The organism is Segatella copri, assembly GCF_019249655.2.
In the GTDB taxonomy this organism is placed as follows: Bacteria; Bacteroidota; Bacteroidia; order Bacteroidales; family Bacteroidaceae; genus Prevotella.
Genome location: NZ_CP137557.1, coordinates 628,358 through 686,028, shown reverse-complemented (window position 1 = coordinate 686,028; position 57,671 = coordinate 628,358). Strand labels below are relative to the sequence as shown.

Here is a 57,671-nt window from a genome sequence, read left to right as displayed (position 1 = left end):
AATACTTGCTGAAAGGTATTGCGGTGGTTGTGAACTTCTGGCTGTAGACGTCAGAAGAATAAGAGCCGCGATCAGCCTTCAAGGTCATCTCGTAGGTGGTTTCAGGCTTCAAGCCCTCGATAGGAAGAGAAGACTGCGCCTCGGCATATACCTTATTATTATAGAGCGGAAGAACTTCTTTCTGTCCATCCACCACAGAGTAGACATTCAATACATATCTCTTGGCAACAGGCACATCAGCCCATCCTACCACAACGCTGCTATCCTTCACTTCGGCAATATTCACTTCCGGCGTATTCAGCTTCAGGTCCAGTCCGCCGAGCATAAGATTGATGATGCCATCTTTCTCCTCGATATCATCCAGCGACATCACCTTGCCGCCCGACCAGGAAGTCAAATCGCATTGGGTTACCTTCGAAGTTCCAGGGTACGGATCTCCCGTACGGGTATTGTCGGTGCGCTTGTTATCAGCTTCAACAATATCAATGCGCTGATGAGAGCCCGTGATGTTCACCTCGTTTTTTTCCCAAGTCTTGGCATCAAAATCAATATGCCAGAGCAGCATGCCATGGCCAGGGATAAACTCATCCCATCCCTTCTGCTGGCGATTCTCCATGATGAAGTATTCCTCATCGTTGGTTCCACCCACAGGCACCACGTATGCCTTGTTGCTGTCGTTCAGATCTGGCAGAACATTGAGGGTATCCACTCCGCTGTTCAACACGGTCAGGTCGAGCCATCCCAGGCAGGCACGCTCGTAGGCAGAGAATGCCGCAGGCGTATTGCCATTGTTGTTGTAGGAAGCCCGATCCATGGTATCGAAGGAACCAGGGGTAAAGGTTGCCATGCCATAATATATATCATAATGATCGGCAAGACCGAGCACATGACCGAATTCATGCACGAAGGTACCGATGCCCGCAGGCTGAGGTTTGATGACGGTACCATTGATTTCGTTGCTGCAGGTATAATTGCCCACCTCGATGCCATCCAGCTTCAGCGACTTCTGGGTAGCTCCAGCTTCCTTGGCGATATCAGCATAATAGGCTGAATGTGGCCAGATGGCATTGCCATCACCCGAATCAGCCTCACCCTTTCCGGCATAGAAGAAGTAGATATTGTCGACGAAGCCATCCTGGTTGTGATCATACTGAGAGAAATCCACCAATGGGTCGGCAAGAGTACAAGCCTCTCTCACGAACTCCTCCAGGGCTACCGGATTATCTACAGAAGAACCCTTGTTGGCTCCATAATAAGAATACTTCTTTGGCAATGTTACAGGGCCGATGACATCAAACTGAGGCTGGAATTTGCCATTGGAGCTGTTCACATAGAAATCTCTCGCACTTCCGTTGGCACCATTGCTATAAGTAAAACCCGGTTCATTGAGCATACTGTTGAAGAACTGATGCGCATCGCTACCCACGGTAGAAAACTTCGTATCAGCAAACTGCACCAAGATGACCAATGAGTGAACTTCGCCTGTGGTAGGGAAATTATTTAATTTTTCTTCCTGCGGATTGCTGCTGGAACGGGAGACCAGCGATGAAACCGCTGAGAGCGAGGACGCAGAATTGATGCCGTTTTTTAGAGAAGCATTTCTGCGAGACGAGAAGACTTGCTGCAACTGCTGCTGACGGGCACGCTTGAAAGATTCCAAGATGGCAGACTTGTCCTGGCTTTCGATGAACTTCTTGACCTGAGCACTTCTGTCAGAAGCCTCTGTAGCCTTGATGCCGCTAGCCTGCACCCCACCATTCTTCCAATCGGCATACTCGTAGTTTCGCAGCTGGGCATTGAACACGAGCGGAATGCCGTCGGAACTCATCACATAATGGCCATGCTCATCACCATGCATCTGGATGGTGATCCAGGAGCCATCAGCCTGCTTCACCTTCAATGGTTTCGGATAAGCAGGAATAGCAAAGGTGGCCTGCACAAAGCAGACCACCAATAAACTGAATATGATTAATTTTTTCATACTTACTTGATAACAAACTTGGCTGTAGCCTTATGACCAGCCTTATCAGTTGCCTTTACGATGTAGAGACCAGAGGTCAAACCTGCTGTGCTGAAAGCAGCACCAGAAGTCTTGCCTACGAGCTTGCCGTTTACGCTGTAAACATAGATAGCGTCAGCACCCTCGGCAGAAATCTGAGCGTCAGCTGCCTTGATAACCAAAGCCGCAGCATCCTCTACGTTCTCGATACCGCTTACATAGTTCTTGAGAACTGATACATTGATTGTAGCAGAGAAATCACCGTAGCTAACGGTAACCACACCGACACCCATCTTCGTACCCTTGATAACCAGGTCGATGCTGTTGCCATGAGCCTCACCAAGAGTAGCAGTAGCATTACCAACAGCAGAAACTTCCAGGTCAGACTCCAGGTCTGGGTTCTCCATACCATATACAGAAACCTGAACTACAACAGCTCCCTCATCGGTAGTACCTACAGTTACGTCATCAGAGCTGACAGCGAGAGCCTTTGCAATATTGTTGAAGTAAAGAGTAGGAATCTTGCTTCCGTCCTCCTTCCAAGGCTCAGCGAGTGTGTTTCCGTAAGCATACTGCAAACCTGTGAAGAAGTCCTTGTTCATCTCCTTGGCTGCCTTGTAGGCACCCTCTACGCTGGCAGCATCTGTGCTACCCATATTGTTGGTAGTATAGTTGTTAGAAAGGCGAGTCTCTGTCTTAGGAGTCTCACCCTCAGCATAGTCCTCATCAGCGATAGTTCTACCGGCAATCTGATGAGTAGTAGCAGGGTTGCTTACCTCTTCACCATTTTCGAAAGCCTTGATAGAGCCGTCGAAGACGCAGTTCTTTACAGATCCGGCAGCCTTACCAGACCAGTCACTCTCCATCACACCAAGGATACCACCTGCTGCATATCCGTTCCAGGTAGACTTGTTGGTTGCTACGATATCAGCATGGCTGATAACATTAGAGATATTGTTGAAGTAATTATCACCGATAAAACCACCTACTGTATTCTCTGCAGTCAACTTACCGCGAACCTCGCAGTTGGAGAACGCACACTTATCCTGAACAGAACCGGCAATACCTACGATACCACCCAGATTGCTCTTGGCTGTGGCATTTACATTTGCATAGCATGCATTTACGCCAGAACTTGTACGAGTCTGACCAACGATACCACCCACATTCTCAGAGTTAGGCAAAGAAATCTTGCCCTGGAAAGAACTGTTGGCAATATTGGTATAGAGATTAGCGCAACCTACGAGACCACCCGCAGCTGAAACCATCGCATCCTCGCCAGCAATCTTGGCACCATAAACAGAGATATTATCCACATTGGCACCCTCAGCCTTGCTATCAGTAGAATAGCTGGTCTCACCAGCCAACACACCTATATACTGGTTGGTATTAGTTACATCAACAGTAGGGTTCACAAAATTCAGGTTCTTGGCAACACCATTGATATCGAGTGAGCCAAACAAACCTACATGACCATCTGTAGTCTTGATACCGAGGTTATATACAGTATGACCATCACCATCCAAAGAACCAGTGAAGCTCTTGATAGGAGCCCACCACTGTGCAGCCTTCGCCATATCGATGTCAGCCACCAGCTTGTAGCTCTTGGTTGGCTCCAGAGCCATCTGCTGGAAGTCACCCGTAGTAGAAATCAGGTATGGATCCTCTACAGTACCCTTACCGCCCTCTTCAAACTTGGTGAAAGGAAGGTCGTAGAAGCTCATGTCATACTTGTTGTTCTCAGTATCGCTGAACACAACGAACATCTGGTACTTGCCCAATTCGTTCATCACTGGGAAACCTGCCTGTGAGATAGAATGAGTATCATCACCACGCCATGACTTCAGGACGGTTCCGTCAACCTTGGCAATCTCCAATACGTTGTCGAGCTTGGTACCATCATCGCGGCGCTTCTTGGCAAGGTATACATATTCCATATCATCATCTGTGTTAAAGAGATATGGGTTGAGTGATGTGCTGTTGAGCAATGGAGTGAAGAGCTCAGCCTTTGTACCCAGGTTAAGTCTGTCCACATGATCGATGGTGCAGTCTGGGTTCACCCAAGCGATAGGAGCCAGAACCTCACCAGCCTCGTTACCCTCAGCATTTGCCAAAGCAATGACATACTGATAGCCCTGCGCATTGGCAGAAGTTGGGTAACGGTCGAAGTTAGATGAGATATTGTTACCGTCGATGTTCTGTGGCAACACACCTGCCTTCTCGCAGGAAGGAACATCTACCAGCTGAATCTGCTGGGCAGCACTCTCGCCTGTACCCAGGGTCTGCAGGAACCACATCTGGTCAGACTTGCCATGGATGGTGTTCAGCAAAGCCCACTGGTTGCTTGTCACATTATCGCAGATATCCTTCAACTTACCATGCTCTGAATCGTAAACGGCAAAAGAAGCCAGGTCGGCATCCAGAGAAGGAGTATAGTCGAGAAGCTCTACCACGTAGTTCAATTTGCCGTTGTTGCTAAAGTAGCCCTCAGACAAGTCGTTGTTGCCGAAGAGACCGAAGGCAGCAGAACGGTAAGGAACGCCCTCAGGAGCATTGATGGAAACACGGAGGCTATCCACCTGCTTGTAGTTCTTGTCCAAAGTTTTCAACACCAGGAAGTTGTCTGGATTCTGTGTGATATCCAGGTTACCATCACCTGCATCGGTATCGGTATATGGCTTCTCATACTGTGCCAGAACATAGTAAGGAGTGCCATCCACGTTCATACAGTTGAAGCAGGAACCCTGCAGATAGTTGATTTTGTTGTCGATGTTGAAGCTGAAGGTTTTCTCCACGTACCAATTGTCCTTTCCCAAGGCAGGAGGAGCGATGACATCGATGTTATACAGGCTGTCAGACTCGTGAGTCATAATCAGGCGCTGGTAGCTGTTCCAGCCCTTAGATGCGTCGAATACCAGACCGGTACCCTCCATCTCGAACTTGATTTCACCGGTATTGACATCGTAGGCACGAGTCAGATACTTGTTTTCGCCGTTGAAGGCATCGTGGAACTCCACCAGAATTTCGTTAGACTTCCCGTCCTTATCGAAAAGTTTCTTGGTAACAGGACCGTATGGAGTGATATTTGCCACATGCTTCCATCCTTCAGGAACCTTGACGCTGAAAGAGCCCACTTGCTTGTGGTTGTTATCGAACAGCGTGATTTCTGAAGACTCATGGAAGTGAGCAGTATAATACTCGCTGTATACTGAGTCTCTAGAAACGATGCTCTGGGTGAAATACCAGTTGCCGCCGTCAGAACCGGTAACCCATCCGTAAGCCTCGCCCGATGCCGAATTGGTAGGGGTGTCGCCTATGCGTGAAGGAGCATTGCTGATGTTGGCAAAGCCAGCCTGGCGCATCTGGTAAGCACTGTTGCTGCAATTCACCATACCTGGCACAGAAACCAAGCGATGGATATCAGCATTCTTAAACTTCTTGGCAAACGATGCCTTGCTGGAGGCCATCGCCGCTGTGCCGCTTGCTCCCAGGAGCAAAGAAAGGCAAAGTGTAGATAATAATCTCATGATTACTTATTTTATTAAGTTTATTTTATGATAGATGATTTGCGATACGACTGCCATACAGCAAGCTTGGCTGCTATACTGCTGGCAGATGGCCCCATCTGGCGAGCCAGGGCAGGAGCCTGACGCTTGGCAGAAGATGCATCACCGCCCTTTGATATTTCCTTGAGGAATGGCTGTACCATCCAACCCTGATCGAGCACGTAGTTAGATTTGGAAGGACTCTTCGCCTTGAACACCTGCAGAATCATAGCCAGGAAGTTGCCAGTCTGATTGTTGACATTGTAGGCAGTACCGCCAAAGAATCCGTAAGTACCATACTGCTCACTATACTTGAATGTGGCAGAAATAACTCCAGACTCTGAACCCATGTAGTAAGCGGCATCCTCGTCGAGGAAGGTATCGTAGATAAAGTACTTACCCACCTTACCCAGGCACTGGCTGCTGCGGGTCTCCACGCTACCTGTTTTCTCATTCACAGTGATTGGGAATACCAGTCCCATTTCAGGAATAGAAAGCTCGGTGCGGCTCAATGTAGCATAAACGACCTGCTGCTCCAGCTTGTCATCCTCGTTGAAATCGTAGTAAGAATAAACATACTCGCCGGCAATATCCTTGTCGAAGTCAAACTGCTTCACTACGAAAGAGTCTGTAACGGCTGCCACCTGATACTTAATGTAGTCGGCACGCAGATGACCTGTAGTATTCTCGCTGAGCAATACCTTCAATTCCTTGCTCACGGTATCAACCGAAGCCTTTGCCCACTCAGGAGCATAGATAACCTTCACATCAGCGTTGGAACTGTATGCCTTCACGAACTCCGTAGCCGCGTCGTTGCTGAAAATCATATCAGCCTTGTTCATCTCGAGCACCAGACCATACTGAGAAACATTGATTACCACAGAGTCGGCCTCTGTCTTCTTGATAACCAGCTTGGCGTTGCGCGACTGGCGAGAGTCGTTGGCAAGAGCAGCCAGCTTCACGGTGCTGCCCTCGATGCTGGCGCTGAGCCATGAAGGTTCGTCGGTGTAAGCCTTGGCAGGAGTACAGTCCACGGTTACTTCACCCTCGCTGGCATTAGGTCCGAGCGAAGTCTGGGCAGAAAGCACGTTGATAGTGCTCTCGGCCACAGCCTGATAATCGCTGTCACTGCTGCATGAGGCCATCAGCCCCATGGCAGCCATACCTATTATATATATAGATTTCTTCATCTTGCTTGATTATTTGTTTGGAGTCAAATTAGAAAGATAATACCATTCGATGACAAACACGTACTGGTTGTTCTCCTTGATAGGCTCTCCTTTTGCGGTACAAGCCAGGGCAACGAATGTATCAGAAGCATAGCCCTCAGAAGCCAGTGTGCCATCGTCCTCGAAGTCACCTTCCTGAGATACGCCGTGCCATACGATGTTCATACCACCCTGTCCGAGCAATATTCCCTTATTCAGGTCGGCGTTCATCAGCCAAAGGGCAGGATATCTCCCGCTAGGGTCATCAATCAGCTGTGAAGGCAGGTTGAGGGCACCCGTTTCCGGGTTGAAGTTCAATCCTATATTATAGGTATATCCGCCAGTGGTGAATGTACCCTTCAGCATGTTCTCCTGGTCTTCCACCTTCGAGATGGTCATATCGCAGGAACCCTGCATGGCAGAGAGTGTCCACTCGCCTACCCAGGTATCAATGCCAGGAGCATAGGAATTCAAGGTCAGAGTCTCGTTGCCCTTTGCTGTCATCACACCTGCCTTGCTCACCAGGAAGTCCTGTGCCTTATCCTCACCCAGAGCCACTGGCTCGTTAACGGCATGGATGCCGGTTGGAGTAACGTAGAAAGGCTGCTCTACCACCTGTCCGTCGGCTGTGCGCGATAGGATGCGGCGTGTGGCAGAGTTAATCTCCACCCTCTTGCTGGCATCCGAAGAATTGCCCACGCTGTAGTTCACGGCCAGGCGCTTCTGCACGTCGGCGATGCTGTCCAGATAGGAAGTCCAGTCTACGCCGTCAGCCATACGGGTGAATACCATCTCGTTCTCCCACTTCTTACCCTTTACGAAGATGCTGTCTTCTGTAAGCTTGGTAATCACGAACTCCCAGTCGCCCTGCTCACCTTCTATCTCGCCGTAGGTAGGCTCACCCAGGAAGTGGAAGATGTCGTTATAGGTGTTGAAAGAGAGCACAGGACCCATGCTGCGGTCAACGGTATAACTGGATGTGGCACGCTCTGTAGGCGCAGCAACGGCTGTATCGCCAGCCACGGTCACCTTGCCATTGGCAAACTTCATGAGGAAGGTGTAGCCGCCACCGGTCATTCCCTTGCCTGTGAAATAATGAAGCTGCCATCCGTTCTCAGAAGATTCCAGAATCTTCTGGGTATTCTCAACGGTGCTCTCGATGCGGTTGGCAGCCGACTCGTCGAAGAATTCCTTGTCATCGTGCAGACACGACTGCAAGCTCATACTGCCCAACAAGCAAACGATAGCTATAAATATATGTTTCATAAATCTATTCTATTTTAAATGTTCCAAATCCAAAGAACTCAACTCACTGCCTCTACGCAGGATGGCTGCACGCAATACATCGATATTCACGTCCCATGAATCCAGCATGTAGTTTTTCACGATGTTAAGCTTCTGGTTCAATGCAGATACAGCCTCGTCGCCACCTACCTTCTGAGCATCGTCGAGGATAGCCTGCCACTGCTCAGGAGTATAAGTGATATAGGTAGACAGCATCTCGGCAAAGTCCTCCAAGCCCTCTGACATGGCGTATGGGGTAACAAAGCCCTTGCCGTGAGCCACAGAATCTGGTATCTGATACCAGTTACCACTCACGTAGCCCGACTCGGTAATCTTGTTATAAGATGTGTCGTAAGGCTTCTTCTGGTTCAGGATGTGGGTGAACTCGTGGTGCATGGTGTGGAAGTAATACTGAGTCATCGATGCATAGCTCTCAAGCATGGCATCGGTCAGGTTGTTCACCATGTAGAGTGTTACCTTCAAGCCGCCCTCGGCAGTACCCAGAACTATGGTTCCGTTGCTGTTGTAAGCCGGACTACCAATCAGGTGAATCACTCTTGGCACATTGTGCTTCACGAAATCAGGACCCAGCACCTCGGCGTATGAATCGAGCCAGAGATACTTGATGATGATAGCCAGCTTGGCAGACTTTGCCGAGTCGGCTGGAGTCAGGGTATAAGTATAGTCAGACTCGATGTCCTCCATCTTATACTTGAAATCGATGTTGTAAGGACTGGTGTAGTTCTTCTGCAACCACAAGTCCAGGTTGTCTCTCTGCGGAGAGGTAACAGGGAAGATGGTTGGATCGTCCGGGTCATTGTCTGAGCAAGACACGAAGCCCAGGCCCATCACCAATGCCAACATCAACATATATATATAATGTTTCATTTCTTACTATTACTTTATGTTTTTTTACTTATTGCGAGGGTTTGGTGTAACACCTGCAGTGATTACATCCTGTGGCAACTGGATGGCGAGACGTGGGTCGCGTGCCTCCATGGTGTCGGTGATGTCTGTAATCTTGTAGTTGCTCTTCACGTCACGGCGATAGATGGTGATGCCGTAGCGCTTCACATCCTGCATGCGCAAGCCCTCGTGAACTGTCATGATTCGGCGCAGGTGAAGGATGCACTGCAGCATAGGCTCCTCTGTATCCTTGTCGATGGCGAAGCTGGTGTGGAATGCCTTGCGTGGAGTTGGCTTCTCTGGAGTGTAATAAGCGGTAACTGCATCGCTGTAGAACTTCTTCACGTCATCCAGGGTAAGCTGCACGCCCGTCTTTGAGAAGGCAGCCAACTCGGTGTTCAAATCGTTCAGAGCCTCTGCATAATGACCGAGCAATGCCTGTGCCTCTGCTCTTACGAGCAGGGTCTCATCGGCTGTAAACTCTGCATATACTGCGTGAGGAGTACCGATACCTGCCTGGATATCAGCATACTCAAAATCGTAAGGAATCTTACGTACGATATACTTTGAAAGAGATGCATTAGAGAACACGGTGTAGTTGAACACCTTGTCGCTGATGCCCCAAGGACCTTCTGACTGAACGGTTTCCTTGGTTGCTACGATGGCACTGTGTGCATACTTGTCACCATACTGGAACGGACCTCCGATGGCTCCCCATTCAGAAGCAACCACCTGCAGCAGCAGGTTTGCCTTCACAGATGACCCGATGTAGGCATTAGGCTGAATCTGCTTGTTGGCAGAAAGCGATCCCCATGCATTCCAGTCTCTCAGCATACCCTTGGCGTTGCTGCCCAATACCTTGTTGGCATACTCCACAGCCTTGTCATACTTCTGGTAATAGAGGTAGAAACGGGCTGCGAAAGCGGCAGCAGAAGTTGATGTGAAGTGGAACTTTGGCTTGTCGTAGGTAGAACCTACCAGCTTCAAGCCTTCCTGCAAATCCTTGTCAATCTTGGCATAGAGTTCGGCAAGGGTACCACGGTCGTACTTCACGTGTACATTGGTCTCAACCACCTCAGGGTAAGGGAGACCCAGGTCTGTGGCTGCTGTGGTCTCATCATAAGCCATGCAGAATACATTGGCCATCTGGAACATGGCATAGGCACGGCACAGGAGCGCCTCACCCTTTTGGGCAGAATAAGAGCTCTGGTCTGCCTGACTGTTGATGTGTTCCAAAGCGATATTGGCTGTGGTGACGGCATCATAGTAGGTTGACCAATAAGTAGAAGGAGCCTCATAATCACTGGTTTCTGTAATGTCGTCCCATTCGTATGCCTGCTGCTGGAAACGACTGGCAGCATCCCAACCGGTATTCAGGTTACAATCGGTATTGTCAGAATACATCTCCAGCAGATAGGCTGGATGCACCTGTGGGTAGGCATTAACCAGAAGCTTCGACACATCGGTAGGGCTCTGCAGGTCCAGACGGCTATCTGGCTGCTTGTCCAGATAATCGTTGCAGGAAGTCATGCCAGCCGACAGTGCCAACGCTACAATGGCGATATATAATTTCTTTATTTTCATTTTTATTTTCTACAATAATTAAAGTCCAAGTTTCAATGTAAGAGTAAACTGCTTTGGCATTGGCGAAGCCACACCACCCGCATTCATGAACTCAGGATCCTGACCGTTCAGCTTCTTGTCTGCATAGAGCAGCATGAGGTTGGTAGCCTGAAGCTTCAATGAGATGTTGTTCACTGGTGAGTTCTCGAACCAGCGGTGTGGGAAGTCGTATGCCAGTGAAATCTCCTTCAGGCGGATGAAGTCACCCTTGGCTGTACGCACAGAAGTATAGTTGTAGGCATTGTAGGCTGTGGCCAGCAATGTATGGTTCTGCTCATACTCATAACGGCTCAGTACACCAGGCACATTGGTAACACTCTCATCACCAGGCTGCATCCAACGGTTCTTGAAGTTGTGGGTCATTGATGTCAAGTCGTTATACTTGGCTTTGAAAACCGGGTCAAGGCGCACCACGTTGCCGAAGGCGTATGTAAGGAACAGGTTCAGATGGAAGCCCTTATAGTTAAAGGTGTTACCCAGGGAACCATTGTAGATAGGGTCTGTAGAACCCTCGTAAATCAGATAGTCCGTATTGTCACGATTCTGGAAGTTGAGGTCACCCACGGTAGCCTGGCCCTTCTCGTTGATGCATACTGGATATCCCTTCTCGTTGATGCCCACGAATGGGATTGAGAACAAGGCACGGGCTGGATAACCCTGCTTCGCAAAACCGTTACCCTGAACCAGGTCGATGACGCGACCCTGATTGAAGAGGTCGGTAATCTTCGTGCGGTTGTGAGAGTAGATCAGACTGGTCTGCCAGCTGAAATCGTTGGTCTTCACGTTGGTAGAAGAGATGCTCAACTCCTCACCCCATGACTTCATGGAACCCACATTGACATAGACTTTGCTATAAAGCTGGTGAACGGCAGGAGCAATCTCATCGAAGTTGCGACGCTGATATACATCGAATGTCACGTTCAGACGGTTATTGAAGAAACCTGCATCCACACCGAAGTTGAACTCGTGCTTCTTCTCGTAGGTAAGCTCATCATTTCCGAGTGCTGCCACTACGAATCCCAACTCCTTGTCGGAAGTAGTAGGACGATAAAGGGTATTCATCGAGAGCTTGGTGAGCGCACTGCAGTAAGATGCATCAGGAGGAGTACCTGTCAAACTGTAAGACACACGGAAGGTGAGGCTTGACAATGGCTTGAGCTTAGGGAAGAAGCTCTCCTCGTGTACGTTCCAGGCACCAGACACGTTCCATGTAGGCATCCAACGTGCCTTTGTAGTACGACCCATCTGGTTAGAACCTTCATAGCGGAATGTTCCGTTCACTACATACTTGCCATTGAAAGAATAGGTTGCATTGGCATAGAATGCGGCACTACGTGAATCGGTGTTGCGCAAGCTGTAATAGTTTGAGTTCTCCTGGTCCAACTTCTTGAAATAGAGATACTCGAAGTAAGCTGTCTCACCACGGTAGTTCATACCCCATCCGTTAAACCAGGTGCGGTTACGGCTGATGCCGGTAGTTTCAAGACCACCAAAGAGGTTGACGATGTGCTTCTGTGCAAAAGTATGGTTGTAGTTGGCTGTGGCACGGAAGTCATAGTCCACCATACGGTTTTCTGTACGCTGATAGATACCACCCTGCTTCAACACGGATACTGGCAAGGCATAGAGGTTGGTCTTATCAAGGAAGAGCAGCTTGTTGGCATCACGTATCAGCGAGTTGTCCATGGCGCGGTAAGCCAACGCCTGGTTTGAATCCTCCAGAATGTTGTGCTCCTGCGAAGAAGTGCTATACTTGATGGCACCCAGTGTAGAGAGTTCCAGATCCTTGAAAGGCTTCCACTTCAACTCCAGCTGGAACTTGGCATCAGCCACGTTCAGGTCGATGTAGTTGCTCTCCAGCTCATGCAGGATGTTGAATGCTGCATAGTTGGCATGATAATAAGTATAAGGATCCAGCGCACGTGATGTGTTCAGGGCGTAAGAGTATGGGTTGATATCGAAATCACGCTTCACCTGACCTGATACCACGTCCACATCCTGTCCCAGAGTACCTGGTGCCTTCTGTTTACGGTAAGAACCGCCACCAATCAAGTTGACAGAGAGATTATCCAGAATATGATGGGTCATATTCATGCTCACGGTATAACGGTTCACCTTGCTGTCCTTGTACCATCCTGGGTCAACCATGGCAGAAAGTGAAGCGTAGTAGTTACTCTTCTCGGTACCGCCGCTCAAGCTAACAGAGTGGTTCTGCATGATGGCAGAAGAGAAAAGCTGCTTAAACCAGTTGGTATTGCGATACTCCGCCTGCTGCAGGTAGGCATTCTGAGCCTCCTGGGTGTTGGCGAGACCAAACATACCAGTGGTGCTGTTGTAGGTGTTGATCAGTTCATACATCTTTCCGTATACACCATAGTCGCTGCCATTGAGGATATCAGAAAGATTGAGCCATCCCTTATCCTTCAACTCCTTGTAGATGGCCATCTGGTCCTGAGAGTTGAGAATATCGAAATTGCCGTAAGACGGGATCAGGCGGGTAGTAAACTCACCGGTATAGTTCAGGTGAGCCTGTCCCTGCTTACCCTTCTTGGTAGTAACGACGATGACACCTGCCATCGCGCGCGCACCATATATAGATGTAGCGGAACCATCCTTCAGGATCTGGAAACTTTCGATATCATCAGAGTTCAATCCTGCGATGGCAGAAGAAATCAGGGTCTCCGGATCACCAGAAGCCAGGTCGTCGGCACTCACGTCGGATACATCCTCCATGATAACGCCATCCACCACCCAAAGAGGCTTGGATGAACCATAGATAGATGTTGCACCACGCACACGGATCTTCGGAGCAGAACCAAAGGTACCACTCACGTTCTGCACGGATACACCGGCAGCACGACCCTCAAGAGAGCGGCTGATGTCGGCAACACCATTCAATTTAGCTTCCTCGGCATTTACTCGGTCGGTAGCACCGGTAAAGAGGCGGCGGTCAGTTTTCTGCAAACCAGTCACCACCACTTCCTGCAACTGTGCTTCAGGACGAAGTACCACCTTCATGTTGGCAGTAGCAGCCAATGTCTGACTTTTCATTCCCACGTAGCTAAACACGAGTTTAGTTCCGTTAGGAACATTCAGTTTAAATTTACCGTCAATATCCGTGACTGTACCCTTACTGGCAGCTCCTCCTGAAATCAGGACAGAGGCACCGATAACCGGTTCATTGTCTTCCGCAGATATTACGGTTCCAGATACGTCAATCTGGGCAAACGCAGCTCCGATGCTCATCAAGAGACAAACAAAGAAGAGCGAGAGTCTTTTTTCCATAATTTCTCGTCTTAATTTAAAATTATTATGTAATATTGTGATATCGGCTGCAAAATTACAATAAAAATATGAAATATTATCTTTTTTTGCATAAAATCTGCAAAAATATGCACTTTTTTCTATTTGTAGTAAGAAAAAGTAGACAAAATGTAAAAAATAGATAGAAATATCTCTATTAAGGCTACAAAGTATAAGCGAGTGCAGTGCCATTTTTGCACTACACTCGCCTGAAATCCCATTTAAGTATAACTTATTCGAACCCATCCCAAATTTGAGGACTATAGATTAACACCATCAAACCAGCATATATCATAGCCTTTTAATCATCATTAAACTCATTGTTCAACTCAATAATTTCGACATAATCATTGGTAATTCTTACTAAATCATCTACATTTTCGGGATAAGTGTAAACGGCTCCGCGTTTATACCTTGCATAATTCAAAAAAAGTAGTAACAGCTGATTAAACAAATGCTGTTACTGCTTTTTCCATCGGTCAGGAAGTAAGTCTCTATATTTCTCCAGTGGGGTATTCGGTTGCCATTCAATGGTCTTTTCTATGACATCGCTAATGTATTCAAACAGATTGATGCCATTCAACTTGCATGAAATAGCTATAGAATATAGGATAGCTCCCCGTCTTGCTCCTTCGTGCGAGCCAAAGAACATAGAGTTTCTTCTTGATAGTGATATGTACCTCTGGATTCTCTCAATGTAGTTGTTATCGAGAGCCGTATCACCTCTTTTGAAGATGTCACAAATGGCATTATATTCATTAAGGGCATAGCCGACCGCCTGCGCCAAGGTAGACTTGGGCAGCAAATCCTTCCTGGAAGATATTTCCTCCAGTTTCTCCAATAAATCCTGTAAAATGTCTGGTGCGTATGACTGCCGATAGGCAAGATGGTCTTCAACGGTCCATCCATTTACCCCAACCTTATGTTTTTTGTCTTCTCGATAAAATCTGTTGATGATATCTACGACCTTCTGAGCATCCTTGTCCTCCTTGCCGCAGTCGATGAAGTCTCTCTTGACATGCTGTAGGCAGGCGATTCTCATAATGTCAGGATAAGCATCCGACTCCAGTTTCCGGTAAGGAGCATATGCATCACTCTGTATGGTACCTTTATAATCAGAGAATACGTTAAGTATGACCTGCTCAGAACGTGAACCATCCTCATATACGAAGAAGACAAGTCCCAGTTCAGGCGCACTTACAGCCCAGAGGTAGCCTTTCTTCGAACCCTTGTCCGTAGGCTTTGTCTTGGCTAACAGCACTTTATGATATGTCTCGTCTGCCGAGACATAATCCTGCTGCAACACTACTTGGCAGATAGCCTTATAGAAGTTTTCCAGTACATCGGCACTTCTGGCAATCAGCTTGTTTGCCGTAGCTTTCCTTAACGTAAACCCATTGTCGGCAAAGTATTTGGTAATTCGCTCTACCGGCATGGAATAGATGTATCGCATCTGCAGGAGACCTGCTGCAAAGGAAGGTGAATAGGAAGAATTCAACAACAGAGCCGGCGGAGTCTTCCCCGGATACATGATACTTCCATCCGTATAAGTGTTGATGTGATACACGGTCTTGATGAACTTGATGGGTTCCATGCTGTAACGTATACAGGTACGAGTCCCGAAGAGACGCAACGTCTTCAAAAGCTCTGCATCCATGACTGGATCTATCGTAACATGCACTTCTTTCATTTCGTAATGCATGTCACGCTTGGCTCCGTTGTTTTTGCGTGCCTTTCTTTTTTCGGCCTGCTCTTTTTTCTTCTTGTCAAATTCCTCCTGGGGCATCGAGTCTTGTGGATTCTTCTCCTGACGTTCGGACTTCTTGCCTGAAACGAGCTTGCCGAGTGCCTTGTTCTGACGATTCGCTTTGTCTATGGCGATTCCTTTCTGGACGAGTAGTTCTTCTAATGACTTTATACGTATAATGAGTTCGTTGACCTGTAGGGTCAGCGAACTCACTGTAGTATTAGCTTGCTGAAGTTGTTCGTTGGCAAGCTGAAGTTGTTCCTTCAAAAGTACTATAATTTCGTCCTTTGTCATAGTGCAAAGATACGAAAAAATATCGAGATATGCAAGTATTCTTATATATTATTTTTAGTTATTTTATTGATGTACAATATGTTAGAATTTTCCTGCCGCTACTATAGATTGAGTCTCTTTCTATATTTCATGCTTTTTAGGCAAATTCCGCTCATGATGGCCGATAGTGTCCTGTACGGCATTTTGCATTGTTTGTTCTTGGGGTCAAAGAATGGTAATTCAAAGGTTCCTCGCTCCAATCGCTTCTGGTACAGCAAGAAACCATCGCCATCCCACTTGAGCATTTTTACCTGCTGGCGGTTCTTGGAGAAGAAGATGAATACCGCACCACCAAGTGGCGGAAGTTCCATCTCGGTTCTCACTATCTGATACAAGCCATTTATGCCCATGTTCATTCGTACGTATCTCTGGCAGACATAGTACTGGGTACTCTCATTCAATCCAAACATACTGCATCCTCCTTCTCATAAAGTTTCATCAACGCCATAACAGACTTGGCACATCCTTTTTTAACGGAAACCAAAGTTCCATTTGGAAAGGTTATGTTTATGCCATAAAGGAGGTCCTCCATAGGAAGATCTATGGTAGGAGGTTCCATAGGCACGAACATCATGCCTGTACTTGATGCAGATGCTTCTGCTTTTTCTCTGCGGGCTGCCTCCTGGGCTTGGCGGATTTCCTGCTTGGCACGTAAAACTGAATATCCTTTTTCGCACATCCAGTTCATCATGGTGCGATGATTTACATGTCTTTCCTTCAAGAAAGGAGTAAGTTGGGCCTTGGGGTTTCGATTCAGATAGACTAAGAAGGAATCCCAAGCCTTCTCAAAACGTTCGTTTGCTGTCATAATTTGTTTGATTTTAAAATGATGGTGCAAAGGTACGAATAAATGAGAAGACTACAATGGTATAAACGCGGAGCCGCTTACGGATAAGTAGTGAAAAGTTTGAAGTATTCCTTAATGGCATTCTCCACCTTCACATCACCAATGGGATTCGCTTTCATGTAGTTATCCACATCATACTGACCATTTCTGACAAAATTGTTGAGAATAACCATTTGTTTCTCTACTTCACTCTTAAAATCTTTACCGTTTACAGGTTTCTGTGCCATCAACACTTCATTATACTCCTGTAACTTTTTTAAAGTAAGACTATTAATCTGATTTACGGCAATAATCTCCGACAATTCTGGCTCTTCTGCAGAGCAAGATGACATCGCCAACATGATGGCAAACATCATACTAAATAAAAACATAATCTTTTTCATAATCACAATTGTTTTAAATGATTCATACTTTGTTTAACTGGTGCAAAGGTATTGGTTTTTCCTTTTCCTGCAAAAAACCTTTTCTACGATTCGTCATTCTTACGCTTTCAATCGTCATTTTGATAGCGTAAGCCGTGAAAAGCCTGAACCTAACGATTAACCCTCTATATATCCCCATTCGCACCATGAATATGACGATTCAACGGCACAAGAGTTTGCCGACTGACTTTTTTTTCGTACTTTTGCAGGAAAAAAGAAGCTATGACAAGAAAAGAATTCTTCATTCAACTGAATAAGTTCTGCAGCCAGCCTGGCAATAGTAGACTCTCTCTAGCTGCAACTATGTTATATATCCTTATCCTCTACATAAGTGGTAAGAATATATCCAGTGAAAATAACTTTTGGTGGATTATCTTTGATATCTGGGTTTATGACATAGAATTTGGCGCACTAGGCATACTCACATACCAATCATGCCTTTTTACTACCAAAAAGTTCTTGCAAGGAGATATCACTATCAACAAAATATTGATATTCTGCCTGATTACATGGTCAATATGTATTCCAATTTGCCTATGGATTGAACTGACAAGAACAGGAGGAATATATGAAACAGATGGTTTTTACATCCACCTCATCGTATGTGTTCTGGTATCATCCGTCTCTATTATTCAAGCCTGTGGCAATATCATCAAGCAAAGAAATGAAGAAAAAACAACGCTGACTGAGGACATAAAGAGCGAAAGAGAGAAGACGGCACGTGCACAACTCAACACCCTGAAATTACAACTCGACCCTCACTTTATGTTCAATAGCCTTGGCACACTATCCGGCATCATTGTAGAGGATCCTCAAAAAGCACTAGACTTCACCTCTCGGCTCTCTCGCATCTATAAATACATCGTGGCACATATTGACCAAGATTCTATTACCTTACGAGATGGCTTGAAATTCATACAAGACTATTGTAAACATATAGAAATGAGATATAAGAATCATTTCGTATTTGATATTGCCAGCAACATCTGCCACGATGACGAGGAATTGATACTTCCCCTCAGCCTTCAGCTTCTGGTAGAAAATGCAGTAAAGCACAACCAGCACTCTGAGGAACATCCGCTACACATCCGAATCTATAGAGATGATGACTTCGTATGTGTAAGTAATGAGCTTGCCCCTTATACGAAAATCGGATATAGCAAGGAAGAAGGAACTGGCATCGGCATCAAGAATCTCTTCGACCGATACAAGTTGCTCACCGACAAGATTCCTATCATATTGCAATCCGATACTACTTACACGGTACAGATACCTATCGTCAAGAAGACAAAAGAACTTGAATAATTGTAACATACACAATAATATGCATAAAATCAAGTTATATAATACGAAAGGGGCACAAATGTAATAATATAAAAAAAGGAACAAACATGGCAATAAAAATATTAATCGTAGAAGACGAAAAGCGAATGTACAACTATCTCAAGAAGATGCTCTTAAAGATAGATGCCAGCTATGACATAACAGGTCCAATTACTAATGTAGCAGAATTAAGAGATACGTTGCAGAATGAGGAGCACTACGATCTACTCGTCTCCGACGTACGAATTAATGGTGGCACCTGCTTCAATGCCTTTGAGGTGGTACGTCCCAAGATGCCAGTAATCTTCGTTACCGCCTACGACGAGTATGCGCTTAAAGCCTTCAAGAGCAACGGCATTGCCTACGTACAGAAGCCTGTGGAAGAGGAAGAACTTAGAGAAGCTCTAGAGAAAGCCAAGAAAATGTTATCTCCAGAAAACGAGATTGACAAAATCCTTGCCATGCTTCAGCCTCCTGCCAAGCAATACCGCGAGCGATTCCTTATACCAAAAGGTGATCAATTTCAGATAGTAAACAGTTTTGCCATCAGCTACCTGGAGGTAGACGGCAAGGGAGCCATTGCTCACCTAAGCGACACCTCATTAATAAACATTCCTGAGAGTCTGAACGAACTGGAAAATGAGCTAGACCCCAAAATGTTCTTTCGCTGTAGCCGACAATACCTTATCAATATCGAGGACATCGTCAAAATAGAAAGTACATGGAATGCTAAGCTTATCCTAAAACTACGTAGATTCCCAGACGTAGAATTCGAGGTAAGCCGTGACCGTGTGAAGGAACTGAAGGAGAAGCTGAACCAATAAAAGAACTGAGATAAGCCTCTTTCCTTTTAAAAAAAAACACAAAGTATAAGCGAGTGCAGTGCATTTTTACACTACGCTCGCATAACACACTTAAGATATGGTACAAACATATCAGATAATGGTAAGATGCAAGCCATCACAAAGCTATCACAATAACAGTTATCACAGTTTTTTCAAGGGCATTCTACACCGAAGGTGAAATTGTAATTCTTTTAACTATAGATATAATATAATAATATATATATTATTATATTATATCTATAGTTAGTTTTTGGTTTAGATTTAGAAAAGTGGTTTGAAAAACTGTGATAACTGTTATTGTGATTGTTTGAGGTGAGAACTCATAGTTTCTTGCACAGTAAAACTATGTTCTCTTTCTTGCTAAAATACGAGTTAGTTTTATTAACCAAATTCGGAATCAGCAGCTGCTGAAAATCGCCCCTTATCGCCACCCGAAATTTGGCGGCTTCAGAAAAAAGCCGTATCTTTGCACCATCATTCAGAAGAAAACGAGCTGCATGAATTAAGGGGAGCTAAGGGAAGTCAAGGGCAGTCAAGAGCATCAAGGGAAGTCAAGGGCAGTCAAGACTTGGAGGTATGAATATTCCCGGAATAGAAAAAGGGTGCATCATCAATACATGACACACCCTTTTTAATTATTATTTCCGAATCTTATCTGCGAGATACACGAACCTTCACGGTATCATGACCTACCTTCACAATGTATGTGCCGGCTGTCAGTGATGACAATGAAATGTTCTGAACGTAATCATCTGTAACAACACTATGGGCTACCATCTTGCCATCAGCAGCATAAACAGCTACCTTGTCGCCTGTATGAGCACCCACGATACGCAATGTGCTGCCGGCAACTGTAACCTTCAGCTTATCGGCTGTTACACCATCAATGCCAGTAACAACAAGAGTTACCTTGTTAGAATACTGCTCACCCGTAACAGAATAAGCGGCTGCTACCTGATACTCAAGATAATTGCCAACCACAGAAGACTTATCTGTGTATGAATTACCAGAGATATAGCTGTTGTTCAGCTTGTCACCATTCAGATATACATTGTAACCCAGGAAGGCATTCTTCTGAGAAGTTGCGCCCTGAGCCACATGAGCCACCTTCAATGATGCAGCAGATGCATTCGCCTTTGGCTTGAATGTGAGAACCTCAGCACCCTGCTTTCTAGCCTTCATTGAGTTGGCAGGAGCGTATGGACTCAAACCGATGGAAATGTTCCAGTTGGCATCGATATCAGCACCAGAATCCTCCATCGTACTCCATGAGATACCATCAGAAGAATAAAGGTCGCCACGACCACTGCGAGCAGGGCCCTTATCGTAACCCAGAGGCACTGTAATCTTATTGTGCTCTACATATACTGCCACACGGAGACTCTTGGTAGGGTCGATTGGGAGTGGCTCGTCAAGATGAATGGTATTGAAGGCATACTCCTTCAAGCTTGGAACAAACTGCTGGCGAACCAACGTGTTGTTCTGATATACCAATACATAGAGAGCATCAGGAATCTGATTGATGTAAACCTCTACATCGCTCAATGCCAGATGACCGTATTCCTTCAAATCCTCAGCAAACCAGTTGACTCCTGCAAAGAAGGCACCACCGTTAGGCTGACCGGCTGCATCGTAGCAGTTGCCATTGTGCCAACGCAAGTAGATAGGCTCACCCAGGGCAGGAGTCTGCCAGGTCAGGTTTCTGCTGTCTCCATTGTTCTCCACACGAAGGGTGGTTGGAGCCAGACTACCATTGTCATAATAGAGATCGAGACTCACTGCATCGCTCAACTCGCTCTCGGCAGAGTTCTTGGTAACCAGCTTCACCTGATAATCATAATGACCAATCAGCAGGTTGTGGTCTACATAAGAGATGCCCTGTACTGGAGAAGCGGTAATTTTCTCGCCGTTGCGATAGATATCGAATCCGTAGCAGTCGGTCTGAGGTGCCTCCTTGTAGAAGCTTACACCGTCGATATACAGGTCTGGATTACCCGCAGCCTTAGCCAAGCCGATGTACTCTGTACCCTCAGGCAACTCGCACATCACATCCTGCCACTGCTCTGTGGTTGTCACAGTCTGCAGACGGATGAAGTTGTCACGGTGAGTACCACCTACAGAATAATAGATCTCGAATGTACCATTACCCTTATGGTCATCAGCATTTCTTGCTGCAAGACGAACATACTTCATATTCTCTGCCTTTACAACACCGAATGCCTCAGCCTTCTGACCGGCAACAATCGACTTGCTGCCATCGAATGAGTAGTCGGAACTTACCGTCCAGTTTGACTTGTAGCTCTCGCCCTCAGCACCGAATACCTCTGTACCATCTACAGAAGACTCGAATGAGTTCACGGAAGCTGCAGCCTTGTACATATCAGGATCCTTAAACGAGAGGAGCACGTTGTAACCGTATGTTGACTGCACAGCCTGTACATTCTCAGGAACCTTAGCCTCACCAGAAGCCACGATAGCAGCTGTGGCAACAGCCGACTTAGCCGAAGTAGTACCATCAATATAAACGGTCTCTACGCTGTAGTCGTAATTGCCCTCCTGACTCACGGTTTCCTGATAGAAACGGCGGGTAAGAGGTTCGCCATTCAGTTTCTCGCCATTGCGATATACATTGTAACCTGCCACTGTGTTCAAGCCGCCCATATCCAGAACGATGAACTTGGTAGCCTTACCCTGACGCTGCAGAGCGAGCAACATGTAAGTGATGCCCTCTGGAGATACGAACGAAGACATACCACCTGCCTTGTAAGAAGAGATGTTGTCAATCTCAAGATACTTGCCCATATCGAGCGAGCCTACACGCTCACCGCTTGCCATATCATAGATGCCGATGGTATAGGCATTCGCCTCATTGCCCTGCTCGAAAGCATAGAGCTTGCCATCGTAGTAAGCTGTGCCGGAAGCACCCTTCAGGACAGGACCTGTAGCCAATTTGCTGCCATCCTTAGCCATGTAGATGCTGGTCTCCCAGTCACCAACCTCGAAGCCGCCCTTGCCGCCATCCAGTGTTGGGATGTAAGCCAAGTGGCGTGAGTACTCAGAGATATCGATGCTCTTCATCAACTTCATGGTAACAGGATTGATGACATGTATCTTGGTGCTGTAGTCGCCTGCATAGAGATACTGACCATCGTAAGCCAGGTTACGGATACCGTCGATATCGCTTACCACGCAGCTCTTCACCTTCTTGCCATCCATAGAGTAAACGTCGATTCTACCATCCTCGTTATATATAGAGGTATAGATGTACTTGCCGTCGGTAGCCACAGCCATAGAAGACTTCGCACCGTCGAATTCTCTTACGAACTCAGGCATAGCTGCATCGGTTGTAACAGGACGCTTAGCCAAATCTGCAGGGATTGACATCTCTGAAACGGTAGGAGCATCCCAACGGAGTGAGATGTCGCGGTTGCGGGTTACAGTGGCATCCAGATGATGAGGAGCCGTCTGGTTCTCGATGGCATAAGCCTCAACAGAAGTCTTGCCGCCAAACTCAGACTCACCGCCATCAGCATATACAGATGTTACCTGATAGCTGTAGGTACCTGCGTTAGAGAGAACGTCATCGAATGACTGACCAGCCACAGGAGTGCTGTTCACCTTCACGCCATCACGATAGATGTTGTAACCCACAGGGGTTGCCTCGGTATCGTTGCTGTTAGGAGCCACGTTTACGCGGATGTTCAAGTTACCGTTAATAGCCGACTCAGCTGCAGTAAACCAGGTCTTGCCATCCACAGAGAGCAGGTTACCCTTGCCATTCACAGCCTTGCTGTTGTCGAGACTCAGAGGATGTACATCCGCATCGTTCATGATCTGGAATGCGAAGATATAAGAATGTCCTGGCTTCAGGATAATATCCTTATCCAATGGAATATCGGTGAATGAACCGTCATACTTGATTTCGCCTCTATATTTCTTGCTGTAGATAATCTTACCATCCTCATAGATACGAGGTGCAAGATAGGTAACTGTGTTAACCAACTGGATGGAAACAGAAGAAACCTTCTTGTTGCGGTAAGGAATATAATCCTCAGCATCCCACTTGGCACCTGCGAAGAAGTAACCGCCTGAAGCCAGACCCAGCTCATCCTCATGCTTGCCGGTAGCCCAGCTCATGGTATCACGATGGGCAGCCTCTAACAATGGAGAATCCCAGTTCAGGTGAACATTCTTGTTGTTCTTGATGCTTGAAGTGAGGTTGAGAGGAGCATAATACTGAGCGCCCTCGTTGACGAAGGCTACTACAGAATCGCTCTTTGCCGACTCCTTGCCATTGTAAACCGCTGTCACCTGATAAGAATACTTGCCGTAAACCAGCTTGGTATCCGTGAACTGCATCTCCTTCACTGGAGCAGCATTCACCTTCACGTGGTTGCGATATACATTATATCCATCTGCCACAGCTGCACCATTGCCCTTAGCCCATGTGAGGACGGTAGAAGCAGCCTTAGGCTCAGCCTTCAGGCTCAACGGACGTGGAGCAGAAGACTCAGATGTGGCATTCAGCTTGAAGCTGATGTTCTGTGCTTCCAACTCTGGGTTGGTGAACAGAGTAGCTGTTGTAGCATAGCTGTCGCCCTTCTTTGCCTCCAAGGCATCGAGACCTACGTTGATTACCTGCTCAGCACCCGGCTCCAGCGTACCATGCTTAGGAGAGAGGTTGAGCCACTTGTTGGTCTCTGCCAGGGTATAGCTGAATACCAGGTTAGGACTCTGGTTGAGAGTTCCCATCAGAACCAACTTGCCTGGAACTACATCCATAGAAGAGAACAGACCGCAGACATAGTTCTGACCGGTGGTCTGACCACCCATTACATAACCAGGAACATCGGTCAATACGTGCTTCACATCGGTCAGGGTACCCTTGGCGATGTCATACTGACGGAGCTGCAACTTATCAAACTTATCTGAAGACTCAGCAGTCATATCAGACAACCAGAGGTATGGACCTCCAGGGGTTACGTCATCGTAGGCTGAACCATATACAGCGATGTTGCCATCAGTAGTCAAGGCAGACATCTTACGGATGAACTTACCCTTGCGGTCAACCAATCCGATGGTTGTAAAGGTACCAATCCAGAAGCCGTCGTAGACAGGATCGTAGGTACAGTGGGTAATCTTCAGGTCGGAAACACCACCCACGGTGATGATATCCACGATGCGGCGGTTGTCGAAATCGAGCTTGAAGATACGGTTTGACCAGTCACTGCCGTAGAAGTAGCGGCCGTCGAAGGCAAGGTCGTAGAGCTTGTAATACATCTCAGGAATAGAGAACTGCTCGATGAACTTACCGTTCTTATCGTACTTCCAGAACTTACCCAACTCGATGGAAGAGGTGGTATAGTAATACTCACCATCGAAGGCGATAGACTTCTGCAAGTCGCCGGAGGTGTTCCATGATGGCATGGTCTCCCAGCGGTGAGAGATGTCGCCGGTGCCCTTGTTGGTATTCTCCTTGAGATACCAGGTCAAAGGACCGTTACCCTCGTTCTTGATGGTGAAGTTCTTGGTGATGTTAGCCTCAGCCTCCAGGTCTGCACTCACGGTGTTGGCAGAAAGCGCTACCTTTGGAGCCTCCAGATTGGCTGTGAAGTTGTTGGTACCATCGGCCTTGACGGTCCATGTACCCTTATACTCGTTGTAGCCCTCACGGATGATACTTACGGTATAAGTACCCTCCTCTATCTGGTCGAGCTTGAGCACACCATTCTTATCGGTAGTCTCGCTGATTACAGCGCCGTTATCGCCAGTCAGGGTAACAGGACATCTGGAGATGGTGCCAGATGGAGTCTTGACACTCAGCTGTCCCTTCGCCCAAACCGGGTTCCATACCTTCACATCGTCTACGTACCAATAGTTAATCCACTTGGCATCGTCGCCATGCGCACGGAAACGGATTTTGAACAGGTTATTGCTCAGATATTCACCGATAGGATAGGTATAAGTTGTCCAATCGAAGCCACCAGAGTAGTTGTCGAATACATCGAGACCTTCCCAGGTCTTTCCGCCATCGCAGCTCAACTCTACCTCCATGTAGTCAACATTGGTCTGCTCACTGTTGCGGAGACGCAGGTTGAAGCGCAGATAGGTATTGTCCTTGTTTGGAGTATTCAGCTCGCGGGTCTCCAGTGCCTGGTTGTAATTGGTCAAAGCCGACCAGCTGTAGGTAGCGGATGGGTCAACCAATCCATACTCGTAGTAGTCGATAGACCACTTGCTCTCCTTGTTGTTGTCGAGGTTCACGGTAGTCCACTTGTCGGCATGGAGCGTCCAGTCGTCGAAGTCGTCCTCGAAAGGCAACAGGCGGATATCCGGAACGGTGACCTTCAGAGGTTCACTCTGGGCAGACTCCTGACCATTCTGATGAACGGCAGTCACCGTATAGGTATAGTCAGCATAGTCTGGCACATTATCAGTGAAGCGTGCAGAATCCATCGGAGCCTCGTTCACCTTCTTGCCGTCACGATATACGTTGAAGCCTACCACAGGGTTGGCAGCAGCCAGCTGTTTCTTGCTCTGGGTAGGACGAATCTTGTTGGTTCCCACGAAGATGTCGTCGAGCATCATCATGAAGCCACCCTCAGAAACGCAGTTGATGGTTACATACTTTGCCTCCTTAGGAATGGTATATTTCACGAGTGTCCAAGCCGCAGGAAGTTCCACGTATGGGCCTTCGTTCACATACTTGAAGTCGGAAGGACGCTTGCCGGTGGTAGAATAACCTACGCGAACACGCTCAGCGGCAAAGTTGCCGCCCTCGATCTTGTAACTGCGAGCCATGAAACTAAACTGGAAGTCCTGGTCGAAGTTCAACTCTGGCGAAATGATGTAGTCGTTGTTCTTATCGTCGATAGAACTGAAATCCACCAGCATCTTCTTGCCAGAATAAGGCTGGAAATTTGGATTCTCGTTCACCGCAGGAGAGGTTTCCCAAGGGTTCATGACCACGAAAGCCATCTTCTGACCCTGAGTTGGGAAGGCACAAGCCTGCCAGGTATAGGTATTGTTATTATCGGCGTCGATATACGACCAGCCCACGTTACCGGCTGAATTGATGGCGAAGTCCTGATGATTCTCGAAATCATCGAAGTAGCCATCGGTCTTTTCTGGTGAAATCCAGCTCAACTTCACCGTCTTGTCGCTCACACCCATCAGTTGGAGTCCGTAAGGCACACCTTCGGCATTGCCTTCCACCTTCATCTTGGTATAGCGAACGACAGGTGCCTTGCGAGACTGAGCCACGAAATTCTCCGATGGCTTCACCTTTTCGCCTTCACCCTTCTTTCCATCAGTCAGCGCATCCACCGAAGCCCATACTGCTCCGCAGGTCATTGCCGCCAACAAGATGGCAGAATATTTATAATGTTTCATAAATGTTCTATTTGATGCTATTATTTATTACTTGATGATAATCTTGCTGCGATGGGTCTTGCCCTCGCCACTTACGCTGATGATAGCCATGCCGGTGCCTGCAGGAACCTGGAAGTTCAGACTGCCAGAGCGAGCCTCAGCGGTATAGAGCTGAATACCTGCAGCAGATGTACAGGTCACGGTGTAGCCTGCCTTGATGCCATCTACCTGGATATTGCCACCGTTCACGCTGATGCCGAAGCCGGTACCCTCGATGACATCGTGGATGCCTGTAGAGGTATTTGCCTGGTAGTAAACAGGTGCAGACTCATCGTAGTAAAGGTTGCCCTTACCTGAAGCTACCCAAACACGGTACTTGCCCTCATCATACTCGCCGTCTTCCTTGTTGGTAATAGGAATCACGTTGGTTGGCACAGAACCGGCTGCCAAGTCCTCATAAACCTTACCGTCGTTGTAGGTAAGTGTGAGATACTTGATACGGCCATTTCTACCGCCATTCTTGAACTTGAAGCGCAGCTGTCTGTACTTCTTGTTCTCCAGATAGGTAGAGTAATCCTCTTCCTGACCTTCTGAATCATATTCCTTCAGGGTAATCTTGGAACCCACGGCATTCCATGTCTTGCCATCCTCAGTACCCTCGATGCTCAACTCAGAAGAACCGAGCGGACCGGATGCTGTGACGATGAACTTGCAGTCCTTGATGCCGTCAGGACAATCCTTCAGGGTAACAGAACCATTGCTGCGGAACTGGATAGAACCTGTGCCCAGAACTACATCACCCTCTACATTCTGATAGAAATCCATTGGGGTGAACACGGTCTGCAAGTTGGTCTTATTGGTCTCTCTACTGAGGCAGAGATAGTAATTATCAGCACCTTCCACAGGGCTCCATGATGCAGTAAGCACGCTCTCGCTGGTTCTCTCCAGCTTCACGTCCTTAGGAGTACCGAGCTTCTGGGTTACCATCACGTTCCACAACCAGAGGTCGTTCTGCATTCTCTCTGAGCAGACACGGAAGGCTACATAGATATCCTTTCCGGCAAACTGGCTCAAATCTACCTCCTCAGCATGCTGAGCACCGAAGTAATCGGCAAAAGAGAAACGCTTCACTAGGTGGAAATCGTTCAGATCGTTGGTCTTGGTAGAAACCAATACCTCCAGGTCTTCAACGCCTTTCTCTTCTGTCACACCACGGGTGAAGAACATCACGCCCTTCTCTGGCACGTGGAAGCGGCGACGGCTGATGAGATAATCATCTGCATCGTTCCAATAGTTCAGAGAATAGTGAACGGCCTGGGCACCCTCGTCCTGATACCAGGTGGTACCATCGCCATTGTGGTCGATAATCTGCCATCCGTCAGGGTTGCCGTCTGTCCAGCTCAGGAAGTTTCCGTAGAATGGAGTATCCAGGGTTACGTTGGCGTATGCCCACTCGGTGGTGAATGGAACCGGTGAACCATATACTACGCTGCCATCGCTCATCTTCATGTAAGAACGTACGCTGTAGGTGGTTCCTGGCTGCAAGTCCTTGGCTGTGAAAGAAGCATCCTTGATATTCTCTACCTTGCCTGCTGCGCTCACGCCATCGGTGAGGGTTGGGTCGGCAGAAGCACCTTCCTTCCAGCAGAAGCCTACCTCATCCACATCTACCTTGTTGCTTTCGATGTTTGCCTTGAAAGTGGCCTTGGTATCGTAAATCATCTCAGGCACAAGTGTCTTGATGAAGTTCCACTTGCTGGTACCGCCATTAACCTGGAACATCACGTTGCCGTCCTGCTCCATGATATTGGTGATAGGCACGTTAACCGGTTCCTTCGCCCAATTCAGGGAATTAGGGGTGGTGGTGTCGGTGAAAGATGTATTGGCTGATTTACCTGGATAGGTATCGCCGCTACGGGTCACCTCGTTGTCGATGCCGTCGGCTGGCACGATATACATGCAGCGATGCTTGGCACTGTTGTTTGGTCCGTTGATATCCCACCAGTCTTTCTTCATCTCATCGGTATAGTCGTAATGAGTGATGAGCAGACCATGACCCGGGATATACTTGTCCCAACCTGTCTTCTGACGGTTTTCCAGGATGAACCATTCCATACCTGTACCTGGGGTACGGTCTGGCTGGCAGTTGATGAAGCGTGCCTTGTTGTCGGCGATAGAAGTCAGGGTAACATCCTCAGGGTTCTTCACCTCTACGATGTCCTCGCCTTCCTTCATCCAGCCCATCTGCATACGCTCGAATGCCATCAGGCAAGGAGGAGTACGGCTATCGTTGTTGTAGCTGCCAGAGGCATAAAGGCTGTAGGCACCCGGGTCGATACCCTTACCATTGCTGGTATCATCGGTGTCGTACATATCCTTGAGACCCAGCACATGACCGAACTCATGGGTGAAGGTTCCGATACCATCCATAGATGGAACTACAGGAGCACCTGGCATACCTACCAGCTCGGCAGAGCAGGAATAGTCGTGAATCAAGATACCATCGATGGTGGTGTTATCGTCCAGATACCAGCTGTGTGGCCAGATGTCATCACCATTGGCAGTACTTGCCTCGCTGTAACCGGCATAGATTACGTAGCAGTTGTCCATGATGCCATCGCCATCGTTATCAAACTGGCGGAAATCCAGATCAGGATTGTTCTTCTTGGCGAGTTCCACAGCCTCCTTCACCATGTCGCGTGGGTTGGTATCAGTACCGCTGGTACTGCTGCTGTTGCCACCATAGTAAGCTGTTGGCTTGGAAAGGGTGTATGGACCCACTACCTTGAAGTTAGGGATAAACTGACCCATGGAATTGTCGCGGTAGTAATCCTTCACACTACCCGTACCGCCGTTCTCGCTGTAGCCAGGCTGGTTCAGCCAGTGGTCGAAGTCCTGCTGGGTGTGTCGAAGCACGCTATCCTGGAAGTTAACCAGGACCACCAGATACTGCGATTCCTTGACAGCAGCCTCTCCGGTTCTTGTTTCGGCAGCATACTTGCGGGGAGCAACGATGCGGCGGCTCAGGAACTTGTTAGGCGCCTTCTTCATGATAGGGGTTTTGCTCAAGATGTCGGCAGTGGCATCTTTCGCACTGGTCAATGACTCCAGGAGTTTCTTCTCCTTTTCAGATCGCGCATCCACATTGTGGGCTCTCTGCCTGGTCATCACTTTCTTCTGGGTTTTCCAGTCGTAATCCACGTAACAGAAATAACCCTTCTTGTCCTTGTTCAGGAGAAATCCATCCGTGGTAGTAACGAAGTGGAAATTCTCATCACCTTGTATTCTTACCAACAAGGTGGTGCCGTCAGGCTGCCGCATCGTGATTGGATGGGGATATGCCTTGATAGCCCAGGTGGCCTGGGTATATCCCGCACACAAGACGGAAGCCAAAAGCAGTCTTTTGAGACCTCTCATAGTTTTCTCGTTTTTTAATGTGTATAAATATAATAATTACTTAATTCTTTTCTCTTTTCCTGATAGAAATAACAGGTTGAAAGCAGGTGATATTTTGACGAAAAAGGGCGCAGGCGGAGTTTTCACACCCCACTTGCACCTTTATTATATAATGTTTTGTCTTATCACACTATGACCCATTACTTCTTGACAACAATCTTCTTGGTCTTACCGTTAGACTTGATGATGTATACACCATTGCCTGAAATCTGGTTCACCTGGGTACCGTCCATCTTGAAGATAGATACCTTGCTGTCGCCAGCTGCCTCGATGTTCCAGATGCCTGTAGCCTCATCACTCAACCAGGTGAAGTCGGTAGCACCATAGGAATCAACAAACTGGAAGTAAACATCGCCAGCTGCTGCCATCTCCTTGGTAAACTCACGAACGTATGATCCGTCAGGAAGCGTTACGTAATCAGCTCTTATCTCCTCGGCATTGGCGCCATTCTTGGCATCCTCCAGACTGTTGTAGAGGGTAGTCATCATATAGTCGCTCAGGCGGAAGGTGGTCTTGCCTGCTGGGAGTGAAGCCTTCATCCATACAGGAGTACTGCGAGAAGCACCTGTAATGGTTACGGTCTTACCCTTGGTGATAACCAATGGATTGGTTACAGTTTCACCTGGCTCAGCCTCATGCTTGGTAAACTTGATCTTGCTACCGGTAACCTTACCTGCGATAACGCAGTGGATATAGAGCTTATCGCCCTTGCTAACGATAACCTTACCCTTATATACGGTGACTGAAACACTACCAAAGTTCTCAGTACCCATCATGGTAGTTCCGTATGGCTCCTCATTCTTGAAGACTTCGATGCGGTCGCTGCCACCATTATAGCCTTGGTCGCAGGCGAAGTCGAGAACACCATCCTCAGTTACGTTATACTGCAACCAGAGGTCAGCAGCACCTGCCTTGGTGAATGTATATTCATCATCCTCCATGACGATAGGGTTGGTGCGAGACTCACCGGCAGAGAACTCCTTCTCTTCCAGATACATGGTTGTACCCTTGGCTGCACCAGATACCTTAATCAGATAAGTGGTTCCGGCAGTAGCCTCGATAAAGAAGTCGGTACCCTTGTTGATGGCAGTGTATTCACCATCATACATGCCTGTACCTCTAGGGAAGCTGACGGTAACACCTGGTTCAACCTCCACATTGAGCTTGCCATTCTTGGTAGCTGTATATTTGAAGTATTCTGTGCCCTCTACGGTGATTTCGTTTTCACCCTCCACAGCTTCAGCTGGGTTTGTTGCAAGAGAGCCCTTCTCTACATCCAGATATGAAACCTTGAATGCCAATGGATTATCCTCATTGGCTGTAACCTTCAGGATGTAAGTAATATCGTAAGACTGGCCACCAACGAAGGTCTTCAGCAAGCCATCCTTTACTGTAGCAGCACCATACTCGCCATTCTGCTGGTTGTAGAAGATGATAGATGTAGCTGCATCGAGATTGGCATCAGTCTCAACCGTAACAAATTTCTCTGTGTTGGCAGGAACCGTGAGCTTATAATAATAGGTACCCTTGGCACTAGGCAAAGTCTTCTCTACAGGGAGTTCAGTCAATTCGAAGGCTGTATTCACAGTCTCACCTGGCTGGTATTCCTGCATTTCTGCCTTGATTACATCCTCGGCATCAGAATCCTGCAACTTGTTCACTACAATATAATAGGTAGTACCTGTATAAGGAATCTCAACGCGAACATTATAGGTACCAGGCTCAGAAGAAGCCGCTACCTCCTGATAGGTGATATTGTTCAAGTTGGAATATACCTTTACCTGACCGCCAGCAAGCACAGCATCGCTGGAGATGTTCAGATAACCCGTCTTGGTAGGAGTATAAGTAAAGTAATAGTCGCCCTTCTCAACAGGCACCTTGTTCTCACCCTCGTTCAAAACGAATGGCATCTCAAGAGAACCAGCCTTCACCTCTACGAGCTTAGAGTTTGCAACGACACTACCCTGAAGATTCAGTGCGATGGTATAAGTCTTACCCTTCTCTACGCTTACTTTCAGCACATATCCGCCTGTAGTCTGGTCATAGACTGTAGAAACATCATTACCATTCACATTGGCACCTGAAACATAGCTTGAGAAAGCGAGCTGAAGCTGCGCAGTCTTCTCGGCTGTATAGGTAACATAGGCAGTAGTGTTCTCATACTGAACACCCAGCGGATTACCCAGGAACAACTCCTCACCTACCTTCAACTCGGCAGGATTGTCCTGAGAGAGACCCTTGCCATAAGAAGACATCTCAGACAAGTCGAGGTTGAAGCCCGACTCACCCGTCATGTTCATGATGAAGTAGTAGGTCTTACCCTTTTCCAAGGCATACGCTTTAGAAGGATACTTCAAGCCCGCACCACCCAGGGTGAGTGAATCTGTTCCTTCTACCGATGTAAATACAGTAGGAACATTGCTTGATCCAGACAATGGAGATACCTTGGCAAGATAGTTCTTGTCTGCTGTAAACTTCCAATAAGTGTTCTTAGCCTCACTGCTCTCTACCTTATAGGTATTCTCACCCTTCTGGGCATCGAGAGCAGATTCAATTGATGTCTGTGCCATTGCTGCTGAAGAAAGGCACAATGCTGTCGCAAAAAGTAAAACTTTTCTCATACTTTCGACTTTTAAAATTATAATATTTAAATTTATTATCCGTAACTCATCACGCCCTATGAGCGTTAATCTTCCTCCATTTTGGCGGCAAAGATAATAATTTATATTGAAACTCACAAGAATTTTTGCATAAAAACTGCATAAAACTAACATTTACTAACAAAAATACATTAATGAATATAAAAAATAGCAAATTTCACCCTTTTTTGGTTTACAAAACGTCAAGTTATCCGAAAATATAGCCATTTATTTTATATTTTCTCAAAAACATTTGGAAGAAAGATAAATTTTGCTTAATTTTGCACCGATTTCAGGGACACCCCTTCTATCAGGGGCTAAAAATGACGAAAAAAATTAGTAGAATACACTTTAAAGTTAAAAATAGTAAGTAATAACAATAAAAAGAAAAAAAGAGATCTATGGAAAAAAGACTCATGATGTTTATTGCTTGCGTCTTCCTGAATTTGGGAATGGCGCTGGCACAAACTCACGTTTCTGGTGTAGTTACCTCTTCTGAAGACGGTTCACCGATTATCGGTGCATCTGTAAAGATTGTGGGTACTACTTCTGGTACAGTGACCGACATCGACGGTAACTTCGCTCTTGATTTAGAGAGCAACAAGGCCGAGCTGGAATTCAGCTATATCGGCATGGTGACCAAGAAATTGAAGGCATCTGAAAAGATGCAGGTTGTTTTGGATCCTGACACACATGTACTTGAGCAGGTTATCATCACCGGTTACGGTGCTGCCAAGAAGTTGGGATCTGTAGTTGGCGCTATTTCCAACATCGGAGAAAAGAAGTTGGAAACGGTCGTAACCCCTAACTTTACTGATGCGCTCGCCGGTCAGGTATCTGGTTTGTCTGTTCTGTCATCTGCCGGTGACCCTTCACAGGCTGCACAGATCCGTCTGCGTGGTGTCAACTCTATCGGTTCTTCTAACCAGCCTCTGTTCATCCTCGATGGTTCTCCTATCACTGCTAGCTTCTTCAGCACATTGAACCCATCAGACATTGCCAACATCACCGTGTTGAAGGATGCTGCGTCTACCTCTATCTATGGTTCGCGTGCTGCCAACGGTGTTATTGTCATCACTACCAAGCAGGCTAAGTACAACGAGTCGGTTCAGCTCACCGTAAAGGCACAGTATGGTATCTCTTCTGCTACCAGCAAGGGTGAAGAGATGATGAACTCTCAGCAGTACATCCAGTTCCGCGACATGATCGGACAGCCTGTGAACGACAATATCCGCAACCTGGTAAACAAGTATGGTATCAGCACCGACTGGCGCGACGAGATGATCAAGAACTCAGCTCCTACTTCTGATATCAACGCTACCTTGCAGGGCGGTGGTCAGACCATGAACTATTTCGTGTCATTCAACCACCATCAGGAAGATGGTTTGATTGAGGCTTCCAACATGCGCCGCAGCACATTGGCTGCCCGCATCAACTCTCGTCTGAACAAGTTCTTCAAGGTGGGCTTCAGCTCTAACTTCGGTGTTCAGGACTACAGCCAAAACAGCATGTGGGCTGACAACAGCAAGACATACGCTTCCAACCCATTGGTTGCTGCCAAGATGGCATTGCCATACGATACACCTTATTATTATAGCTTCGACGAGGCTGGTAATCTGGTAAAGGGCGACCGCGCTGCCGGACTTCTCTATTCTCAGTTCCTGCTGCCTTGGTTCACTGTAGCCAATACAAAACAGGACCGCAAGAATGTAACCATCAACCTGTCGCTGAACGAGCAGTTCACTCCTCTTGAGGGATTGACTTTCACAGCCCTGCAGTCTATGTTTGGCTACGACCTTACATCAGACAGAGCTAGTCTCCCATACGATCAGTTCACTACCCCAATGGGTCAGGTGATTGATGCTCATACCGGTGGTGTTGCTTCAGACTTCAGCCGCTACTATGCTTACACATTGACTCATACAGCAGAGTTCCGTCATAACTTCGGTCCTCATTATGTAAACCTGCTGCTGGGTGAGGAGACCCGCATCCAGAAGGGTCGTGGTTTCGGTATCGTAACTACTGGTCAGACCGACGTTCGCCGCATGTTGCTGAACACAGCTACAACCATCACTCCATCAGCCCAGACTGACAGCCGTTCAGAGGAAGTAGCCAACTCTCTCTTCGGTACTGCCGAGTATAACTTCAAGGAGAAGTACTACGTATATGCTTCACTCCGTTTCGATGGTAGCTCTAAGTTTGCTCCAGACCACCGTTGGGGTACCTTCGGTTCCCTCGGCTTGAAGTGGAATGCCAAGCGCGAAAGCTTCCTCCGTGGTGTTAAATGGCTGGACGACCTGACCGTGAGCGCCAACTATGGTACTACCGGTAATGACTCAGGTGCCGGTTCTTACGATTTCTACGGACTCTTCGGTTCCGGCAGCAACTACAACGGCGAAGGTTCCATCGATATCACCCAGGCAAGCAACGACAAGTTGACTTGGGAGAAGGTGAGCAAGCTGAACATCGGTTTGAACTTCGGTTTGTTCAACCGTGTTACCGTGGATGCCAACTTCTATCGCAACGAAACATCTGATATGCTGATGGAGATTCCTTACTCTATGACCACAGGTTTCACCTCGGGTATGGGTAACATCGGTAACATGGTAAACAAGGGTTTCGAGACAACCGTAAACGTTGACCTCATCAAGACCAAGGATATGAGCTGGAGTGTATCTGCCAACATCTGCTACAACAAGAACGAGATTACAAAGCTGTTTGCAGGTCGCAACGAATACGTGCTTTCAGGCACTGGCCTGAAGTTGCAGGTGGGTCATGCCTACGGTGAGTTCTACAATGTACGCTATGCTGGCGTAGATTCACGCACCGGTGAGCCTATGTGGTACGACAAGAACGGCAACATCACCAAGACATACGACGAGACCAACAACTCTGTGTTCCTGGGCAAGAACCGCTATGCACCATGGATTGGCGGTTTCGGCACCAACTTCACATGGAAGGGCCTCAGCGTCATCGCAGACTTCGCTTGGCAGTCGGGCAAGTACATGCTCGTCAACGACAATTACTTCATCAAGAATGCCAACATGGGTACCTCTTACAACCAGAGCGTAGACATGCTGAACGTATGGACTACTCCAGGTCAGGTTACTGACATTCCAGCTTATGGTTACGATATCTACATCGACGACCACATGCTGAGCAATGCATCATTCCTGCGCATGAAGACACTGACCGTTCAGTATCAGTTGCCAAAGAGCTGGATGCAGACCATCCGTTACATCAAGGACATCAAGGTGTTCGGTATCGCCCGCAACCTCTTTACCATCACTTCATTCGAGGGTTACGATCCAGAGCCAGACAAGAACCTGGTTCAGTTCAACTATCCAAACACCCGCCAGTTTGTGATTGGTGCAGAGTTAACATTCTAAACAAAAAGTATTATTAGAAAAGAATTATGAAGAAGATATATTTTTCATTGATGCTTCTGTGCGCGATGGCGTTCACATCCTGCAGCATGGACAAGGCTCCATACGGTTCGCTGGATGACAACACAGCCATCGAGAAGGAGAAGGACCTTCGCCAATTCCGCAACGCTCTCTACACCAACCTGCGTGCGGTGACATCTGGTTCATGGCTTTACCTGTCAGATGTACAGATGGACGAGTTCCACGGACTGATCAGCAACGGTAACCGTCTCGGTCAGTTCTCAAACGGTTTGATCACCATCACCGACGGTGACGTTTCCAGCAAATGGAGTGGCAGTTATTCCATGATTGCCACAGCCAATGCCATCATCGAACGTGCAGCTAACATGCAGGCAAGCGATGCCTTCAGCGAGACAGACAAGATTGCCTTTGCTCACTATAATGCCGAGGCACACTTCGTTCGTGCTTACATGTATTTCTGGTTGGCAGACCACTTCTGCCAGTCATATACACAGTGTGATCCAACCAAGGCTGCAAGCGGTCTGCCTCTGACCACTGTCTATAAGCCAACAGGTAATCTCAACGACTACCCTAGCCGTTCTACCCTGGCAGAGACCTTCGCTCTGATTGAGGAAGATATGCAGAAGGCATACGATGGTTTGGTAGCATACGAGAAATCGGGTGTAAAGGTTGCCAAGGAAGAGGCTCAGCCTCTGGCTTACATCCATTCACAGACCGTTCAGGCTCTCCAGGCTCGCGTTGCCTTGGTTAAGGGCGACTGGGCCAATGCAGCTAAATATGCAAAGGCTGTCATCAACAGCGGCAAGTACAAGTTGACCACCATCAACGACTATGCCAAGCTCTGGACCAAGGACGAGGGTACAGAAATCATCTTCCGCCCTCTGATGACTGCACAGGAGTTGGGTGGTTCTAACGGCGAATACTACGTAAGTGAGTCGGAGACCAAGGCAGACTACATTCCAACAGCTGCCGTCTTAAAACTCTTTTGGGAGAAGTTCGAGGGTGATGTTCGTGCCGATGTATTCCTGAAGCAGTATGACAACCTGCAGGTAGAGGGTAACAGCTACGAGGCGATGGTTTTCAACAAGTTCCCAGGAAACTCAGACCTCCGCACAGGCAGCAACAACAACCTCATGAACATGAGCAAGCCATTCCGCCTCTCAGAGATGTATCTCATCGTAGCCGAGGCAGAAGCTCGCCAGGACCACAAGGAAGAGGCAAACAAGTATCTCAACATTCTGCGCAGCAACCGCATCGTGGATTATGTAGCAGAGAACTATTCTGTACAGAAGACTCTCCTCCAGGAAATAAAAGAAGAGCGTGAGCGTGAGTTCATCGGCGAGGGTATGCGCATGAGCGACATCCGCCGTTACGGCGAGGGTTTCGAGCGCAAACCTAACCACGACGAAAACGAGGAGCTGAACGACATCATCGTGAAGCAGGGCAGAGCATTGAAATATACTGCAAACGACTACCGCCTCACCTGGCCTATCCCTAAGGCAGAGATGGATGCCAACCCTCACTTGGCTGGTCAGCAGAACCCAGGCTATTAATATAATAATGTAGTAATCAACAAGAATTCATTTGAATATGAAATACATCAAATTATTAATGTTGCTGGCTGTGGTCACCTTCTTCGGTGCCTGCTCTAGCGACGATGACTCTTGGAACTCTGCTGCTGACGTAACAGTAAGCATGAAGAATCCTACCATGGTCATCAAGGAGAATATGGGCCTGACCAATGTGCCTATCGAGGTAAAGGGCAAGACCAACGGTAATGTGTATGTTACCCTCGCAGTGAAGGAAGTGGGCAGCAACCCTGCCAAGGAAGACGTACATTATTATATTACAGACAAGACCATCAGCATTTCAGACAGCATCGGCTATGTAGAGGTAGAGCCTGTAGATAATGATGAAATCAACGCCGACCGCACCTTCGAGATTACCATCGTAGAAGCTAAGGGTGCCAAGATTGGCAATGCAACAACCCAGGTTTCACTGAAAGATAATGACTCTCAGATTTACGAGAAGCTTCAGGGTAAGTGGAAGCTCACTGGTGTAAGCCGCCAGGGTGCACCAATGGAGAGTGTAGTGAAGATCATCGGTGCTAGCGACGATTCAGATGGCGACTACAACAATACTCTGTATCTCACAGGTATGGCTGTAAGCTCTTCTTCTGCACGTCTGTCATTCCACTATGACGAGAATAAGAAGGAGGGTTATGTAGCATTCGACAACCTGGGCAAGTATAACTTCATCGAGGGTTACGACTTCACCAAGGATCTGGGCTTCATGGGTAACATCATGCTGCACAACCTGTCAAATGGTCAACTCACCTCAACCCCTATCAAGGGTACATGGAGCGAGGACTGCAAGGAGATTGTCTTCGACCAAGACCAGGTATTGTTCGGTGGTATCTATACCCCTGGTGGAACCTTTACCGGCTATGAGTTCTTCAGCGTAACGAAGATTAAGCTCACAAAGGTGAAATAAAGTGAAAGCATTAAGTTGATATATTAAAGAGAGAGATAACACATGGAAGCATTGGGTTATCTCTCTTTTTTTGCAGATTTCATCCCTCCGAACTTACAAATTGAAAGGATGAGGGGAAAAGAACATTTTGAAAAGCAAATGTAGCTTAAAAAATGTAAGCTAATCTGCTGAATCTCAATTTTTATGCTTAACTTTGTCAACGGATAAAGAAATTAGTTATAAGACAACTTTAATAAAACGTTTTATGAAGAAAAAACTGTTAGTCCTCATGTCTATGTTGCTGGCGGTTTCTGCTATCCATGCAGTACCAGCCAAGCGAGGCATTTGGAAGACCTTTACACTCAAGAACGGACAGGCAGTCCAAGTTCAGTTGTGTGGCGATGAGTTCCTGCACTTTTGGGAAGACAAGGCAGGCAACCGCTATTCTTACGACACCTCAGATGGCTTGAAGCCAGCCAACATGGCCCAGCTTCAGGAGCGCAGCAGAGTGATGCGCCAGCAGGCTTGTCCTGAGAACATCATCAAGAAGAACCTCCTTTCCGGTAACGCTAATGGCAGCACCAGCATCACAAGAGGTGTTTCCTACACCGGCAAGAAGAAGTGTCTCATCCTGCTGGCTCAGTTCTCCGACAAGAAGTTCACCATGGATGACCCTAAGGCTTTCTACAACCGCGTGGCCAACGAGCCAGGTTTCAGCGAGGGTAAGTTCAAGGGTAGCGTGGCTGATTACTTCAAGGCGCAGAGCAACGGCAAGTTTGAGATGGATTTCGACGTAGTGGGTCCTTACACCCTTGGTGAATCTGCTTACTATGGCAAGAACGATGGCGATGCACAGGACGTGAACGTTCAGGCGATGATTTCAGGCTGTCTGGGCAACGCCGTGGCTGAAGGTATCGACTTCGCACCATACGACTGGGACGGCGACGGTCAGGTAGAGATGGTATTCGTAGTCTATGCCGGTCGTGGCGAAGCTACAGGCGGTGGCGATGACACCATCTGGCCACACAAGGGAAGAATGGTTTCTCCTGTTGCCTGCGGCAAGAAGACCGTAGTGGATTATGCCTGCTCCAACGAGCTTTCTGTATCTAACGAAGTGGATGGCATCGGTACCATCTGCCACGAGTTCTCTCACTGTCTGGGCTATCCGGATGCATACGATGTGAACTATACAGGCCTGTATGGTATGGGTACCTGGGACTTGATGTGCCAGGGTAACTATAATGACAACGGCTTTACTCCTGCCGGCTACACCGCCTACGAGAAGTATGCCGCAGGCTGGATTACCCCTATCGAGCTGAAGGAGAACACATCGGTATCAGGAATCAAGCCTCTGGCTGATGGTGGTGATGCCTACATCTTCAGAAATCCAAATCATGCCGATGAGTACTATCTGATAGAGAACCGTCAGCAGAAGGGTTGGGATGCAGCCCTGGCTGGTTCAGGTATCATGATCAACCACATCGACTACAACCTGAAGGCATGGAATTACAACATTCCAAACTCCATGATGGCTGGTGTCAACGACCATGAGCGTATGACCTTCGTTCCTGCCGACAACGTGAAGAGCGAGAAGACAGAGGAGTATGATGCATGGCCTTACGGCAACAAGAACCGCCTGGCAAACAACACCACTCCTGCCTGCACATCTTATAATCTGAACACCGATGGCACCAAGTTGATGAACATCATCCTTTCAGATATGGCTATCGCTGCAGACGGTACGGCATCTTTCACTTTCCAGAACCTGAACAAGACTGCAACAGAAGAGAATTATATCTTCCAGGAAACATTTGACAAGTGTCTGGGTACAGGTGGTAACGACGGTAAGGGCTTCTATACAAGCGGCAACCCTAACCAGTTTGCCAATGGTGCATTCGCATCAGACAAGAACGGCTGGACATCTAATGTACAGACCTACAAGGGAGGTTTCCAGTGTGCTCGCATAGGTAAGCGAAATGCCACCAACATCACCTTCACCTCTCCTGAGATCAAGATCAACGGCGATGTAACTCTTACATTCAAGGCAGCTCCTTACGCTCAGTCAAGCAAGACAATGACCGTAAGCGTAAGCAACGGAACTGTAGAAAACGGCACATTCAACCTGATGCCAAACCAGTGGACAGAATGTACAACCAAGATTACAGCCAACGGCAGAGTGAAGATTACCTTCGCATCAGATGCATTCTTCATCGATGAGGTATACGTATCAGAAGGCACAACTTCCGGCATCAGCAACATCGAGTTGGGCAACAAGGAGGTTAAAGCATATTACAATGCCCAGGGCGTTCAGTCTGACGTACCATTCTCAGGACTCAACATCGTGAAGTTCACCGACGGTACAGTAAAAAAGATATATAAAAAGTAAACAGATATATCCTTTAGAATCATAAATATAAAAATATAAATAGAACAAGACAATGAGAAATATTTACTTGATGTCAGCAGCACTTGTCTTGATGACAATGTCTGCCAACGCTCAGAGTATGAAGCGCATCAACAAGGAGGCAACAGCCAAGACATGGGTAGAGACTGCCACTCCACAGAAGGCAGCCAAGAAAATAGCAACCCGTGCCGGAGAATTGGAAGCAAACCAGCGCTATATCAACTATAGCTACGACGAGAGCTATGTATGGCCATCAGGCATGAAGGGCGCCAAAGGTACTTTGTCTCTGGGTACCATCTTCTACAATGATGCCTTCAAGAAGTATGAGGGCTGCAAGATTGTAGGTGCCCGCTTCTTCCTGACAGCACCTATCGGCAACAGTAAGGTTACCATCTGCAAGATTGACGATAAGGGAAATGTTACCAACGCCATTGCAGAGAAGGAGATTGCTACCACACAATTGCATTGGAACTACGTTTGGTTTGATGAACCATATACCATCGATACCAAGGATTTCTATGCGTTGTTGCCATTTTACAATTACACACCAGAGCAGGTTGAGTCAGAAAAGCCAATTGGCTCTTCTGGTACATACGTAGGTCCTTATGGATTCCTCGCCTTTGGTGACATCTATGAAGATGGCCGCGATGAATCCAAATGGCAGTGGGAGCCTATCTCTGCCGGATACGATGGTTCTAACCTGATGATTCAGCTTATCATCGAAAAAGAGGATGGTACTTTCATTCTCCACGATTTGGTAATGGACAAGATTGCTGCGGTTCCATTTGCAAAGAAGGGCGATAAGCAGGTATTGGCGTTCACATGCCACAATGAAGGTCGCGACAACATTACAAATGCCAAGTTCGCCCTGGAAATGGACGGCAAGCGAATCGGCTCTTTCACCTATAGCAAGGACAATGTAGCTGCTGATCAGTACAAGGAAATCACTGACGCAGATTATACAAACATCCCTGTACGTCTTAAAGTAGATGATGCCTGGACCACCGGTGACCACAAGGTTACCATCTACCCAGTAGAAATCGAGGGTAAGGCTCCAGAGGGTGAATTGAAAAATGATACATTGACAACCAACTTCAAGGTCTATAAGGAGAATTTCGACCGTACCAAGAACCTTGTAGAGTTCTATGCATGCCAAATGTCAAAATACACCTACTTTGCAGACCAGGTACTCACCAAGACAGCCAAGGCTCGTGAAGACGAAGATCTTGCTATCGTTTCTATCCACGGAGAACGTCAGCAAGTAAACGAAGATGGATCTGTAGAAACATTATCAGATGTATTCACTGTGCCAGAGGCTAACAAGTTGGCCAACTACTCTACTCCATCAGATGGTTCCGGTGCCTTTAACAGATACTTCTACGACAATGACGTGATCAATTACGACAAGGCATTGACAGTGAACATGGCTGCTCAGAAAGCAAGCGACCAGGACAATGTTGTTAGCATGCTCAACACAATCATCAACGAGTCTGCAGCATATTATCCATCATTCTCAACCATCAGCATTGACTCTAAACTTGATGATACAACAGGCAAGCTGAGCATCAAGGTAATGGGTAAACTGATCAACCAATATCAGAAGCTGATTGGAGACGATGCACGCCTCACCATCTACCTCACCGAGGATAAGGTAAAAGGCAAGCAGAACACCGGTGGTACCATGGCAAAGCCTACCACCCACAACCATGTATTGCGCAAGATTGTGACCGGCACACTCGGTGATGCTCTCCAGACCAACGGCAACAGTTACGAGAACGACTATGAGGTAGAGCTTGATGATGCTTGGAAGAGCCAGAACATGCATATCATTGCGTTCGTAAGCCGTCCTATGAAAGAGACAGAGAAGGATGGCAAGACTGCTCTTGCATCTGCCATGAACGATTTGTGGGTAGATAACACCAACATGGTAGCAGTTGGCGACAGTGACCTTACCGGCATTTCTAACATTATCAACTGGAATGACGTGAAAGAGGTGGGTCGCTACACCATCGATGGTCAGAAGTTGAATGCTCCAACAAAGGGTATCAACCTCGTGAAGCTTTCAAATGGCCAGACCATCAAGGTTGTTGTGAAGTAATATGAAATCATATTAAAGCAATATGAAGTCATAAAATGACAAAGATAATAAAAAAAGAGTGCACTGTAACAAACAATGCACTCTTTTTTTATTATCTCAATTCCTAATCCAGGAAATATTATCTGATGAACAGCAGCTCACGATACTTTGGCAAGGTCCAAAGTTCATCGGCTACGAGAAGCTCGAGCTTGTCTATCTGATAACGGATTTCCTCCATCTTTGGAGCCACCGTGTCATGATAGGCTACAGCCTTTTCGCGCTCGCTCTCTATCTTGTTCGCCACCTTGCGGGCATCTACCAAAGCCTCTACACCACGCTCTATCGACTCGGTGCGCTCGGCAATCTCACGGATAATCTTCACGTTACGGGCTGTCAACTTCTTGCCTTCCTCGCCACCGAAAATGTGGATCATGCCCTCTACGTTCTTCGCCAGACGGCTCTGATAGTGGGTAGCCACAGGGATGATGTGGTTCATGGTCAGGTCGCCCATCACACGAGCCTCAATCTGAATCTTCTTGGTATAGGTCTCCCACTTCACCTCGTTGCGCGCCTTCAGCTCGCTCTCGCTCATCACATTGGTCTTGGCAAACATCTCGATGCTCTCCTTGTCCAGATAACGGTCGAAGACCACTGGGCAGGATGCCTCGCAATCCAAGCCACGCTTCTGAGCCTCTTCCTTCCACTCATCAGAATAGCCATTGCCATCGAAGCGGATAGGCTTGCAGGTCTTGATATCCTCTCTTACGATGTCGATGATAGCCGAAGTCTGGTCCTCGCCCTTGGCTATCAAGGCATCTACACGAGCCTTGAAGTCTTCGAGCGCCTCAGCTACGGCAGCATTCAATACGATGAGAGAAGATGCGCAGTTGGCCTCTGAACCTACGGCACGGAACTCGAAACGGTTGCCGGTGAAGGCGAATGGTGAGGTACGGTTGCGGTCGGTGTTATCAATCATCAGCTCTGGAATCTCAGGGATATCCAGCTCCATACCCTTCTTGCCGGCAAGAGCGAAGAGTTCTTCCTTATCAGCCTTCTCGATATGGTCGAGCAAATCGGTGAGCTGCTTGCCCAGGAATGAAGAGATGATGGCTGGAGGTGCCTCATTGGCTCCAAGTCGATGCGCATTGGTAGCACTCATGATAGAAGCCTTCAACAGTCCATTGTGCTTATAAACACCCATCAAGGTCTCTACGATGAAGACTACGAAGCGAAGGTTATCCTCCGGAGTCTTGCCTGCTGCATGCAGCAGTACGCCAGTATCGGTGCAGAGGCTCCAGTTGTTGTGCTTACCCGAACCGTTGACGCCAGCGAATGGCTTCTCGTGCAAGAGAACACGGAAACCGTGCTTATGTGCCACACGCTTCATCAAACTCATGAGGAGCATGTTATGGTCAACGGCAAGATTGCACTCCTCATAGATAGGCGCCAACTCAAACTGGTTTGGAGCCACCTCGTTATGGCGGGTCTTGCAAGGGATGCCGAGTTCAAGTGCCTGGATTTCCAGATCCTTCATGAAAGCCTGCACACGCTCAGGGATGGTTCCGAAATAATGGTCGTCCATCTGCTGGTTCTTTGCTGAATCGTGTCCCATCAGGGTACGACCCGTGAGCATCAGGTCGGGACGTGCCGAGTAAAGGCTCTCATCTACCAGGAAGTACTCCTGCTCCCAACCGAGATTGGTCTGCACCTTCTTTACCTGTGGGTAGAAATAGTGGCACACCTCGGTAGCCGCCTCACTCAGGGTATGGAGCGAGCGGAGCAATGGAGCCTTGTAGTCCAAAGCCTCACCTGTATAAGAAATAAAGATGGTAGGGATACAGAGGGTATCGTCGATGATGAACACAGGCGATGTAGGATCCCATGCAGAATAGCCACGAGCCTCGAAGGTGTTGCGGATACCACCATTAGGGAACGAGCTGGCATCAGGCTCCTGCTGCACCAGCAACTTGCCAGAGAACTCCTCAATCATACCACCCTTTCCGTCATGCTCCACAAAGGCATCGTGCTTCTCGGCAGTGCCCTCGGTCAATGGCTGAAACCAGTGCGTATAATGCGTTACCCCGTTTTCCTCAGCCCAGAGCTTCATGCCGGCAGCCACGGCATCAGCGATGGAACGGTCCAGACGAGTACCATTATCTATTACATCGATGAGTTTCTCGTACACATCAGATGGCAGATACTTGTACATCTTCTGGCGGTTGAATACATACTTGGCGAAGTACTCCGAAGGGCGCACCTTGGGAGTCTTCACCTCTACAGGTCTTTTCTTAAAGGCCTCGGCTACAACCTCAAATCTCAAATTAGCCATTCTTCTTTTATTATTTTTATAAGTTTGCGGGTGCAAAGTTACGAAATAATTGGCTAACTGCTACCATCTTGGACGTTTTTTTATGCATAATTCAAACTTTTCCGGCCTTTTTCATACAATATGTTGGTATCCGAGGGGGAAATATGCATTTACAGGCTGCAAAAACGCTCGATAAACTTCTTGCGAAAGAAGCGGCCCACCTTCACATAATCGATGTTGTCGAACGGCGGATAGAAATGGCAGACATTGTCGACCACCTCTATCAGATAGTCCATATTGATGATGTACTTCTGGTTGACCTGCACAAACTGCTTGTCGAGACCAGCCAGCGACTCGCTCTTTACATTGCGCTTCAGGCGGACAGGAGCAGGAACACCTGCCACCACTACCTCCCAGCAGCGACCTTCGTGATTATACTTGAATACACCGATGTCTCGCTTGTCAACCAGTTTGAAGTCTGTGCTGTTGGTATAGAGCAGGAACTTATCATCCTTCGGATTCTGGATGCTCAAGCCGTTTTCGTCAAGCGATACGCCCCGGGCTGAGGATGGAAGGCTCTCGATGCCCGCCTCTTCCAGTCGGCACATAATCAGCGCCAAGTCCTTATTGTCTATCGGCTTGAGCAGCACATCGAAGGCTTTCTTGCGAAAGGCAGGCAGGACAAACTTGTCGTATGCCGTATACATCACCACACGACAGTCGCCATCCGTAAAATCATCAATACGGTCAAGGAAATCCAAGCCTGAAATATCAGGCAACTGCACATCGAGAAACAACACATCAGGACGATGCTTGTTGACCAGTGCCAATCCGTCCAAACCGTTCAAGGCGACACCAGCCACCTCAATCTTATAACTCTTCAGCAGGCGAGCCTCCAAATCGTAAGCCGCCTGCTTGTCATCGTCTACAATAACTATTTTCATATTCCCCTTAGTTTACATCTTATTATATTATATAGATAAATTAATCTCGTCTGGTATACAGAAACTGGATTCGCAGCCCAGCACCTTTCCGTCTTCACCCTTGAGGTTACGCATAGAGAAGGTCATCTTGCTGCGATTGCGCTCGTTAATCATCGCAATGGTCTGACTGAGCACCGTCAGTCCAGTCCGCTTCTTACCCGTGCTTCGGATATCGAAACCCGGTCCGTTGTCGATGACGGAGATGGATGTCATGCCTTTCTGCCTGCGTTCTACCTTTACCTGCAGTCGCTTTTCGCCTTCCCATCCTCTCAATCCGTGAACCAGGGCATTCTCCACCAATATCTGTACAAACATGGAAGGCACATGCACCTTGTCGAGGTCGATATCCGGAGCCACCTCAAGCTTGAACTCGAAGTTGCCATCTACCAGAGGTCTTTCTACCTCCACATACTGCTTCACGAAGTCCAACTCCTCAGCCAGGCTCACATCCAGTCGGCACGACATATCGAGGTTGGCACGAATCAGCTTCGACAGGCGCATCAGTTCATCCGCCTCGGCATTGCCCGAATGCACAATCTTATTATTCAGCACATTGAAGACGAAATGAGGAGAGATGCGGTTGCGCACAGCCTCCATTCTGAGCTGCATGATACGCAACTTATTGGTCTCCATGCGCCGACGGTTCTGAATCGTCTTCATGATGAAGAACATGATAATCAGCAAGACGGCAGCAACAGCAGCGATGGCAAACATCTTCACCTCCTGCAGTTCCACATTCTTATGCTCCATCGCCAGGTCGTGGTGAAGCTTGAGGGTATCTCGTGTGAATCGCTCCATCACCTCGGATGCCCGCATGTTGATGCGGCGGTGTTCCAGGGAATCGTTCTGCTGCATATCTTCACGCAGGTTTTCGTATGCCTGGCGGTAATCTCCCATTGCCCTGTAGTACAATCTGAGATAATGATTGCGAATCTGACGCATGGAAAAGGGCATCACAGGCATATTCTTCTCGGAATCCAGAATGCGGGAAACTGCCTGCATATCATGCTTCTTCACAGCCAGTCCGATGCGGATGGTGTGACAATAGTAAACCGCTACGTCGTCTGCATTCTTACGCATATAAGGCTCTACCTCATCGAGATATTTCTCCGACTCAGCCAACTGGTCCAGATTGAGATAGACATCAGCCATATTGAGTTTACAGAGATACATATCGAAGGTCTCCGTTTTGCCACGCTTTTCCAGCAAATCCTTGAGGCGCAAAAACAATCGAAGGGAATTCTTGTAGTCCTTAGAATAATAATAATAATTTCCGTAGTTGTTCAAATAATAGGCTTGCATCGCTACAGACATCTGATTGAAATACTTCTCAGTCTGCTGATAATACTGAAGCGACGTATCAAAATCGTTGAGTTGCAAGTAGATGGTAGCCAATCCCAGATAGAGGGTGATATTTTCTTTCTTCGGCAAATTGAGCGAGTCAACCAGAAACAGCGCACGGCGATACCACTGGGCAGCCTCGGGCAACTGGTTCTGGGCAATATAGGCATCTCCCACATTGGCACATATCATAGGCGACTGGTCCTTGGTATCGCTGGCCAGCGACAGGCGATAGGTTTCCAGATAGAGTGCCAGCGCCTCATCTCCTTTCTTATGGAAGTTGTGGTAGTTGGCAGCCTGCGTGTTGTAGGCAAAGGCAAGCAGACTGTTGCGGCGAGGCGACTCGGGCTGCTGCTTGGCAAACTGGATTACCTTATCTATATAAGGAACCATGGAATCGGGTGTTGACGACAGGCAGAAGTACTTGCCCATTCGGGAATAGTACTCATAGAAGGCAAAGCTGTCCTCAGCCTCCTTCAAGCCCTGTTCTACCAACTTGCGAGCCAGTGGCGACTGTGCAGCAATGGAATCATCCACCTTCCGCAACGCCTCCCGATACTCGTCGGATTCTGCCGAACCGGCTGGCCGCTGGCAGGCAGCAACGAGAAGTGCTCCCATTACGAAACAGGAGCACCTCTTGATTAAGCAGTTGATCATTTTCTTTGTTTTCATCTGATTAGGTCTGATTGTATCTGATTGTATCTGACTATATCTGATTGTATCTGATTGTATCTGATTACTTCTTACTATCGTCCCATTCAAACAAGTAGTCGATACCGTTGATCTTCACCTTTACGAAGAGATCCACTCCCTTGCGGTCGTCGGTATAGATATAGCCATAGACAACCTCACCCGGATGGATGGTAGTACGTTCCAGATAGCCCAAATTAGTAGGTTCCTTCTCGGCATACTTCATGCGGGTTCCATCATCCAGCTTGCGCATGCGGCAGATGCGGGCCTGGAAATCCTTCACCGTATTGGAAGAGTTAGAGAACTGGGCACCCAGGTTGGTATTCACATTGCTATTGCGGGCAGCCGGCATCATGGAATTGCGGCGCACATATTTCTCGATCTTGTCATTGTACTCCTGGGCAGAAATCTTCTCGAATTCCTTGCGTTTGTCCTTCTTGATGGAATAAATCTCTATCTGACTAGGGTCGAGGTCGAGATTAATCATACTCTTGTTTACGAGGAACAGACCAATCTGGCGATAACCGCCGATGTCTTCCACTATGGTGTTGCTGGCACCCACGATAAGACCATTCTTATTATAGTAAGGCCAAGCCACGCCGTTCTTATACTCCGTAACGATTTCCGAAGGACTTGGAGTTTCAAGCACTGGCTGCTTGTCGGCAAGCGAATACTTGGAGTAGTTGCCATCGATGTCAACCACCACATAGTAGCCATCCGGCTGGTCGGAAACGTATGGGGTGAGGGTACAGATCTTTCCATCCTCGGTGAAAGTGGCAGAAAGTCCATCACGTCGGCCTTCGCTCATCAGGAAGTGCTTATTGATGTTGCCATTATTGAAATAGATGGAATATTCACCGTTCAGCTTGCCATCCACAAAGGTCTTCTTCTCCTCTACATTGCCATCCTTGTAATAAGAGATGTAAGTATCGGTAAACTTACTGTTGGCATCATCATTCTTGTCGAGTTCCAGGAAACTGCCCTCACTCTGCAAGGCACCATCAATATAATAGGTCTTGAACTCCTTAGCCATGGTTGGGTTCGCTGGATAGAGAGCATAGCGATAATAGCTGGCGAAAGCCTTGTTGGTAATCACCTTCCAATTCTTGTTGTAGTAGATGGTGTCCACACGGTCCTGAGGAACAGCAGGAGCTGGCGGTGGCAACAATGAAGCCTCACCAGCTGCATTGGCAGGAGTTGCTGGTGTCGTTGCTGCAGCTGCTGCAGCGGTTGCCGGAGTTGTTGCCGCAGGAGCAGCAGCAGGTGTTGCTGTAGAGCCAGCAGGTGCTGCCGCAGCAGGAACAGCCGCAGCAGGAACAGCCGCAGCAGGAACAGCCGTAGTTTGAGCAGCAGGAGCCACAGCCTGAGAATCTACAGGCAACTTTGCGTCCTTAGTTTTGTCAACTGGTTTCTTGGTGTTATTAACGACGGTACGTTTAGCAGGGCGCTTACGCACATTACGTTTACTCTGCGCCATCACCTGGGATGTACACATCACAGCAAGAACCATCAAGATAAGATTTCTTAATCTCATATCACTTCCTATTTTTATTCAATTATTTTATAGTTAACTCTTTACGTGTGCAAATTTAATAAAAAAAAGTAGAAAGGGCAAATATTTTGTTATTTATTCATTCATTGGCATTAAAAAAAAACAAAAAAACAATCCCTTGCAACATTTCTGCTGCAAGGGATCTTCATTATCCATTAAATCTCGTACCTTAATAACCTTTATTTGTCTACTTAAAACAGTCTTTTATATAAAAAGAACGAATCTATTAGAATCGATATACCACGAAGCTGTTTGGCTTCATCTTCACATTCAAGACATTGCCGTTTGCCTGAGCATCCGATACCACAGGAACAACCACGTTCTTGTTGTCAATCTTGTTCTCTGCCTGGATATTGTCGGCATGGAGAACGGTTACCTTACCAGGGTTCAGCTTCTTGATGCCATTGAAGGTAACGTTGATTTCCTTCTCCTCGTTAGAGGTGTTGGCAATCTTCACGATGTAGCTCTTGGTAGCCTTGTCGAAACAAGCAGAGGCATAGAGACCCTTCTCGCCAGCCACAGCCTTGCCGTTCTCGGTAAGCTTCAACACATTGGTACCCTTGTTCTCGCCGTAAAGCTGCTGAACATAATAGTTGGCAGAACGGACAGAAGAAAGATTATCAAACCAGATGAGGTCTGGACGCCACTGCCATCCCTCTACATGAGCGAAGAGAGGTGCATAGGTAGCCTGATAAACTACATCGGCATTGCGCTCAAGACCCGTCATGAAGGCAGCCTCAGAAAGCGCAGCCTCCCAAGAGTTAGGATCGTTCTTGGCATGGGCAGCATACTCACCGGCAAATACCTTAGGACCCTTGCGGTCGTAGTTGTCGTAACGGTTGGCATTGCTGCGGAACCACTCAGGGCTCTTGTAGTAATGCTCATCAACCATATCTACGCCCAACTTGCGCATCTGCTCCCAACCGTAGTCGAAATCCTTGCCATCAGCAGATGGACCTGATGAACCGCAGATCTTGATCTTTGGATACTTGGCATGAATCTGCTCCATGAACTTCTGCAGACGCTCTGGATACATAGGACCCCACTGCTCGTTACCGATACCAATCTGCTTCAGGTTGAATGGTGCTGGATGACCCATATCGGCACGGAGCTTACCCCACTTAGAGGTGACTGGACCATTGGCAAACTCGATGAGGTCGAGTGCATCGTCGATATAGCTCTGCAAATCCTTAACTGCTACATGCGCATTAGGATCCTTATCACTGTTCTGATACTGGCAAGCCAAACCTACAGAAAGAATTGGCAATGGCTCTGCACCAATCTTCTCAGAAAGGAGGAAGTACTCATAGAAGCCCAAGCCCAATGACTGATAATAGTTAGGGAAAAGGCGATGTGGGAAGGTATCTCTCCAGCGGTTCTCATTCAGAGGACGGTTTTCTGGAGCACCTACACTGTTCTTCCACTCATAACGGGTGTCGAGGTCGGTACCCTCTACGATACATCCGCCAGGGAAACGGAAGATGCCTGGCTTCAAGTCGGCAAGATCCTGAACGAGGTCGGCACGAAGGCCATTCCAGTTGTCTGATGGGAAAAGAGAGATGTGATCGAGATCCACGCTCTCAGAACCTTTCTCCAGATAAACACGCATCAAGCCCTTGGCATCTGTCTGAGGAGAAGTCAGCGAAGCGGTATGCTTCTGCCATTTATTATTGGTAATGGTGATGCTCTTCTTGGCAATGACATCATTCTTAGAGTTAACCAACTCTACGCGAATCTTAGCCTGCTTGCCATCGATGAGATGAAGACGGCCATATACAGAGAAATCGTACTTCATATCCTTCTTCAAACCCATGCCGAAGAAACCGCGGTTCTCCAAACCGGTCTGCTTCTCACGAGCACCAGCACTCTCGAGAGTTACATAATGAGGATTGCGGTCGAAGGCAGGCTTCACGTCGCTGAGGGTTACATTTCCGAATGTATTCCATCCCATCAGGCGCTGTGGGAACTCGAAAGAACGGTTCTCCACCATCTCTGCATAGAGACCACCATCGGCACCGAAGTTGATATCCTCAAAGAAGATACCATACATGGTAGGCTGGATTTCTACTCCAGGCTTGTTGGCCTGAACCATAAACTGATGCTGTGCGAATGCTCCAAGAGAAGACATCGCCATCAACACTGCTGCAAAAAACTTAGCTTTTCTCATATTGTTCGTTATTGTCTTTTTTAGGTTGAAATTTTCTTTTCTATATTGATACGTTTATCATATATAGATTTACGGTTGCAAAGATACAAAAAATCCACCCCAAATGAGGTGGATTTTCTGTTTAAATATATTGGATTTTTGTCCAAATGCCTGTTTTTCTACTATTTTGTCTGAGGAATCAGCACAAAGTTGAAGGTCTTGTTTCCATAATGTACGCGATACTTCTCCAATGGCCAAGCACCCCAAGAGTTCTCACCGCCTACACCCATGTGGGCTGCATCGAGGAAGAGATTGGTGAACTTAGACTTCTTCAGGTCGAAGCTGTGACGCTGTTCCTTCTCATCGCCGTCGTCAAGTTCCTCGGTATCGAAGTGGAGAGCGCTGGCATAGAATGGAGCGCAGCTCTTCACCTGCAAGCCCAAGCCTGTGGCATCGGTCTGCTTCCACCAGCGGATGTCGCTCTTGGTTCCACTCTCCTGTGGACGGATGTATGGGAAGTACTGGTTGTCGGCATCATCATTGTAGATGGCGATGCGCATGCAGTCCTTGCGGTCGGAGTAGTTCTCAATAGGACCGCGACCGTAGTAGGTGCTCTTCTCCATGCTGTATGGCATCTGCAGCAGCATACCGAAGCGGAACATATCGCTCACCTTGGCACCTTCTGTTGCCTTGAAGTCTTCTGTTACCTTCACTGCACCTGTATTGGCAAATACGAGGTAAGTGATGTCCATCTGTCCCTGAACCTCCGGCATATCGAATGATGTGACGATGGTTACGGTGTTGGTCTTCTTATCTTTCTTCACGTCGATATTCTTCAGGTTCATCTGAGGGTTCTTCCATACCTTGAACTTCTTCTGAAGGCCTGCACCCATATCGTTGTCGGTAGGAGCACGCCAGAAGTTTGGCTTCAAGGTACCACCCTCGCCGAGCATTGACTTGCCGTTGTAAGCATACTCAGAGATGAGACCGGTAGAACGGTCGAGCTTGAAGGTGAGGTTTGGTGTTGTTACAGCTACCACATTGTTCTTCTTGGCAGCAAGCTTCATCTTCTTCTTGCCATGACCCTCAGCCAGCATCTTGCTGCAGTTACCCTCGCAAGCCTGCTTGGTAACCACAGGTAACTGTGCATAAGCAACAATCTGGCCAGCAGTCATCAATGGCTCTGAATTCTTCAGACGGAAGTCAATGTTGAGGAATACCTCCTTACCGGTAATCTTACTTCTATCGTAAGGAATGGTGTAAGTTCTGGTCTGCTGTGCAGGAACATCAAGGTCGGCGATGGTACCATTCTGAGTCTCTACGCCATCCTCTTCCAGGCTCCAAGCCAAGGCATAATTGCTCAAGTCGCGGAAGAAGTTCTCATTATATACATTCACCTGTCCTGTTTCAGCACTTACCATCTTTGCCCAGATATTCTGATACTGATAAGCCACTTCGTAAGCATGAGGATTCATCTGGCGGTCTGGACCGATGATACCATTACAGTTGAAGTTATTATCGCTAGGATCATACTTATTGTAATCACCACCGTATGTATATTCAATCTTGCGAAGTTCCTCGTTGTTCAGTCTGTAAGGCAAGATGCTCATAGGCTTCACAATCTTGCGGTGCAATGCCTGGTCAACGAAATCCCAGTCGAAACCACCCTGGAAGATAGGATACTTGCGTACCAGATCCCAGTAATCGCTCAGGTTACCACCCGAGTTACCCATGGTATGGTTGTACTCACACTGGATGAGAGGCATAGGACTGTTAGGATCCTTGGCATACTTCTCGCAGGCACTTACAGGATAATACATAGGGCAGAAGATATCGGTACCCTCGCCACGGCGAGCCTGCTCATACTGAACAGGACGGGTCTTGTCCTGGCTCTTTACCCACTTGTATGCCTGAATGAAGTTGTCGCCCATCACGGTCTCGTTACCCAAACTCCATGTGATGATAGATGGATGGTTGAAGAACATAGACACATTGTGCTGGTTGCGCTCCAGAATCTGCTTGGCAAACTCAGGCTTCTTGGCTGCAGCATCATCGCCATACTGGAAACCATGACTCTCCTGGTTAGCCTCGGCAACCACATAGAGACCATACTTGTCGCAGAGGTCGTACCAGCGTGGATCGTCTGGATAGTGGCAGGTACGAACGGCATTGATGTTCAGGCGCTTCATCATCATGATGTCCTGAATCATGCGCTGCTCGCTTACGTTATAGCCTTCATCCGGATCCATCTCATGACGGTTGGCACCCTTCAGGAGAACAGGCTGACCGTTCACCAAGAGCTGCTTGTTCTTGATTTCCACCTTGCGGAAGCCCACCTTTACCTGGATAATCTCGTAAGGTGAATACATGCCACCATTCTGGATAGGAGATACTACCAGGGTATAGAGGTTAGGAGTCTCAGCACTCCACTTGCGAACGTTCTTCACACGGAGCTGATACTTAGCCACACCATTCTTTACGTTATCTGTACCGGTTACGATAACCTCCTTGCCATCTGGGTCGTAAAGACCGAAGTAAGCCAAGGTGTTGCCCTGCAACTTCGCTGTGATGTTGAGTGCACCATCCTTATAGTTGTTCTTCAACTCAGTCTCTACACGAACATCAAGCAGACGATGATCCTTAGAGCGGGCATAGAGATAGTTCTCACGAGCCGGACCGCTCAGTCGCCAGAAGTCCTGATCCTCACACCAGGAACCATCGCACCAGCGGAAAGACTGGAAGGCGATGAGGTTCTTGCCCTTCTTCAGGAATGGAGTGATATCAAACTCTGCGGCTACCTTGCTATCCTCAGCATAACCGGCAAACTGTCCGTTTACATAAAGATAGATATTGGAAGTTACACTACCGAAGTGAGCGATGACGCGCTTTCTATCCCAGTTGGCTGGGATATTGATTTCACGACGATAGGAACCTACATGGTTGTCCTTGGTAGGAACAGCAGGTGGCTGCTGGTTGAAGTGACCACGCCAAGCGAAGCCCACGTTCACATACTCCGGCTGACCATAGCCCAGCATCTCCCAGTTGCCTGGCATCTGGATGTTCTTCCACTTTGAATCGTCAAGGTCTGTCTTGTAGAAGTCTGTAGGGCGCTCATCAGCGTTGGCTACCCAGTTGAACTTCCATGTGCCGTCGAGCGACATGTAGTTCATACTCTGCTTCTTGTCAAGATACTCAGCACCCGTTCCAGGGAAATCATTAGGATCGTAAGCGAAATGCAAGGTGTGCAAAGGCAAACGATTGATTTCATTCACTTGAAGGTCGTGCCACTCTGTGAAAGTAGGCTGCTGAATGGCTACCGTCTTATTTAACGGCTTAATGGCGGCCTTCGGTTTCTTAGCACCAAAAGCCACCATTGCCAAGCCTGCCATACTTAATGTAACGAACAGTCTTTTATTCATTTCTCTTTATTTTGAATTTAAATATTTGTCATATTCACAAGCGGTGAGAAGCATGGCTCCCACACCGAAGTTTGCCTGAGAGTTGGCATCCACGGTCTGTCCTGGGATAGCTCGCTCGCCGATAGGCTGCACATAGCCCACCTTGCCATCTGCCTGAACGGCTGTCTCTGTCAGGTAAGTCCATGCTCGGTCTATCACCTTCTTATATTCTTTCTTGTTGAGATAACCATTGTTGACGCCCCAAAGCATACCGTAGGTGAAGAAGGCAGTACCGCTGGTCTCCGGTCCTGGTGCATGTTCAGGATCCATCATCGAACGGGTCCAGTAGCCCTCTGGCTGCTGAATCTCAGCCACAGCCTTAGCCAACTTCTGGAACTTATCTACGAAGAACTGATAGTGCTTGTAGTCTTTCGGCATATCCTGCAGCACCTTAGCCAAGCCTGCGAGAACCCAGCCATCACCACGTGCCCAGAAGTCTTTCTTTCCATTGGCACTCTTGTGCTTTGGATAAACGTACTTGCCGTCACGGAAGTAGAGATTGGTCTCCTTGTCGAGCATGATCGCATCGGTAGTGAGGAGATTATCGTAAAGCTTGTCGAGATACTTGGTATCACCGGTCAGCTTATACATCTTGGTCATCACTGGCATCACCATGTAGAGGGCATCGCTCCACCACCAGTAGTCTGTTGGCTGAGAATAAGCCTCGTAGTGCATCACCTCCTTGGCACGCTTCACCATATATTCTGAAGCAGCGGCATTGCCCTTGGCTGCCTCAATGTTGTAGAGGTCGATGTAAGTCTGGAAGCAGATCTGCCAGTCGCCGAAGAGTACGTGCTGCTTGCCCTCGCCGTATGGCTTGTACTTCCACTTGGCTGGGTTAGCCTCTGTAGCACCACTCCAGTCGTTATGCTCAGCCCAACGGATGGAGTAATCGAGCATCTTCTGGTCCTTCAGCATCTTATATACCTCCATATTGCCGGTATGATAAGCGGCATTATCCCAGAAGGCACGAACCTCAGGCTTGTTGTTAGCCTGCCAGTAGTTATTCACCTTTGTGATGAGTGCCACCACCTGATCGTGGTCCCACTTTTTGGAAGCCTTCACTTCCTTCTTGTTTGCTTTCTTGACCTTAGCAGTCTTCTTGGCTGGCTGTGCTGCATTCAGAGGCAAAGCCAGGGCTGCAGCCGCCAGCATCATCAATATCTTGCGCATAACAATCTATAAACTCTTAACTATAAACTCTTAACTAAAAAAAATTACCACTTGTCCTTGGTAACAATCTCGTCCTTCCAGTGATGATCCTTAGGGAACTGCTGATTGTTCCATGCCTTCACCTGAGTCCAAGGCTGTGCTGCATCTGTCCAGAATGGATGGTCGGCAGGCAGGCCGAGAGGCATGAAGGCAAGGGTAGTCATATAGAGCGAACCGTTGTTGGTGTACCAGTCGGCAACGTTTTTCTGGCTGTTTCCGCAGAAACCGATAGAGAGATAACCCTTCTCATTGAAGTTGTTCTCCTGGTCGAACATGCGATGGAGCACCTTGGTCAGGGCTGCACGCACCTGTCCGTTGCTCAAATCCTTTGGCAACTTCTGATACCATGCCATCAGGGCAAGCGGCTGCATGGTTGCCATACGGTAAGGAATACTTCTTCCGAATGCAGGGAAAGTACCCTCTGGCGAAATGAATCTTTCGAGAATGATGCTGTACTTCTGGCAGCGCTTCAGTTCTCGGTCGTAGTACTTCTGATAGTCAAGACGGGAATTCACCTTGGCATCTACCATAGCCTGCAGTGTTTCCAGATACATAGGATGGAACACATAGCTGCTGTAGTAATCGAAGGCGAATACGGGACCATCGGCATACCAGCCATCACCCACATACCACTCCTCTACCTTGCGGCAAGCTGAGTTAACGCGATATTCATCGAAATCGCCACCCGCCTTTGCCATGAAGCTCTCGATGGTTGAAGAGAAGAGAAGCCAGTTGGTATAAGGAGGATCGATGTGGCGAAGTTTGGCAAA

General features: G+C 47.7%; 29 protein-coding genes (2 of these 29 running past the window's edge). 7 read left to right on the top strand and 22 right to left on the bottom strand.

Annotated elements, in window-relative coordinates; all coding sequences use genetic code 11:
• The 11 genes from KUA49_RS02645 to KUA49_RS02595 form a co-directional block, all read right to left on the bottom strand.
• Positions 1-1,981, bottom strand: partial view of a M6 family metalloprotease domain-containing protein gene (locus tag KUA49_RS02645; RefSeq protein ID WP_218411927.1) — the 5' portion only. The gene continues 842 nt to the left of window position 1, outside the view; only the first 1,981 of its 2,823 coding nucleotides appear in the window; its start codon is at positions 1,979-1,981; its stop codon lies beyond the left edge, outside the window.
• Between the two features lie 2 nt (positions 1,982-1,983).
• A complete protein-coding gene (locus tag KUA49_RS02640; RefSeq protein ID WP_218411928.1) occupies positions 1,984-5,526 on the bottom strand; it encodes a T9SS type A sorting domain-containing protein in 3,543 nt (1,180 codons plus the stop codon).
• A 20-nt stretch (positions 5,527-5,546) separates the two neighbouring features.
• Positions 5,547-6,734, bottom strand: coding sequence for a BACON domain-containing protein (locus tag KUA49_RS02635; RefSeq protein ID WP_218411929.1), 1,188 nt, complete (start codon positions 6,732-6,734; stop codon positions 5,547-5,549).
• Positions 6,735-6,743: 9 nt separating this feature from the next.
• A complete protein-coding gene (locus KUA49_RS02630; RefSeq protein WP_218411930.1) occupies positions 6,744-8,018 on the bottom strand; it encodes a DUF4302 domain-containing protein in 1,275 nt (424 codons plus the stop codon).
• Between the two features lie 9 nt (positions 8,019-8,027).
• Positions 8,028-8,924 carry a putative zinc-binding metallopeptidase gene (locus KUA49_RS02625; protein WP_218411931.1) on the bottom strand — a complete coding sequence of 299 codons (897 nt, stop codon included), beginning with the start codon at positions 8,922-8,924 and terminating at the stop codon, positions 8,028-8,030.
• A 24-nt stretch (positions 8,925-8,948) separates the two neighbouring features.
• A complete protein-coding gene (locus KUA49_RS02620; protein WP_218411932.1) occupies positions 8,949-10,526 on the bottom strand; it encodes a RagB/SusD family nutrient uptake outer membrane protein in 1,578 nt (525 codons plus the stop codon).
• Between the two features lie 18 nt (positions 10,527-10,544).
• Complete coding sequence (locus tag KUA49_RS02615; protein ID WP_218411933.1) at positions 10,545-13,850, bottom strand: SusC/RagA family TonB-linked outer membrane protein; 3,306 nt, start codon at positions 13,848-13,850, stop codon at positions 10,545-10,547.
• A gap of 478 nt (positions 13,851-14,328) precedes the next feature.
• Positions 14,329-15,909 (bottom strand): IS66 family transposase, encoded by a 1,581-nt coding sequence (gene tnpC, locus KUA49_RS02610; protein ID WP_318331635.1) that lies wholly within the window; start codon positions 15,907-15,909, stop codon positions 14,329-14,331.
• 101 nt (positions 15,910-16,010) lie between these two features.
• Positions 16,011-16,358, bottom strand: a complete 348-nt coding sequence (tnpB, locus tag KUA49_RS02605) for an IS66 family insertion sequence element accessory protein TnpB (protein WP_118189835.1) — start codon at positions 16,356-16,358, stop codon at positions 16,011-16,013.
• Entirely contained in the window at positions 16,346-16,756 is a 411-nt protein-coding gene (locus tag KUA49_RS02600) for a hypothetical protein (protein ID WP_270532637.1), read from the bottom strand. The genes tnpB and KUA49_RS02600 overlap by 13 nt, the downstream gene beginning before the upstream one ends.
• Positions 16,757-16,833: 77 nt before the next feature.
• Positions 16,834-17,166, bottom strand: a complete 333-nt coding sequence (locus tag KUA49_RS02595; RefSeq protein ID WP_218412984.1) for a hypothetical protein — start codon at positions 17,164-17,166, stop codon at positions 16,834-16,836.
• Between the two features lie 273 nt (positions 17,167-17,439).
• Between KUA49_RS02595 and KUA49_RS02590 the strand changes: the two genes are divergently transcribed.
• Both KUA49_RS02590 and KUA49_RS02585 read left to right on the top strand, forming a co-directional pair.
• Positions 17,440-18,522: a histidine kinase gene (locus KUA49_RS02590; protein WP_318331664.1), complete on the top strand. Its 1,083-nt coding sequence runs from the start codon at positions 17,440-17,442 to the stop codon at positions 18,520-18,522.
• 86 nt (positions 18,523-18,608) lie between these two features.
• Positions 18,609-19,364: a LytR/AlgR family response regulator transcription factor gene (locus tag KUA49_RS02585; RefSeq protein WP_218412986.1), complete on the top strand. Its 756-nt coding sequence runs from the start codon at positions 18,609-18,611 to the stop codon at positions 19,362-19,364.
• Between the two features lie 672 nt (positions 19,365-20,036).
• On the opposite strand, the gene KUA49_RS02580 is transcribed toward KUA49_RS02585, so the two are convergent.
• The 3 genes from KUA49_RS02580 to KUA49_RS02570 form a co-directional block, all read right to left on the bottom strand.
• Positions 20,037-26,777 carry a choice-of-anchor J domain-containing protein gene (locus KUA49_RS02580; protein WP_218412987.1) on the bottom strand — a complete coding sequence of 2,247 codons (6,741 nt, stop codon included), beginning with the start codon at positions 26,775-26,777 and terminating at the stop codon, positions 20,037-20,039.
• Between the two features lie 27 nt (positions 26,778-26,804).
• Positions 26,805-30,173 (bottom strand): M6 family metalloprotease domain-containing protein, encoded by a 3,369-nt coding sequence (locus KUA49_RS02575; RefSeq protein WP_218412988.1) that lies wholly within the window; start codon positions 30,171-30,173, stop codon positions 26,805-26,807.
• A gap of 179 nt (positions 30,174-30,352) precedes the next feature.
• Positions 30,353-32,833: a hypothetical protein gene (locus tag KUA49_RS02570; protein ID WP_318331663.1), complete on the bottom strand. Its 2,481-nt coding sequence runs from the start codon at positions 32,831-32,833 to the stop codon at positions 30,353-30,355.
• A 419-nt stretch (positions 32,834-33,252) separates the two neighbouring features.
• Here KUA49_RS02570 and KUA49_RS02565 point away from each other — a divergent pair, with 419 nt between their 5' ends.
• The 5 genes from KUA49_RS02565 to KUA49_RS02545 all read left to right on the top strand — a co-directional run bounded on the left by KUA49_RS02565 (position 33,253) and on the right by KUA49_RS02545 (position 43,232).
• Complete coding sequence (locus KUA49_RS02565; protein WP_218412990.1) at positions 33,253-36,240, top strand: SusC/RagA family TonB-linked outer membrane protein; 2,988 nt, start codon at positions 33,253-33,255, stop codon at positions 36,238-36,240.
• A 26-nt stretch (positions 36,241-36,266) separates the two neighbouring features.
• Entirely contained in the window at positions 36,267-37,811 is a 1,545-nt protein-coding gene (locus tag KUA49_RS02560; protein WP_218412991.1) for a RagB/SusD family nutrient uptake outer membrane protein, read from the top strand.
• Positions 37,812-37,848: 37 nt separating this feature from the next.
• On the top strand, positions 37,849-38,751 hold the full coding sequence (locus KUA49_RS02555) for a hypothetical protein (protein ID WP_218412992.1): 903 nt from the start codon (positions 37,849-37,851) through the stop codon (positions 38,749-38,751).
• 244 nt (positions 38,752-38,995) lie between these two features.
• A complete protein-coding gene (locus KUA49_RS02550; RefSeq protein WP_218412993.1) occupies positions 38,996-41,116 on the top strand; it encodes a M6 family metalloprotease domain-containing protein in 2,121 nt (706 codons plus the stop codon).
• Between the two features lie 52 nt (positions 41,117-41,168).
• Complete coding sequence (locus KUA49_RS02545) at positions 41,169-43,232, top strand: Omp28-related outer membrane protein (protein WP_218412994.1); 2,064 nt, start codon at positions 41,169-41,171, stop codon at positions 43,230-43,232.
• A 118-nt stretch (positions 43,233-43,350) separates the two neighbouring features.
• Here KUA49_RS02545 and KUA49_RS02540 read toward each other — a convergent pair whose 3' ends face one another.
• The 8 genes from KUA49_RS02540 to KUA49_RS02505 form a co-directional block, all read right to left on the bottom strand.
• Complete coding sequence (locus KUA49_RS02540; protein ID WP_203041660.1) at positions 43,351-45,540, bottom strand: glutamine synthetase III; 2,190 nt, start codon at positions 45,538-45,540, stop codon at positions 43,351-43,353.
• 149 nt (positions 45,541-45,689) lie between these two features.
• Entirely contained in the window at positions 45,690-46,463 is a 774-nt protein-coding gene (locus tag KUA49_RS02535) for a LytR/AlgR family response regulator transcription factor (protein WP_218412995.1), read from the bottom strand.
• A gap of 27 nt (positions 46,464-46,490) precedes the next feature.
• Positions 46,491-48,515: a histidine kinase gene (locus KUA49_RS02530; RefSeq protein ID WP_218412996.1), complete on the bottom strand. Its 2,025-nt coding sequence runs from the start codon at positions 48,513-48,515 to the stop codon at positions 46,491-46,493.
• Positions 48,516-48,579: 64 nt separating this feature from the next.
• Positions 48,580-50,067 carry a toxin-antitoxin system YwqK family antitoxin gene (locus KUA49_RS02525; RefSeq protein ID WP_218412997.1) on the bottom strand — a complete coding sequence of 496 codons (1,488 nt, stop codon included), beginning with the start codon at positions 50,065-50,067 and terminating at the stop codon, positions 48,580-48,582.
• Positions 50,068-50,311: 244 nt separating this feature from the next.
• A complete protein-coding gene (locus tag KUA49_RS02520) occupies positions 50,312-52,252 on the bottom strand; it encodes an alpha-L-arabinofuranosidase C-terminal domain-containing protein (protein ID WP_218412998.1) in 1,941 nt (646 codons plus the stop codon).
• 161 nt (positions 52,253-52,413) lie between these two features.
• On the bottom strand, positions 52,414-55,650 hold the full coding sequence (locus KUA49_RS02515; RefSeq protein WP_218412999.1) for a glycoside hydrolase family 2 TIM barrel-domain containing protein: 3,237 nt from the start codon (positions 55,648-55,650) through the stop codon (positions 52,414-52,416).
• A 6-nt stretch (positions 55,651-55,656) separates the two neighbouring features.
• The gene (locus tag KUA49_RS02510; RefSeq protein WP_256624867.1) at positions 55,657-56,862 is read right to left on the bottom strand and encodes a glycoside hydrolase family 88 protein; all 1,206 of its coding nucleotides are present in this window, start codon (positions 56,860-56,862) and stop codon (positions 55,657-55,659) included.
• A gap of 44 nt (positions 56,863-56,906) precedes the next feature.
• Positions 56,907-57,671: the 3' portion of a DUF2264 domain-containing protein gene (locus KUA49_RS02505; RefSeq protein ID WP_218413000.1), read on the bottom strand. Its footprint extends 507 nt past the window's final position; the window shows 765 of its 1,272 coding nt (coding positions 508-1,272); the start codon falls outside the window, past its right edge; its stop codon occupies positions 56,907-56,909.

Coding starts and splice junctions, on each gene's coding strand:
- KUA49_RS02640 (WP_218411928.1), bottom strand. CDS start 5,526: ATGAGATTATTATCTACACTTTGCCTTTCTTTGCTCCTGGGAGCAAGC.
- KUA49_RS02635 (WP_218411929.1), bottom strand. CDS start 6,734: ATGAAGAAATCTATATATATAATAGGTATGGCTGCCATGGGGCTGATG.
- KUA49_RS02630 (WP_218411930.1), bottom strand. CDS start 8,018: ATGAAACATATATTTATAGCTATCGTTTGCTTGTTGGGCAGTATGAGC.
- KUA49_RS02625 (WP_218411931.1), bottom strand. CDS start 8,924: ATGAAACATTATATATATATGTTGATGTTGGCATTGGTGATGGGCCTG.
- KUA49_RS02620 (WP_218411932.1), bottom strand. CDS start 10,526: ATGAAAATAAAGAAATTATATATCGCCATTGTAGCGTTGGCACTGTCG.
- KUA49_RS02615 (WP_218411933.1), bottom strand. CDS start 13,850: ATGGAAAAAAGACTCTCGCTCTTCTTTGTTTGTCTCTTGATGAGCATC.
- tnpC (WP_318331635.1), bottom strand. CDS start 15,909: ATGACAAAGGACGAAATTATAGTACTTTTGAAGGAACAACTTCAGCTT.
- tnpB (WP_118189835.1), bottom strand. CDS start 16,358: ATGTTTGGATTGAATGAGAGTACCCAGTACTATGTCTGCCAGAGATAC.
- KUA49_RS02600 (WP_270532637.1), bottom strand. CDS start 16,756: ATGACAGCAAACGAACGTTTTGAGAAGGCTTGGGATTCCTTCTTAGTC.
- KUA49_RS02595 (WP_218412984.1), bottom strand. CDS start 17,166: ATGTTTTTATTTAGTATGATGTTTGCCATCATGTTGGCGATGTCATCT.
- KUA49_RS02590 (WP_318331664.1), top strand. CDS start 17,440: ATGACAAGAAAAGAATTCTTCATTCAACTGAATAAGTTCTGCAGCCAG.
- KUA49_RS02585 (WP_218412986.1), top strand. CDS start 18,609: ATGGCAATAAAAATATTAATCGTAGAAGACGAAAAGCGAATGTACAAC.
- KUA49_RS02580 (WP_218412987.1), bottom strand. CDS start 26,777: ATGAAACATTATAAATATTCTGCCATCTTGTTGGCGGCAATGACCTGC.
- KUA49_RS02575 (WP_218412988.1), bottom strand. CDS start 30,173: ATGAGAGGTCTCAAAAGACTGCTTTTGGCTTCCGTCTTGTGTGCGGGA.
- KUA49_RS02570 (WP_318331663.1), bottom strand. CDS start 32,833: ATGAGAAAAGTTTTACTTTTTGCGACAGCATTGTGCCTTTCTTCAGCA.
- KUA49_RS02565 (WP_218412990.1), top strand. CDS start 33,253: ATGGAAAAAAGACTCATGATGTTTATTGCTTGCGTCTTCCTGAATTTG.
- KUA49_RS02560 (WP_218412991.1), top strand. CDS start 36,267: ATGAAGAAGATATATTTTTCATTGATGCTTCTGTGCGCGATGGCGTTC.
- KUA49_RS02555 (WP_218412992.1), top strand. CDS start 37,849: ATGAAATACATCAAATTATTAATGTTGCTGGCTGTGGTCACCTTCTTC.
- KUA49_RS02550 (WP_218412993.1), top strand. CDS start 38,996: ATGAAGAAAAAACTGTTAGTCCTCATGTCTATGTTGCTGGCGGTTTCT.
- KUA49_RS02545 (WP_218412994.1), top strand. CDS start 41,169: ATGAGAAATATTTACTTGATGTCAGCAGCACTTGTCTTGATGACAATG.
- KUA49_RS02540 (WP_203041660.1), bottom strand. CDS start 45,540: ATGGCTAATTTGAGATTTGAGGTTGTAGCCGAGGCCTTTAAGAAAAGA.
- KUA49_RS02535 (WP_218412995.1), bottom strand. CDS start 46,463: ATGAAAATAGTTATTGTAGACGATGACAAGCAGGCGGCTTACGATTTG.
- KUA49_RS02530 (WP_218412996.1), bottom strand. CDS start 48,515: ATGAAAACAAAGAAAATGATCAACTGCTTAATCAAGAGGTGCTCCTGT.
- KUA49_RS02525 (WP_218412997.1), bottom strand. CDS start 50,067: ATGAGATTAAGAAATCTTATCTTGATGGTTCTTGCTGTGATGTGTACA.
- KUA49_RS02520 (WP_218412998.1), bottom strand. CDS start 52,252: ATGAGAAAAGCTAAGTTTTTTGCAGCAGTGTTGATGGCGATGTCTTCT.
- KUA49_RS02515 (WP_218412999.1), bottom strand. CDS start 55,650: ATGAATAAAAGACTGTTCGTTACATTAAGTATGGCAGGCTTGGCAATG.
- KUA49_RS02510 (WP_256624867.1), bottom strand. CDS start 56,862: ATGCGCAAGATATTGATGATGCTGGCGGCTGCAGCCCTGGCTTTGCCT.